This window comes from Sorangium sp. So ce145 (assembly GCF_051525985.1).
In the GTDB taxonomy this organism is placed as follows: Bacteria; Myxococcota_A; Polyangia; order Polyangiales; family Polyangiaceae; genus Sorangium; species Sorangium cellulosum_B.
Genome location: NZ_CP150315.1, coordinates 5,051,859 through 5,109,529 on the forward strand (window position 1 = coordinate 5,051,859; position 57,671 = coordinate 5,109,529).

43 protein-coding genes (2 of these 43 cut by a window edge) are annotated in these 57,671 nt (G+C 73.9%); 18 read left to right on the forward strand and 25 right to left on the reverse strand.

The features are described from left to right. Positions 1-394 carry the 3' portion of a hypothetical protein gene (locus tag WMF34_RS18650; protein ID WP_437994084.1) on the forward strand. It extends 1,289 nt beyond the left edge of the window, so 394 of the gene's 1,683 nt are visible here — the last part of the coding sequence; the start codon falls outside the window, past its left edge; its stop codon occupies positions 392-394. Positions 395-411: 17 nt separating this feature from the next. Here the strand turns inward: WMF34_RS18650 and WMF34_RS18655 are convergent, their stop codons facing one another. The 3 genes from WMF34_RS18655 to WMF34_RS18665 all read right to left on the reverse strand — a co-directional run bounded on the left by WMF34_RS18655 (position 412) and on the right by WMF34_RS18665 (position 3,498). Continuing rightward, positions 412-660, reverse strand: coding sequence for a hypothetical protein (locus WMF34_RS18655; RefSeq protein WP_231864921.1), 249 nt, complete (start codon positions 658-660; stop codon positions 412-414). Positions 661-713: 53 nt separating this feature from the next. Further along, positions 714-1,985 (reverse strand): hypothetical protein, encoded by a 1,272-nt coding sequence (locus WMF34_RS18660; protein ID WP_437994085.1) that lies wholly within the window; start codon positions 1,983-1,985, stop codon positions 714-716. 142 nt (positions 1,986-2,127) lie between these two features. Further along, positions 2,128-3,498, reverse strand: a complete 1,371-nt coding sequence (locus WMF34_RS18665) for a hypothetical protein (RefSeq protein ID WP_437994086.1) — start codon at positions 3,496-3,498, stop codon at positions 2,128-2,130. 284 nt (positions 3,499-3,782) lie between these two features. Between WMF34_RS18665 and WMF34_RS18670 the strand changes: the two genes are divergently transcribed. Both WMF34_RS18670 and WMF34_RS18675 read left to right on the forward strand, forming a co-directional pair. Then, positions 3,783-5,693: a L,D-transpeptidase gene (locus WMF34_RS18670; RefSeq protein WP_437994087.1), complete on the forward strand. Its 1,911-nt coding sequence runs from the start codon at positions 3,783-3,785 to the stop codon at positions 5,691-5,693. 308 nt (positions 5,694-6,001) lie between these two features. Further along, positions 6,002-7,027 carry a tetratricopeptide repeat protein gene (locus tag WMF34_RS18675; RefSeq protein ID WP_012236238.1) on the forward strand — a complete coding sequence of 342 codons (1,026 nt, stop codon included), beginning with the start codon at positions 6,002-6,004 and terminating at the stop codon, positions 7,025-7,027. Positions 7,028-7,084: 57 nt separating this feature from the next. Here WMF34_RS18675 and WMF34_RS18680 read toward each other — a convergent pair whose 3' ends face one another. The 8 genes from WMF34_RS18680 to WMF34_RS18715 all read right to left on the reverse strand — a co-directional run bounded on the left by WMF34_RS18680 (position 7,085) and on the right by WMF34_RS18715 (position 15,205). Beyond that, positions 7,085-7,564 carry an ATP-binding protein gene (locus WMF34_RS18680; protein WP_157906756.1) on the reverse strand — a complete coding sequence of 160 codons (480 nt, stop codon included), beginning with the start codon at positions 7,562-7,564 and terminating at the stop codon, positions 7,085-7,087. Then, the gene (locus WMF34_RS18685; protein ID WP_012236240.1) at positions 7,561-8,145 is read right to left on the reverse strand and encodes a SpoIIE family protein phosphatase; all 585 of its coding nucleotides are present in this window, start codon (positions 8,143-8,145) and stop codon (positions 7,561-7,563) included. Before WMF34_RS18685 ends, WMF34_RS18680 begins: the two co-directional genes overlap by 4 nt. Beyond that, positions 8,142-8,927, reverse strand: a complete 786-nt coding sequence (locus WMF34_RS18690; protein WP_012236241.1) for an anti-sigma regulatory factor — start codon at positions 8,925-8,927, stop codon at positions 8,142-8,144. Before WMF34_RS18690 ends, WMF34_RS18685 begins: the two co-directional genes overlap by 4 nt. Then, complete coding sequence (locus tag WMF34_RS18695; protein WP_157906757.1) at positions 8,908-9,303, reverse strand: STAS domain-containing protein; 396 nt, start codon at positions 9,301-9,303, stop codon at positions 8,908-8,910. Before WMF34_RS18695 ends, WMF34_RS18690 begins: the two co-directional genes overlap by 20 nt. A gap of 23 nt (positions 9,304-9,326) precedes the next feature. Next, positions 9,327-10,676, reverse strand: a complete 1,350-nt coding sequence (locus WMF34_RS18700; protein ID WP_012236243.1) for an STAS domain-containing protein — start codon at positions 10,674-10,676, stop codon at positions 9,327-9,329. 600 nt (positions 10,677-11,276) lie between these two features. After that, positions 11,277-11,966: a tetratricopeptide repeat protein gene (locus WMF34_RS18705; protein ID WP_012236244.1), complete on the reverse strand. Its 690-nt coding sequence runs from the start codon at positions 11,964-11,966 to the stop codon at positions 11,277-11,279. 233 nt (positions 11,967-12,199) lie between these two features. Beyond that, on the reverse strand, positions 12,200-14,626 hold the full coding sequence (locus tag WMF34_RS18710; protein WP_437994088.1) for a DEAD/DEAH box helicase: 2,427 nt from the start codon (positions 14,624-14,626) through the stop codon (positions 12,200-12,202). A 39-nt stretch (positions 14,627-14,665) separates the two neighbouring features. Further along, the gene (locus tag WMF34_RS18715) at positions 14,666-15,205 is read right to left on the reverse strand and encodes a hypothetical protein (protein WP_012236246.1); all 540 of its coding nucleotides are present in this window, start codon (positions 15,203-15,205) and stop codon (positions 14,666-14,668) included. Positions 15,206-15,345: 140 nt separating this feature from the next. Between WMF34_RS18715 and WMF34_RS18720 the strand changes: the two genes are divergently transcribed. Beyond that, a complete protein-coding gene (locus WMF34_RS18720) occupies positions 15,346-16,833 on the forward strand; it encodes a hypothetical protein (protein ID WP_157906758.1) in 1,488 nt (495 codons plus the stop codon). Positions 16,834-16,848: 15 nt separating this feature from the next. Here WMF34_RS18720 and WMF34_RS18725 read toward each other — a convergent pair whose 3' ends face one another. After that, positions 16,849-17,919: a hypothetical protein gene (locus WMF34_RS18725; RefSeq protein WP_437994089.1), complete on the reverse strand. Its 1,071-nt coding sequence runs from the start codon at positions 17,917-17,919 to the stop codon at positions 16,849-16,851. Positions 17,920-18,056: 137 nt separating this feature from the next. Here WMF34_RS18725 and WMF34_RS18730 point away from each other — a divergent pair, with 137 nt between their 5' ends. The 3 genes from WMF34_RS18730 (at position 18,057) to WMF34_RS18740 (ending at position 22,900) form a co-directional block, all read left to right on the forward strand. After that, positions 18,057-19,574: a TolC family protein gene (locus tag WMF34_RS18730; protein WP_437994090.1), complete on the forward strand. Its 1,518-nt coding sequence runs from the start codon at positions 18,057-18,059 to the stop codon at positions 19,572-19,574. A 126-nt stretch (positions 19,575-19,700) separates the two neighbouring features. Further along, positions 19,701-21,290, forward strand: a complete 1,590-nt coding sequence (locus WMF34_RS18735) for a 3,4-dehydroadipyl-CoA semialdehyde dehydrogenase (RefSeq protein WP_012236250.1) — start codon at positions 19,701-19,703, stop codon at positions 21,288-21,290. A 53-nt stretch (positions 21,291-21,343) separates the two neighbouring features. Beyond that, positions 21,344-22,900, forward strand: coding sequence for a protein kinase domain-containing protein (locus WMF34_RS18740; RefSeq protein WP_012236251.1), 1,557 nt, complete (start codon positions 21,344-21,346; stop codon positions 22,898-22,900). Positions 22,901-22,981: 81 nt separating this feature from the next. On the opposite strand, the gene WMF34_RS18745 is transcribed toward WMF34_RS18740, so the two are convergent. Next, positions 22,982-25,687 carry a dynamin family protein gene (locus WMF34_RS18745; protein ID WP_437994091.1) on the reverse strand — a complete coding sequence of 902 codons (2,706 nt, stop codon included), beginning with the start codon at positions 25,685-25,687 and terminating at the stop codon, positions 22,982-22,984. Between the two features lie 282 nt (positions 25,688-25,969). On the opposite strand from WMF34_RS18745, the gene WMF34_RS18750 reads away from it, so the two are divergent. Then, entirely contained in the window at positions 25,970-31,138 is a 5,169-nt protein-coding gene (locus tag WMF34_RS18750; RefSeq protein WP_437994092.1) for a pentapeptide repeat-containing protein, read from the forward strand. A gap of 31 nt (positions 31,139-31,169) precedes the next feature. On the opposite strand, the gene WMF34_RS18755 is transcribed toward WMF34_RS18750, so the two are convergent. Further along, positions 31,170-31,796, reverse strand: a complete 627-nt coding sequence (locus tag WMF34_RS18755) for a recombinase family protein (RefSeq protein WP_437994093.1) — start codon at positions 31,794-31,796, stop codon at positions 31,170-31,172. Positions 31,797-31,840: 44 nt separating this feature from the next. Between WMF34_RS18755 and WMF34_RS18760 the strand changes: the two genes are divergently transcribed. The 3 genes from WMF34_RS18760 to WMF34_RS18770 are packed head-to-tail and all read left to right on the forward strand — an operon-like array spanning position 31,841 to position 33,637. After that, complete coding sequence (locus WMF34_RS18760; RefSeq protein WP_012236256.1) at positions 31,841-32,299, forward strand: hypothetical protein; 459 nt, start codon at positions 31,841-31,843, stop codon at positions 32,297-32,299. A gap of 12 nt (positions 32,300-32,311) precedes the next feature. Further along, positions 32,312-33,100 carry a helix-turn-helix domain-containing protein gene (locus tag WMF34_RS18765; protein WP_012236257.1) on the forward strand — a complete coding sequence of 263 codons (789 nt, stop codon included), beginning with the start codon at positions 32,312-32,314 and terminating at the stop codon, positions 33,098-33,100. Positions 33,101-33,124: 24 nt separating this feature from the next. Continuing rightward, positions 33,125-33,637 carry a DoxX family protein gene (locus WMF34_RS18770; RefSeq protein ID WP_437994094.1) on the forward strand — a complete coding sequence of 171 codons (513 nt, stop codon included), beginning with the start codon at positions 33,125-33,127 and terminating at the stop codon, positions 33,635-33,637. A 31-nt stretch (positions 33,638-33,668) separates the two neighbouring features. Here WMF34_RS18770 and WMF34_RS18775 read toward each other — a convergent pair whose 3' ends face one another. Continuing rightward, positions 33,669-34,043 carry a type II toxin-antitoxin system VapC family toxin gene (locus tag WMF34_RS18775; RefSeq protein WP_437994650.1) on the reverse strand — a complete coding sequence of 125 codons (375 nt, stop codon included), beginning with the start codon at positions 34,041-34,043 and terminating at the stop codon, positions 33,669-33,671. A 26-nt stretch (positions 34,044-34,069) separates the two neighbouring features. Beyond that, the gene (locus WMF34_RS18780) at positions 34,070-34,318 is read right to left on the reverse strand and encodes a hypothetical protein (RefSeq protein ID WP_437994095.1); all 249 of its coding nucleotides are present in this window, start codon (positions 34,316-34,318) and stop codon (positions 34,070-34,072) included. 348 nt (positions 34,319-34,666) lie between these two features. On the opposite strand from WMF34_RS18780, the gene WMF34_RS18785 reads away from it, so the two are divergent. Together WMF34_RS18785 and WMF34_RS18790 are read left to right on the forward strand one after the other, a co-directional pair. Then, positions 34,667-37,741: a TIR domain-containing protein gene (locus tag WMF34_RS18785; RefSeq protein ID WP_437994096.1), complete on the forward strand. Its 3,075-nt coding sequence runs from the start codon at positions 34,667-34,669 to the stop codon at positions 37,739-37,741. Further along, a complete protein-coding gene (locus tag WMF34_RS18790) occupies positions 37,710-39,344 on the forward strand; it encodes a hypothetical protein (protein WP_437994097.1) in 1,635 nt (544 codons plus the stop codon). The genes WMF34_RS18785 and WMF34_RS18790 overlap by 32 nt, the downstream gene beginning before the upstream one ends. 753 nt (positions 39,345-40,097) lie before the next feature. On the opposite strand, the gene WMF34_RS18795 is transcribed toward WMF34_RS18790, so the two are convergent. The 4 genes from WMF34_RS18795 to WMF34_RS18810 form a co-directional block, all read right to left on the reverse strand. Next, positions 40,098-41,852 carry a hypothetical protein gene (locus tag WMF34_RS18795; RefSeq protein ID WP_437994098.1) on the reverse strand — a complete coding sequence of 585 codons (1,755 nt, stop codon included), beginning with the start codon at positions 41,850-41,852 and terminating at the stop codon, positions 40,098-40,100. 72 nt (positions 41,853-41,924) lie between these two features. Then, complete coding sequence (locus WMF34_RS18800) at positions 41,925-42,092, reverse strand: hypothetical protein (RefSeq protein WP_437994099.1); 168 nt, start codon at positions 42,090-42,092, stop codon at positions 41,925-41,927. A gap of 11 nt (positions 42,093-42,103) precedes the next feature. After that, complete coding sequence (locus WMF34_RS18805) at positions 42,104-46,012, reverse strand: serine/threonine-protein kinase (RefSeq protein WP_437994100.1); 3,909 nt, start codon at positions 46,010-46,012, stop codon at positions 42,104-42,106. A 355-nt stretch (positions 46,013-46,367) separates the two neighbouring features. Further along, positions 46,368-47,885: a hypothetical protein gene (locus tag WMF34_RS18810; RefSeq protein ID WP_437994101.1), complete on the reverse strand. Its 1,518-nt coding sequence runs from the start codon at positions 47,883-47,885 to the stop codon at positions 46,368-46,370. Positions 47,886-48,198: 313 nt separating this feature from the next. On the opposite strand from WMF34_RS18810, the gene WMF34_RS18815 reads away from it, so the two are divergent. After that, entirely contained in the window at positions 48,199-48,933 is a 735-nt protein-coding gene (locus WMF34_RS18815; protein ID WP_157906760.1) for a hypothetical protein, read from the forward strand. Positions 48,934-48,964: 31 nt separating this feature from the next. Here WMF34_RS18815 and WMF34_RS18820 read toward each other — a convergent pair whose 3' ends face one another. From WMF34_RS18820 to WMF34_RS18830, 3 genes are all read right to left on the reverse strand, one after another. Further along, on the reverse strand, positions 48,965-50,101 hold the full coding sequence (locus WMF34_RS18820) for an outer membrane protein assembly factor BamB family protein (protein ID WP_080598919.1): 1,137 nt from the start codon (positions 50,099-50,101) through the stop codon (positions 48,965-48,967). Positions 50,102-50,180: 79 nt separating this feature from the next. Then, positions 50,181-50,771 carry a Uma2 family endonuclease gene (locus tag WMF34_RS18825; RefSeq protein WP_012236266.1) on the reverse strand — a complete coding sequence of 197 codons (591 nt, stop codon included), beginning with the start codon at positions 50,769-50,771 and terminating at the stop codon, positions 50,181-50,183. 184 nt (positions 50,772-50,955) lie between these two features. Then, the gene (locus WMF34_RS18830) at positions 50,956-51,582 is read right to left on the reverse strand and encodes a CDP-alcohol phosphatidyltransferase family protein (RefSeq protein ID WP_044965217.1); all 627 of its coding nucleotides are present in this window, start codon (positions 51,580-51,582) and stop codon (positions 50,956-50,958) included. A 222-nt stretch (positions 51,583-51,804) separates the two neighbouring features. Between WMF34_RS18830 and WMF34_RS18835 the strand changes: the two genes are divergently transcribed. Then, the gene (locus WMF34_RS18835; RefSeq protein ID WP_157906761.1) at positions 51,805-54,231 is read left to right on the forward strand and encodes a PQQ-binding-like beta-propeller repeat protein; all 2,427 of its coding nucleotides are present in this window, start codon (positions 51,805-51,807) and stop codon (positions 54,229-54,231) included. A 15-nt stretch (positions 54,232-54,246) separates the two neighbouring features. Here WMF34_RS18835 and WMF34_RS18840 read toward each other — a convergent pair whose 3' ends face one another. Continuing rightward, positions 54,247-54,615, reverse strand: a complete 369-nt coding sequence (locus WMF34_RS18840; protein WP_420877278.1) for a septal ring lytic transglycosylase RlpA family protein — start codon at positions 54,613-54,615, stop codon at positions 54,247-54,249. A gap of 191 nt (positions 54,616-54,806) precedes the next feature. Beyond that, positions 54,807-55,358, reverse strand: coding sequence for a hypothetical protein (locus WMF34_RS18845; protein WP_012236270.1), 552 nt, complete (start codon positions 55,356-55,358; stop codon positions 54,807-54,809). Between the two features lie 294 nt (positions 55,359-55,652). On the opposite strand from WMF34_RS18845, the gene WMF34_RS18850 reads away from it, so the two are divergent. The 3 genes in view from WMF34_RS18850 to WMF34_RS18860 are tightly spaced (at most 60 nt apart) and all read left to right on the forward strand, a layout consistent with a single transcriptional unit that may run on beyond the window. Beyond that, positions 55,653-56,294 carry an RNA polymerase sigma factor gene (locus tag WMF34_RS18850; RefSeq protein WP_437994102.1) on the forward strand — a complete coding sequence of 214 codons (642 nt, stop codon included), beginning with the start codon at positions 55,653-55,655 and terminating at the stop codon, positions 56,292-56,294. Between the two features lie 60 nt (positions 56,295-56,354). Beyond that, complete coding sequence (locus tag WMF34_RS18855; protein ID WP_012236272.1) at positions 56,355-57,227, forward strand: hypothetical protein; 873 nt, start codon at positions 56,355-56,357, stop codon at positions 57,225-57,227. Continuing rightward, positions 57,215-57,671: the beginning of a hypothetical protein gene (locus tag WMF34_RS18860; RefSeq protein ID WP_437994103.1), read on the forward strand. The gene runs 2,048 nt beyond the window's last position; 457 of the gene's 2,505 nt are visible here — the first part of the coding sequence; the start codon lies at positions 57,215-57,217; the stop codon falls past the right edge of the window. The genes WMF34_RS18855 and WMF34_RS18860 overlap by 13 nt, the downstream gene beginning before the upstream one ends.

Here is a 57,671-nt window from a genome sequence, read left to right on the forward strand (position 1 = left end):
GACCAAGCTGGCGCTGACCGATGTCACCATCGCCGTCGGCAAGGCGGGTCATGGAGGCGAGGGCGGAGGTGGAAGCCCCGGCGGCGAGGGCGGCATGGGGGGCAAGGGGGGGAGTCGCGTCTCCGGCGCTGGCTCGCTCGCGGGTTGCATGGGTGGCAAGGGCGGTGCGGGCGGCGATGGCGGCCCTGGCGGCGGCGGCCGAGGCGGCCACGCGGTGGGCATCGCCTACCAGGTCACGCCGAGCCCCGCGGCCGCCGAGGTGCCGTTCACTGGAGGCACGGCTGGCAACGGCGGTTCCGCCGGTCTCGGTGGCTCCCCCGGAAGCGACGGCGCGCCCGGGGTGAGCGGCGCCTGCTGGGATTTCGCCACGAACCAGAGCTGCCCGCGGCCGTGATCGGCGCCGCCGCGCCGTCAGGCGCTCAGCGACACCGCGCGGATCTCCGCCGTCGCCGGGCCGCTCACGCGCGCGCGCTCCGCGGCCACGAGATCGAGGAGCTCTTGCCGGGTCGCCTGCCCGCTGTCGAGCAGCGCGCGCATCGCGCCGTCGACGCAGCCCTTCACCCGCGCCAGGCGGGGAGCGCTCTCCCCGCCCTCCCGCGCGGTCAGCATGTCGTGCAGCATCCGCCTGAGCCCCGCCATCGCTTCGGTCTTCGAGCGCATCGCCATCACCTCGCCCGATCGGCCTAGCGGAGGCGGCGCGATCCGGCCAAGTTTCAGGCGCGCGGCAGCTTGCCCAGCGCGAGGTCCGCAGCGTCGCGCTCGATCCCCGCGAGCGCGACCCCCGGGCCCTTCCGTGGGACGAGCACCACGCGGCAGCGGCCGCGCGTCGCCGTCTCCAGGTGCGACAGCCCGAAGTCGAGCGCCGCGCCGAAGGCGAAGACGAGCGCGCCCATGCCGAGCAGCTCCGGGGAGCCCGCGCGCGCGCCGTCGACGAGCAGCGATACGCCCAGGTACGTCCCCAGCCCCAGCGCGACGAGCCCCGCGTAGAGGGCGAGCCGCGGGTAGCGCACCTCGCGCGTCGCCCGGAGGAGCGCCTCGACCGGGATGTACGTCTCCCGCTCCTTCAGCGTCCGGCCGAACAGCTCGGTCCGGCTCCGGACGGTCACGCCCTTCGGGCCGACCTCCAGCGCGGCGGGCCGGCGGTACCGCAGAAGGAACCGCCCGGCGAGCCGGAGGACGTGCATCACGAGCAGGATCCCCGTCGCCGCCAGCAGCACGAGCGCCACCGGCCCGCGCGGCGGCGGTGACAGCTCGCCCGCGAGCCGCGCCGTCGCCCCGCCGTCGCGCTCCGGCGCCCACCGCTCGTCCCCGGTCGCCCCGGCGCCCTCCTGCGCGGCCCCGCCGGCGCTCGGCGCGCGGCTCGGCCGCCTGGCGGGCGAGAGCGCGTCGCGCAGCAGCGAGCGCACGATCGGATCGCGCACGTCGTCCACCAGCGCCGCGGCTTCAGCGCGCGCATCGGGCGAGGGGCTCCCCCGCAGCGCCGCCGCGGCGATGATCGCGCCCGCCCGGCCGAACTGCGGCAGCGCGCCCTGGTCGGCGCGCCGGACCAGCGCGGCGATCGACCGCCAGAGGCCCGCGGCGCGCTCGCCCAGCGCGGCGTCCAGCGCGGTCAGCGCGTCGACGGAGGTGTACGTCGCCAGCCAGACGAGCGCCTCGGCGACGCGGCCCTCCGCCTCCGGCCCGTCGGGCGGCGAGAGCGCGACCCCGCGCGCGAGCAGCGTGGCCAGGAGCACACGGGTCGCGCTCCCCGCGCCCTCGCTCGTGCCGCGCTCGAGCGCCCGGACCACGTTGCCGAACCGGGTCTCCGCGTCGGCGACCGACAGGCCCGCCCGGTCGACGAGCTCCGCGAGGCCGCCCTCCAGGGTCGTCCGCCGCTCGTCCGCGGCGGCAAAGGCCGCGGTGTGGACGACCCGCGCGAGGTCGTCGCCGCGGGGGTGTCCGGCAAGCTCATCGAGCACGGCGTACGGAGAGTGTTCGGGCGTCATCGGCGCGGGCTGGTCGGATTAACTGAACGCCGCCGCTTTGGCTAGTGTTCCGCGCGGCCCGGGCCGCGCTCCGCCCCGGCACGGCCCCCTTCGCCCCGGCGCGGCCGCCTTCGCCCCGGCGCGGCCGCTCTCGCCGCGCGCGCTACGGCTTCCGCGCGCCGCCTTGCTCCAGGAGCGCCTTCTCCACGAAGCCCATGATCAGCTTGAGCTGCCGGTTCGTGACGTGGAGCTTCGACCAGATGACCTTCCCGTCGGTGTTGAAGGTGATCTCATCCACCACATCGATCCTCGTGATCCCCAGGTCGATGGTCCGGATCGCGTTCAAGGTTTTCGTGAGCTCTTGCGCGTGAACCAGCGCATCTTCAGCGGATTCATCGCCCGCCGTGAGGGCGAGGTCCGCGCCCCCGTCCTTGGTCGGCGTGACGGTGAGGCGCATCCAGGCGAGGCTGCTCGGGACCGCCTGGACCCCGCGGAACGCGTTCGCGGGCGTGAGCATCGAGACGACGATGCCCGCTGCTGAAGATTTGTTGAATCCTTTCATGGACTTCAACTTGGACAGCTGATCTTCTTCAGCAGCGGGAAGGACCACGAGCAGCCGCCGGTCCGGGACCAACGCGAAGATGCGCTTGCTGCGGTCGGCGGTGGCCCGCGCGGCGGGGACGGGGGCGTCCTCGATCCACGCGCCGTTCGACCGCTGCACGATGACGTCGACGGCCGCGCGCATGGTCTCCTCCGGCGCCCGGTAGTCCATGACGGCGACGACCTTGCTGGAGTCGCGGAGCTGCGGCCCGGCGATGAGGAGGTGGTCGATGTCCCGGATCGGGTCGACGGCGGTGTCGCTGAAGAAGGACTGCCACTGCGGGATGGTCGTCAGGATCCGGCCGAACCACGCGCCGAGCTCGTGGTTGCGGAGCCGGTCGCCGGCGATGAGCACCTGGACGTTCGGGTCCTTCGACGCGAGCTTGCCCGGCGCGCCCGCGGCGCTCAGCGGGGTCCGCAGGTTCGGGTGGTCGCCGTCGTTCTCCGTGCCCCCATCGCCAGACGCGTCCGGGCCCGCGTCGCCCGGCGGCTTCCGGCGCGGCGCGGGTGTACCGCGCGCGCCCGCGTCCGGCGCCTCCGGCGAGGCGCTCGCCGACGCGACGGGCGGCGTCGCGGGCGCCGGCGTCGCCGGCGCTGCGGCGCCCGCGCCGGAAGGCGCCCCCTCGCCGCCGCTCGCGGAGGGCGCCGCCGCGACCGCGCTGGGGTCGTCCGCGAGGAGATCGAGATCGATCGGCACGATCGTCTCGCCGGCGTCGTAGTCGGCCAGCTCGCCCCGGAGCGCGAACATCGCGTCGAGCCACGCGAACAGCGGGGTCGGGAGCAGGGGCAGGTGCAGGAGCGCCGCGACGACGGCCGCGGTGACGAGCGCCCGCCTGGATGCGGCGCGAACGAGCGGGACGACCGCGGTGCCACGGCCCACGCGCTGGGCCTCCGTCGTGTTGTTCAAGCCACGCCCCGGGGTCCGTTCCGCCACGGCGGTACCCTAGCAGCAGCCGTCCGAACGGCATCCATGCCCCGGAGCGCGGCCGCGCCGCGCGTCGCGGCTTCGTGGCACGTCGTTCGCTCAAGCGATGGTCATGCGATGCCGCCTGCCCCGCCGTCCGCCGTCGTCAGCTCGAGGGGCGCGCGCTCCGCAGAGAAGTGGATCGACACGTGAGTGACCAGGTACTAAGACCGCCGAGCCGACCCGACCCTACGGGTCGATCATCAGACCGCGAGGATCGGGAAGGCCGGTCCTCGCCCAACGCTGTGGATGCGATGAACCGCTCTCAGGCGCCCCGCCCCCGCGGGCAGAAGGACCCCGCACGATCGCACGGCAGCGGCAATGTCCGCACCGACGACCAGCGGAACCCGCAACCGGCGCCGGGCGCCGGACGCGCCGGCGGCGGCGTCGCGCGCACCTCGCTCGTGTCCAGCGCGCTCGGGTTCATCGCCGCGGCGGCCTTCGCCGGCACCGCGGCGTGGGCGAGCGGCTGCCAGGGCGAGGCCCCTCCCGGCCCCTCCACCGAAGGCGGCTCGCCGCCCGAGCGGACGTCGTCCCTCCCCCGCCCCGCGCCCGCGTCCTCGGCGCGCGCCGCCGCGTCCGCCGAGGCGCCCAAGGAGGCCCCAGCCGCCGCGCCCTCCGAGGCTCCCCCGGAGCCGCCCGCGCCCGACACGCCGTACACGGGGCCGCTGCTCGGCTCGATCATGCCGCAGGCGTCGGTCTATCCGACGATGGAGTTCTCCAAGCAGCGGCTCGGCTACATCCGGCTCGGCGGCAAGGTGCCGGTCGATCCGAAGCCGATCAAGGGCGGGAGCTGCGCCAAGGGCTGGTACCGCCTCCTCGACGGCGGCTACGTCTGCGGGAGGTCGGCCACGACGGACCTGTCGAACCCGCAGGTCCGCCTCGGCATCACGCCGCCGAACCTCGATGAGGTCCTCCCGTACAAGTACGCCTTCAACACGACCCACGGCACGCCGCTCTACCGCTCCGTCCCCTCGAAGGACGAGATGATGCGCTACGAGCCGTACCTCGAGTCCTCGAAGCGCAAGCGGAAGGAAGAGGAGAAGCAGCGCGCCGAGGCGCTGTACGAGGAGACCGAGAAGGAGGTCGCCGCGGCGGCCGCCGCTCGCGCCGCGGCCGCCGCGAGCCCCGCGCCGGTGGCCGCCGTCGCCGCGGATCCGGCTGCGGTCGAGGACAAGGCGGCGGCCGTCGCCGCGGCCGCGTCGCTCGGCATCGCGCCGGCGCCGGTCGAGGAGGAGCCCGAGAAGCCCTGGTGGGAGAACGTCGACGAGAAGGGCAGGCCGCTCAACGTCACGCTCGCCGATCTCGACAAGGACGCCGACTCGACGGTCGCGAAGCGGATGGTCAAGGGCTTCTTCGTCGCGGTCGACAAGACCTTCGGGTGGAACGGCCGCAGCTGGTACAAGACGACCGCGGGCCTCGTCGCGCCGAGCGACCGCATGTACATCATCAAGCCGCCGGCCTCGCAGGGCATCGACTTCCCCGAGGGCGCGAAGTCGGTCGGCTTCATCCTCGCGAAGTCGGCGAGCAAGTACCAGTTCGACGCCGAGAAGAAGTCCGTCTCCGTGGCCGGCTCGCTCGAGCGCTTCGCGGCGTTCGGCCTCACGGGCGAGAGCCACACCCACAGGTCGACGGTGTACCGGAAGACCACCGAGGGCTGGTGGATGAAGGGCGCCGACGGGACGTACACCGATCTCGGCTCCCCGCCGCCGGATCTCGCGCCGGGCGAGAAGTGGATCGACGTGAACCTGTCGCGCAAGACGCTGGTCGCGATCGAGGGCGACAAGCCCGTCTTCGCGGCGCTCGTCTCGCCGGGGAGGCGCTCGAAGGACAAGAAGAAGAACCACGCCACGCCCACGGGGGTGTTCCGCATCCGCGAGAAGCACATCGCGACCACGATGGACGGCGACGGCACGGTCGCGGGCGATCTGCCGTACAGCATCGAGGACGTGCCGTTCGTCGCGTATTACGACGGCTCGTACGCCCTCCACGGCGCCTTCTGGCACGGAAACTTCGGCCGGGAGATGAGCCACGGCTGCGTGAACCTCTCGCCGCTCGACGCGAAGAAGGTCTTCTTCTGGAGCGAGCCCAGGCTCCCGCGCGGCTGGCACGGGGTCTGGGCCACGCCGGAGAACCGCGGCACGCTCGTGTCCATCCACGAGTGAGCGGGCCGCGCGGCCGCTCGGCGCGCGCGGACGAGGACGCAGCAACACAGTACGCTCCCCGTCGAGCGGGCCGCGCGGGAGCGGCCGGACCGGGCTCGCCGCGACGCGTGGTACGAGCGCGCGCCGGAGCCGCGCCTCGCCTCGCCTGGACTCGCCTGGACCCGCCTTGGCGGGCCTGGCCGCCTGCCGTCCTGCCTCCGCCAGTTGCTGGAAATCCGGGCGGGCCGTGCTCGGAACAGCTCGAACGGTCGCTTTGACAGGGCTCCCTCTTGACTCGGGGCTCCCCTTCGCACACTTGTGGAGCCGCCATGGACCAGTTCTCGGCGCACCTCGACCGCGGGTGGGATCTCGTCCAGCGCGGGGACACGCGCGGAGCAGAGGCGTCGGCCCGTCGGGCGCTCGAGCTCGATCCGAACTCGCCGGAGGCTCACAACCTGCTCGGCTTCGTCGCGGCCCTCGAGGGCGAGGGCGAGGAGGCCATCGAGGCGTACCGCCAGGCGATCGCCCTCGATGACACCTACCTGGAGGCGATGCTCAACGCCGCCGAGGTGTACATCCACCCGCTCGGCGATTTCGACCAGGCGATCGAGATGTGCGACCAGGCGCTGGATCTGGCCGAGGTCGACGAGGAGATCATCGACGCGCTCCTCCTGAAGTTCGACGCGCTCCTCGGCAAGGGCGATCTCGACGAGGCGGCCCAGGTCGCGGCGAGGATCCCCGAGGGCCCCTACGACAACCCGAACCACACCTTCCTCGTGGGCCGCGCGTTCTACGAGATCGGCCAGGCCGACAAGGCCGCCGCCCTCATCGAGGAGGCGGCGCTCAAGGACCCGCGGCACGCCGAGGCCCACTACTACCTCGGCCTCATCCGCGACGAGCGGGGCGATGTGCGCGGCGCGACGCAGGCCTTCCTGCGCTCCCGCGAGCTCGACGTCGAGCTCGGCATGCCCCCCTGGGCGCCGAGCCGCGAGGGCTTCGTGACGCTGGCCCAGAAGACGGTCGCCGCGCTCAACCCCGTGCTCCGGCGCTACGTCGAGGGCGCGGAGCTCTACATCTCCGACGTGCCCGGGATGGAGCTCGTCGCCGAGGGCGTCGATCCCCGCGCGCTGGTCCTCCTGGACGGCCTCAACGCCGACGAGCGCGAGCGGGGCCTCCGCGGCAGCGCCGAGGTCCACCCGTGCGCGCGGGTCTTCGTCTACGCCCTCAATGTCGCCCGCCTCGCGGGCAGCATCGAGGCGCTGGAGCGCGAGATCAACCTGGCGCTCGAGCGCGAGATCACCGCGACGTTCCTCGAAGCCGAGCAGAACGAGCGGACCGAGAAAGAGCTCAACTGATCGGGCGAGGCGCTCCTCGCCACGACCGCCGCGCCGCGCGAGCGCGCGGGGCGGCGCTCACTTCCACTTGACGGCGATGATCTCGGTGCTGATGCCGGGTGACGAACGGATGATGACGGAGCTCATCAGCCGATGCACGGCTCCGAGCCCGACGCCGAGCCCCTGACCGGGCATCCTCGGCGTCAGCCGCGCAGAGTTCGACGAGGACGGGCCGCGATCGCTCTTCGGCCCGACGTCCTCGAGCAGCGCCAGCTTCGGGTCCAGGCCTGGACCGGAGTCGCGCACGATCACCTCGACGCCCCACCGACCGCCGCCCGTCTGCGTGTCGTCGCGGATCGCGCGGATGCTGATGCTCCCGCCGCCGCCGTGGCGCACCGCGTTCGACACGAGCTCGGCGATCGCGATCGCGAGCTCGTGCTGAGCGCGCTCCGAGAGCCCTGCCCAGCGCGCGATGTGCGCACCCTCGGCCGCGCAGGCGAAGCGATCCTCCTCGCGCGTGACGGGGATGCTGAACGCGGGCGGGGACCGCTGCGTCACGCCGCGCCCCTGTCGCGGACCACGGCGACGACGCACGTGGCGTCGTCGAACGACTTCTTGTGGGCGTCGACGATCCGGCGCGCCATCTCCTCGGGATCGAGGTCGCGGAACGCGCCGAGATCGAAGCCGCTGGAGATCCCGTCGGAGTGGAGCAGGACGACGTCGCCAGGTGATATGGGGAAGCGAAAGCTGCGGAGCCGCCGCACGCGCCGCCCGAGGATCCCCGCCGAGCAGAAGCTCGGCATGGCCGTCCGCGTGATCGCCTTCATCGCGATGTTGCCGACGCCCGAGAACTCGAGCTCGCCCACGCTCTCGTCGATGCGCAGGAGCGCAGCCGCGGCCCCGCGCGTCGACGCGAGCTGCTCCCCTGCCCCGGTCAAGAGATCCTCGATCGGCATCGACGCGTGGTCCTCCACGTAGCGGCAGAACGCGGAAGCCGCTTGCGCGGCGTGGGGACCATGGCCGAGCCCGTCGGCGAGGCCGATCAGCACCCACGGGGACTGCCGGACCACCACCACCTCGTCGCCGGCGATCTCCTCGCCGGCGGCGACGCAGCACGCGGTCCCGATGGCGACCGTCATCCGAGGTACTTCCTGACCGTCACGGTCGTCCCCGCGCCGGGCGCCGTCTTGACGTCGAACGCATCCATGAGCGCCTTCGTGCCCCGGAGGCCCGCCCCCATGCCGTGACGCGAGCGGTACTTGCCGCTCAGGATCTCCGGCAGGTTCGTGATCCCCGGCCCGTTGTCCTGCGCGACGATCTCGATCGCACGCATCGGCGAGGTGAGCGAGCGGACGATGACCTGCCCGCTGCCCGCGTACCTGACGATGTTGCGCCCGAGCTCGGAGATCGCCGTGACGATCTTCGTCTGCAGGACGTCGCTGACGAGGTGCTCGATGCAGAGCTCGCGGCCGGCTGACCGCGCGCGCAGCACGTCCTCCTCGTTGCGCACATCGATGGTGATCTCGCGCGGCGCGGGGGCCGCGTGATCGAGCTCACCGAGCTCGGAGATGCACCGATCGAGCTGCGCCTGGTCGCGGACGAACAGCTTCACCCCGCGCTTGACCTCGACGAGGAGGCGCCGGAGATCACCCTCGCGCGCGACCAGCGGATCGACCTTCGCCTGCCGGATCCCGCAGTCGATGACGCTCTTCCTCACCGCAGGCGAGAGGAACTGCGCCAGCACCGTCTCGATCTGATCGGTGATCGAGCGGCCGACGATCTGCGGAGACGACGGCACCGGGCCGCGCGCCGACTGCGGCGTACCCGGCAAGCGCGTCGACACCGGTCCGCTGGACCGGCTCGACGGCGGCCCCGTGGCGCCGCCGCTGGAGGGCGGTCCGTCACGAGGAGGGATCTTCATGCGACACCTCGTTCGTGAGCTCCGGCGGCATCATGTCGTCCTCCGCGGACGGCGCGAGCATCTCGACGGCGCGCTCCAGGTTGAGCGCCGTCACCACGCCAGGGATCTCGAGATCCATCTCCACGAGCGCGATCGCGACCGCGGGGCGCAAGCCGCACACCGCCGTCCGGACGCCCATCAGCCGGGCCGTGAGCGCGATGTCACGGATGGCGCGGGTGAGATAGCTATCGAGAATCTCGACACCGGAGAGGTCGACGATGAGGCCGCGGGGCGATCGCGCTTCGATCGACCCGGTCACGTCGTCGCGCAGCTGCTCCACCTGGCCGTCGGTGAGCCCGCCCTGCACCGAGACGATTAAGTTCCCGAAGAGGCCCACGATGGGGACCCTACCCGCTTGCATCAAGTGGACGTCTCCTTCCTCGCGCTGAGCTGCAGCTGTGTCGTGGTCATTGCACCGCTGCCCGACGGATCGAAGGCGGCCCGAGGGCCGCCAGGTGTGAACGGCTGTCCTGTCTGCTTCTCGTTGTCTTTGGCCGCGCCGCGGCGGGTCCCCATGAGGGACGCGGGCGTCGGCTTCTGGCCGGCGAGCGCCATGCTCTCGCGCAGCGCGTGCTTGAGGTTGCGCGCGGCGCGCACGGTGCCGAGGTTGATCCCGAGCTCCACCATCGTCTGCGCGACGGCGGGCCTGACCCCGGTGATCCGACACCGCGCGCCGAGCAGCTCGACCGCCTTCATCAGCTTCATGAAATGGTCGGCCGTCCGCGTGTCGATCACCTCGACGCCCGTCACATCGATGATGACGTAGCGCGACTGGCGGCGGACGATCTCGTCGAGCAGCCGCTCCATGATCTGGGCGCTCCTGCGCGAGTCGACGACGCCGATGATCGGCAGCGCGAGGACGTCGTCCCACAGCTCGAGGATGGGCGTCGAGATCTCGTCGATCGCGTAACGGAGCCGCTCGACGAGCTCGCTCTTGGCGCTCTCGCTCTCCACGAGGTCGCGGTTCTTCGCCTCGAGATCCTCGATGAGGCGCTTCTTCTCGGTCGCGTCGCGGAACACGGCGACGGCGCCGGAGATCGCCCCGTCCTTGCCCCGCATCGGGCTGGCGCTGACCGTCAGGAACAGGCCGGACACCGGGCCGGTCTCGATGCGCGGCTCGGAGAACACCGGCGGCACGCGAACCGACCGCGGCTCGACGTCGTCCCCCTGCGGCCCCGCGGTGGGCGCGAGCGTCGGCATCGCGCCGCCCGCCATGCCGTTGGATCGGCGGGCGACCCGCCCGTCCTGGTCGGCGGACTTCCTCGCGAAGAGCTCGACCTGGTCGACCGTCTCGCCGCGCAGCGCGCGCGACAGCGGGTGCTCGGACATGGGCCAGGGGGTCGCGCGATCGGGGAAGAACAGCGTGGCGTCGCCGGGCCCCACGTCGTCCCCCGAGGTGAGGTCGAGCGGCGCGCGGCCGAGCATGTGCTCCGCGGCCGGGTTGCGCATCAGGAGCTCGCCCCTGTCGTCAACGACGGCGACGCCGTCCGCCATGCTGTCGAGCACGAGCTTGAAGATGCCAGCCTGTCGCCGCAGCTCCTCGTCCGCTCGGGCCAGCTGCTCGCCGCGCTCGCGCGCCTCGCGCGTCGCCCGGTCGAGCTGCGCGGCCTGCTCCTTCGCCGCGCGCTCGTGCCCCTCGATCTGCTGCTCGAGCGTCGCGACGCGCTCCGTGAGCCTCGCAATCTCTTGCCGCAGAGCTTCTTCGCTCATCGCGAACTCCCCGTCGTAAGCCCGCGCGCGCCGTGCGTGGCGCCAGGCAGCGCGTCCCTCCGGTGCGCGGCGCGGCGAATCCCCTTGCAGGACTGCTCCAGATGCGCGCGCCGGGAGGATGAGCCGCGCGGGCGAAACGAGGCGGCCGCGGAGAGCGCGTGGCTCTTCGCCGTCCTGTCCGTCCTTTGCACGCTCGTGACGCTCATTTCTTCTCCTCGCAGGGTGCCCTGTCCCAAGCGGGGACCGTGTCCAGCACCAGTCGAGAAACACAGCTTATCGCCAACCGGGTAACCCACCGTCAAGCTTCGCGTCAGCCATGCGTGTCGCTTGTGGCGACGGCATCCACCGTCGCCCAGCCGAGGTAGCCCGTGCCCGCACAACCGCGCCCGTGCCCCGCGTCACGATCGAGCACGCCAGCAGCAGCTTATGCCGCGCCGCAGCGCAGCCGAGCTCGGTCGGCGTGCACCTCCTGCTTCCGCTCCTCGGATGTGCGGATGGAGAGGGCCGGAGCTCACGTGAGGTTCCCCCCATGCGACGCGCGCCGGGCACCAGCGCGGATTGCGTGTTCACAGCCGCGCGCGGGTCGCTCCACGCTCCGCCTCAATCGCCGAGGCTCTGACGCTCGCGAGCGCGCCGTCGCTTGGCCTTGCGCTTCGAGTCGGCCGGGCGCTGAGGGTCCGGGCCGCTCTCGCCCGTGGTCGGGGCGCCCGCGTCGAGCCAGCGCCACAGCGCCATCTGGTCCGCGGTCGCCCCGTGACGGATGGCGCGCTTCAAGATCTTCTTGGCGAGCACCAGCTTGCCGCATCGGGCGAGCGCGTGCGCGTAGCTCGCGGCGATGTCGGCCTCGCCCGTCTGCGCCTCGGTGGCCTGCGCCAGGAGCGGCAAGGCGTCGTGCGGGCGGTTCAGCGCGACGTCGTAGAGGTGCCCCAGGTTGTGCGCGTACCAGGGGTTCTCGGGCGCGATGGCCAGCGCCCGCTCGTAGGCGCGCGCGGCGTAGCGGTAGTTGCCGAGCAGCGACTGCGCCAGGCCCAGCACCGCCCAGGCGCCGTCGTCCTCCTCGTGGAACTGCAGCACGCGGCGCGCGAAGAGCGCGGCGCGCCACGGATCGTGCTCCACGCCCATCTCCGCGAGGTGGCGGTGCGCGTAGAGCCACGGCTCGCTCCCGGGCGCCGTCGCGCGGGCCAGACGCGCGAGCAGCGGGAGCACCCTGTCCGCATCGAGCTTGTCAGCAAGCGCTCGATCGATGTCCCGTCGAAGCCGGTCGATGTCCTCCGCTCCACTGCGCCCCATCCCTTCCGTGATACGACCAGTGGGCGAGCTTGGCTAGCGCGTTGCGCGCCGAGCCGAGACGCCTGGACGACGTCGCACGCAAGCCCCCACCGACGTACCATCGACCAGCGCCGCCAGGCGGTGTCGTGCGCCGCGCGGAACCCCTTGAAACGCTTGCGTGGAGCCCGCTCCGCCGCCATGTGGCAGCGGACAGACGCGTTTGCGACGACTCGCTCGATCCGCGCGACCCGCGCTCAGGCGTCCTCCGCCACCTCTTCGGCGCTTGACGTGCGCTCCCGAGCCTGCTCCGCGCGCGCCTCCTTGCCCGCGATCGTCGCGCCGTTCAGCGTCGCCACGACCCGCGCGAGCTCGGCCTTCGGGACGCTGACGAACGCGTTGCGCTCGCGCACCCGGATGCGCCGGATGTCCCCCTTGGCCATCCCGCCCCGCTCGATGAGCGCGCGCTGGAAATCCGCCGCGCGCGCGCCGTCGCGGCGGCCCAGGTTGATGAAGACCTCGACGAACTCTCCGTCCGCCTCGTCGCGCGAGGGCTCGGCGCGCGGCGCTTCGCCGGCCTCGCCGCTCTCGATCTCGACCGCGGCCTCGCCGGTGGCCGGCGACAGGGCGCCGCTCGCGCGCTCGCGCTCGCCGCCGCGCGACACCGGCGCGCCGGGCGCCGGAGACGGAGGCTCGCCGAGGATCGGCTCGTCGTCGCCCTCCTCCTCGGGCGGCTGCCACATGGTGAAGTCGGCGTGGCGCGAGAACGGCTGTCCCGACGCGCCCCCCTGAGGCCTGCCCGGCGCGGCGCCAGCGGCGCCAGCGCCGCGGCGCGCCGACAGCAGCGTCGCCGCGGGCCGATCGCGCAGGCGCTCCGCCGGGCCGCGGCCCGGCCCGCCCTCGCCTCGCGGCGGCTCGATCCGCATCAGCGGCTCCGGCCGCGTGAGCGGCTCGACCGAGACGGGGCCGTCGTCGCGCGCCCGCGCCCCCTCGGGCCGGCGCGGCTCTTCCCCCCCGGGCGCGTCCGCGCCGCGAGGGCCTCGCCGCCCCTCGTCCCGGCGGAGGCGCAGCGATCGCCGATCGCGCTCCCGCCCGCGGTCCCTATCGCCCTCACGCGCCAGCTCGCGTTCGCGCTCGCGCTCGCTGCGCTCCGTCTCGGGCGAGCGCGGCTCGGCCGAGTCGGCCGCGCGGGGGATCGCCTCCCGCGCCGCCCGCCCGCGCGCCGCGGGCTCGGGCTTCGTCGACGGATCCGTGCCGCGCCCCTCGCTCTCGCGCGCCGCCGCGCGCTGCGGCTGCTGGGCGCGCCGCGCGGCGCTCGCCTCCTCCTGCGCCGTCGGCCGCGCGCCGAGGTGATCGCGCAGGAGGCCCGCCACGATCGCCTCGGCCTGGTCGTGCGTGAGGAGCCGGCGCGCGAGCGAGAGATCGTCGCGGTGCGTGCCCTTCGACAGGAACGCCTCGGCGAGCATCGCGACGAGATCGGCCTCGGCGCGCGTCTTGAGCTCCCCCTCCGAGGGGAGCTGCTTCTCGAGCGGGCGGATCTTGTACGTCAGCCGGAGGATGTAGAGCGGCCCGACGTCCTGCGGCGTGATCAGCGCGATCGCCGTGCCGGTGCGGCCCGCGCGGCCGGTGCGGCCGGTGCGGTGCACGTACGCCTCGGCGTCCTGCGGGAAATCGTAGTTGATGACGTGCGTGAGGTGCGAGATGTCGATGCCGCGCGCGGCCACGTCGGTGGCGACGAGGAAGCGCAGGCGCCCCTCGCGCGTCGCGCTCATCACCTTCTCGCGATCGGACTGCGGCAGATCGCCGTTCAGCCAGTCGGCGTCGTAGCCCTGGCGCTTCAGCGCCCCGGCGACCGCCTCGGTCTCGTCCTTGGTGTTGCAGAAGATGACCGCGTTCTCGGGGTTCTCGACCTCGATGATGCGGACGAGGGACGTCAGCTTGTCGCCCGTGATCAGGTAGACGTAGTGCTGGATCTGGAGCGCGCCGACCGCGTCGCCCGAGAGGGTGATGAACTCGGGCGAGCGCAGCTTGCTGCGCGCGATGCGCTCGATGTCGGGCGGGAGCGTCGCCGAGAACAGCAGCGTCTGCCGCTCCGGCGGCAGCTCGGCGAGGATCGCGGTGAGCTCGCGCTCGAAGCCCATCGAGAGCATCTCGTCGCACTCGTCGAGCACGAGCAGCCGGATGTGCTTGGCGACGATGGTCCCGCGGCGCAGGTGGTCGAGCACGCGGCCCGGCGTGCCGACGATGACCTGCGCGCCCGCGGCGAGCGCGTCGATCTGCCGCTGCATCGGCGCGCCGCCGTAGACGGCGACCACCTTGATGCCCTTGCGCTTGCCGAGGCGCTCGACCTCCGCCGAGACCTGGAGCGCGAGCTCCCGCGTCGGGCACAGCGCGAGCACCTGCGCCTGCGCGAGCGAGCGCTTCACGGCATGATCGACGATCGGGAGCCCGAAGGCCGCCGTCTTGCCGGTGCCGGTGCGCGCCTGCACGACCGCGTCGCGCCCGCGCGTCACCGGCTCCCAGACGGCGAGCTGCACCGGCGTCGGGTGGACGTAGCCAATCTCCGCGAGCGTCTCGCGCAGCTCGGACGACAGGGGGAGCACATCGAAGGTAGGCGGCGGCTGGGGCTTGTCGCCGGTCTGCGCTTCACCCGCCACTGCGGCAGGGGGAGAAGGAACGGTCATGTCGGTCATATCGTCCTGCGTGATCGCCGCGTCGGGGTATTATCTCGGGGACGCGGGCCCAAGCTGGCCATCGACGATCGCCCGGACCCGCCGCCGCAGCGGAGCCAGATCGCCTGCCTCGCGCCGCGCTGCGTGCTCCTCCGCATAGCGGAGCCGCTCGATGGCGTCGAGAGCGCGCTCGTTGTCCTCCGAGCCCCGGCACGAGGCGGCCACTCCGTCCCGGTAGGTCCACGCCGGAGCGAGCGTGCTCCTGAACCGGGCGAGGGCGGCGTCCTCCCCGTCGGTCCCGGGGGCGGCCTCCCTGGCGCGCTCGACGGCCCGGACGAGCGCCAGGAGGCCCTCCTCGCAGCTCGCATAGGGCGACGGCGCGGCCGACAGAAAGAAGACCTGCCGGATCAGCTGGAGGGTGCACGAGGCGATGATGAGCGCGGCGAAGCTGTAGTACGCGACCAGGGCGATGCGCCGGCCACGGGCGCGAGGCCCGCCAGGGCGGCGCCGCGCTCCAGGAGGGCGCGCTCCCGCCCCGGTCCCCGGCACGGCCGGGGCGGGAGCGATGGGCGCGGGAGCTTGAGCGGGCATGGGAGCTGCGATTCCTAGGGCGGGCAGGGGTGCGCGGCCGCCGACGGTCGGGCTCCGCTTCCACGGTCCCTTCCGTGCGGGCCAGTGCTATCACCTCGCGGCGGGCGCGACGAGATGCTGTTGGACGGGAGCAGCGCGAGGTGACCGACAGGACCGCGGCGCTCCGCATCATCGCCCGCCGATCCGCTGCGGCGCTCTCCGCGCTGGCCCTCGCCCTGGGCCCGCCCGGCGCCGCGCTGGCTCAGCCGCTCCAGGACAACGCCTACACCATCGACCTCTTCCAGGGGCCCATCCTGGCGCCGCTGCGCGTGACCGGGATCGCCGGCGCCTACGCCGGCTACGCCGAGGGGATCGCCGGCATGGTCGCCAACGCCGCGGCGCCCGCGCTCCGCGAGCCGTTCAGCATGCGCTGGTTCGAGTGGGACGTGGCCGCGTCGATCTCGCTGCCCATCGAGCTCTTCGAGAACAACGATTTCGACAACAGCGGCGACATCGATCTCGATTACTCGAATTTCGTCTACCTGACCCTCGGCGGCCAGCTCCAGGCGGGCGACTTCGGCGTCGGGGTCAACGCCGAGCTGCAGCGGTACTCCCTGACGGACGAGGCCGGCGCCGAGACCACGGTCGTGATCGGCAAGTACCATTTCCTCGGCGGGGTCCGCCTGCTCGGCGACGCGCTCGTGCTGGGCGCAGGTGCGCGCGCGGTGACGCTCAACCTCCAGGCCGAGCAGACCGACCTGACCATGGCGGGCGTCTCCCCGGAGCTCGGGGTGCTCGTGCGCCCCGACTGGGCGTCCTACCGGCTCGGTGCCACGTTCCGCTTCCCGGTGAACGGCGGCCGCCTGCTCGGCGAGGGCGTGGTGATGGACGGGCAGGTCCGCCGCGCCGGCGGGCTGATCCTGCCGGACGAGGTCGTCCTCCCCTGGGAGCTCGAGATCGGCCTCGCCGTGCAGGTCGGACCGCGCCCGCTCAACCCGGCGTGGATCGACCCGCGCGTCCAGGAGCGGGAGCTCCGCGAGGCGGTCGCGCGCAGGCAGACCGCGCGGGAAGAGCGGAGGGCGCGCGAGCTCGGCGCCATCGACGACCCGGAGGAGCGCGCGCGGCGCGAGCGCGTCTTCGCGACGGAGAGGGCGCGCGAGCGCGCCGCCGACGAGCGCGAGCTCGCCGCGGGGCCGGCCGTCCTCGAGGCGGAGCGGCGCGCGCGCTACTGGAACTGGCCGCGCGAGCACCTGCTCATCACGGCGGAGCTCCTCGTCACGGGCCCGGTGTCGAACGGGGTGAGCCTGGAGCGCTTCCTGGCGCAGAAGCAGCCCGGGAGCGAGCACGGCCCGTCGGCGGTGGGCACCTCGGGCGCGCACGTGAGCTTCTCGCCGCGGTTCGGGATCGAGACCGAGCCGATCCCGGGCCGCGTGCACACGCGGTTCGGCAGCTACTACGAGCCGAACCGCTTCGGCCGCCTGGGGAGCGGGCGCGTCGGCCGGCAGCACTTCACGTTCGGCGCGGACGTCCGCGTGCTCTCGACGACCTTCTGGGGCCTGATCCCAGACACCGCCTTGACGCTGCAGACGTCGATGGATTTCGCGCCTCGCTATGACAGCGTGAGCGCCGGCATCGGCGTCTGGCACTGAGCGCCGCGGCGCCGCTCACGCTGACAGCGCGCGGCGGTGTTGCTCCGCGAGCAGCACGCGGAGGTGGCTCATCCGGGCGGGGTCGCGCTTGCCGAACTCGTCGAGCGCCGCGGCGACCGCGACCGGCGCGCCGCCGCGGGGCTCCTTCCGGAGCGCCCTCGCCGCCAGCGCGAGCGCGCGGGGGCACAGCACCTCCTCGATGCAGAGCCGCGCGGGCGGCGGCCGCCACGCGGCGTCGCGGTAGCCCCCCGGCGGCGAGGGCTCCGCGAGGAGCGCGAGGCCGTCCGCCTTCGCCTGCAGCGCCGAGAGGATCTCGCGCTCGATCGCGCTGCCCTCCTCGCGATCGCCGCAGCGCTCGATCGTGAGCACCGGCTGCGCCGCGCCGCGCCGCGCCGCGCCCAGCCAGCCCTTCCGCCAGCGCACCGCCGTGGCCCTGCTGATGGTCGCCTCGCCGCGCGCGACGAGGCCCGTGAAGGCGCTGAGCATCAGCACCTCGAACGGCGAGAACGCGTCGCCGCCCTTCGCTCCCGCGATGCGCGAGAGGTTCGCGGCGACGACGGGCAGCCCCGCCTCGATCGCGTCCGAGGAACAGAAGAGCGTCGAGCCCGCGCTCGTCGGGTGGAACCCCGTCAGGCTCACGCCCTCGCCGGCGCCGTACCACCCGAGGAGCGTGCGCACGGTCCCCCGGCGGGCGCCGTCGGCCGAGCAGTAAGCCCACGTGGTGCCCCAGAGATCGAACAGCGACCGCACGATCCACCGCGCGAGCCTCGCGCCGAGAAGAACGCTCGCCGCGAACAGCGCGGCGGCCGCGAGGGACTCGTCCGCGGCCCCGGCCAGGCCCGAGAGGAGCAGCCCGTAGAGCGCCGTGTACGCGAGCAGCAGCCCGCTCGTGATCGCGCTCAGGAACAGCTCGATCCTCGGCGACGCGCCGCGCGGCTCGGACCGCCGCCACACGGCGCGGTGGGGCGGCTCGCCGCAGCGAGCGCAGGGGTCCGCGGGGCCACATCGCCGCCGCGTCCCGCAGCCGAGGCAGATGTCGATCGGGGGCAACCGGCTTGGCATCGGTGGTCCAGAATAGTGGCGCATCCTCGGCTCGTCGCCCACGACCTGACCCGCGGCGCGGGCTCGCCGCGCGCACGGTTTCGCACACGGGCACAGGGCGGGAGCGCGCCCCTGCCCGCTTCGGGCTTGTCGTCGCGCCCTGTCCGGCGCATCGAACGCGCATGCCCCATCGCCGGCTCCGCATGGTCGCTGTCAGCCACCTCGCCGTCCTCTCCCTGTGCCAAGGCGTCGCCCTCGCGCAGCCGGCGCCTCCCCAGGGTCGACCGGGTCAGCAGGCTCAGCCGCGGCCGGGCCAGCAGGCACCCGCGGCGGTCCCGACGACGACACCCCCGACGGCGGCCGCCGCGCCGGCGCCGATGCCGCAGCGCATCGATGTGAACGACCCGGCGCTCGCGCCGGTCCCCCCGCCGGCGCGCACGCTGGCGAGCTGGAACGACGCGCGCGCGATGATCGAGCAGCGGTCGGTCGAGTTCGCCATCGCCGTGCAGGAGGTCGCCCGCGCCGAGGGGGTCGCGAGGCGGGCGCTCGCCGCGGCGCTCCCGAGCCTCGACGCGCGCGGTGATGTGAATCACGAGCTGGCGGGCGGCGGCGCCGAGACGCTCCCGCCGGGCATCGCTCGCCCCCCTGGGGAGCCGACGGGAGCGTTCCAGGATGTCGAGGATGCGCCGACGACCTTGAGGGCGTCGCTCACGCTCCGCCAGCCCGTCCTCGCCCCGCGCGCCTGGTACGGCATCGGCACCGCCAGGCGCTCGGTGGACGTCGCCAAGCTGAGCCTCGAGGATCGCCGCCGCATCACCGTCGGCGCCGTGGCGGACGCCGTCGTCTCGATCGTCACGGCCGAGCGGGTCAGCGAGATCAACCGGGTCGGCCTGCGCAGCGCGCTCGAGCGGCTCGAGCTGACCCGGCGGCGCGAGCGGCTCGGCACCGGCACGAAGCTCGATGTCGTCCGCGCGGAGCAGGACGTCGCGCTCGCCCGCGCGACGCTCGTGTCCGGCGACGAGGCGCTGCGCAAGGCGCGGGAGGCGCTCGGGGCCGTGCTGGGCGAGCGCGGCGAGGTCGGCGTCCCGCAGGGCTTCTCGCTGAACGCGATCGCGGCGGAGGTGCAGTCGCAGTGCGCCGAGGCGCGCGCGGATCAGCGCGCCGACGTCCGCGCCGCCCGGGCCGAGCTCGAGATCGCGGAGCGCAACCTCACCGACGCGAAGCTCGCGTTCGCCCCGTACGTCGATCTGTCGAGCACGCTGAGCGCTCAGACCTCGCTCGGGGACGAGTCCACCCGCCGGGCGCGGTCCTGGGGGTGGTCCATCGGCGCCGTGCTCACCGTCCCCATCTGGGACGGCGGGGCGCGCTACGGCGATCTCCAGATCAACCGGGCCGCGGTCGAGCAGCAGCGGGTTCGCCTCGGCGCGGTGGAGCGCACCGCCGGGCTCGAGACGACGCAGGCGGTCCGGGGCGTCGCCGTCGCCGAGCAGTCGCGCGCGGTCGCCGAGCAGTCGCGCGACCTCGCGCGCGAGACCGCGCGCCTCACGCAGGTCGCGTTCGAGGCCGGCACCGCGACGAGCTTCGATCTCGTCGAGTCCGGCCGCAGGCAGCGCGAGGCCGAGCTCGATCTCGCGGTGCGGGAGTTCGAGGTGGTGAAGGCGAAGATCACCGCGCTGCTCGCGTCCGCCTCGTGCAGATGAAATGCGCGCAGGGCGTGCGCGCGCCACACGCACCGAGCGCGGCCGCGGCGCGGCGCGCGCCGAGCGCGGCCGTGACAGCGCGCGGGGGGTTGTGCCGAGCGACCGCGCGAGTAGGCTACGCGCCCGATGGAGCGGCTCGAGAGCTACGTCGAAGGGCAGTGGCGCGCCGGCCAGGGCGCGCCGCACGTGCTCGTCAACCCCGCGACCGAGGAGCCGCTCGCCGAGACGAGCACGGACGGCCTCGACCTCGCGGCCGCGGTGGCGTTCGCGCGCGCCGAGGGCGGGCCCGCGCTGCGCGCGCTCACGTTCGCGGAGCGCGGCGAGCTGCTCCGCGCCATGTCGCGCGCCGCGCACGCCGAGCGCGACGCGCTCATCGACGTCGCCATCCGGAACGGCGGCAACACCCGCGGCGACGCCAAGTTCGACGTCGACGGCGCGATCGGCACGCTCGCCTACTACGCCGACCTCGGCGCCCAGCTCGGCGACGCGCGGCTGCTCACGGACGGCGACGGCGTGCAGCTCGGGCGCTCGCCGCGCTTCTTCGGCCAGCACATCCTCGTCCCGCGCCCCGGCGTCGCGGTGCACATCAACGCCTTCAACTTCCCCGCATGGGGGCTCGCGGAGAAGGCCGCCTGCGCGCTCCTCGCGGGCATGCCGGTCATCACGAAGCCCGCGACCAGCACCGCGCTCGTCGCGCTCCGGCTGATGAAGATCTTCACCGAGCGCGCCCCGCTGCCGCGCGGCGCGCTCTCCTTCGTCGCCGGCCCGCCGGGCGATCTCCTCGCGCACCTCGGCGGCGAGGACGTCCTCGCCTTCACCGGATCGAGCGCCACCGGCGCCGCGCTCCGGCTCTCGCCGGGCCTCGTGCGGGAGGGCGTCCGCGTGAACGTCGAGGCCGACAGCCTGAACGGCGCCGTCCTCGGCCCCGACGCCGTCCCCGGCTCCGAGACGTACGCGATGTTCCTGCGCGACGTCGCGCGCGACATCACCCAGAAGGCCGGCCAGAAGTGCACGGCGATCCGCCGCATCTTCGCGCCCGCGGCCGTCGTCGACGCCGTCCGCGACGACCTCGTCGACCGTCTCCGCGACGCGCGCGTCGGCGATCCCGCGCAGGACGGCGTCACGGTGGGTCCGCTGACCACGTCCGATCAGCTCCGCGGCGTGCGCGCGGGCATCGAGCGCCTCGCGGCGGGCGCTGCGGTGGCGCTCGGCGGCGCCGGGCCTTTCGAGGCGATCGGGGTGCCCCCGGGCAAGGGGTACTTCGTGCCGCCGACGCTGCTCGTCGCGAGCGGCCCCGACGGCGCGCCCGCCGCGCACGAGCACGAGGTCTTCGGCCCCGTCGCCACGCTCTTCCCGTACGACGGCGGCGCGGCGCACGCCGTGGCGCTCCTGCGCCGGGGCCGCGGGAGCCTCGTTTGCTCCGTCTACAGCGACGACCGCGCCTTCGCGGCGGAGGTGCTGCTCGGCGTCGCGCCGTACCACGGCCGCGTCCTGCTCGGCAGCGAGAAGATCGCCGATCAGGCGCCCGGCCCGGGCACCGTCCTCCCGCAGACGATCCACGGCGGCCCGGGCCGCGCCGGCGGCGGCGAGGAGCTCGGCGGCCTGCGCGGGCTCCATTTCTACTCGCAGCGCACCGCCGTGCAGGGATCGCGGCCGATCCTGGAGGCGATCCTCGGGGCGAAGGGCGAGCCCCGCCCCGCGCCGGCGAAGCCGTAGATCGCGAAGGCCGGGGTAGCTCTTTCCGTGGACTTTATGGTGAAGTCTCGCTCATGAGCGCGGGCCCGCAACTCATCGGCAAGACGATCGCAGGGCGCTTCCGCGTCACCGGGTTCATCGGCGAGGGCGCGATGGCGGCGGTCTACCGCGGCGAGCAGGACGCGGAGCCGCGCGACGTCGCCATCAAGATCATGCACCCGCAGCTGCTCGGCGACGAGACGTTCGTCACCCGCTTCTACCGGGAGGCGAAGGCGGCGTCGCGCCTCCACCACCCGAACACGGTGCAGATCCTCGACTCCGGCGTGGAAGGGCACCTGCCGTACATCGTGATGGAGCTCGTCGCCGGGAAGGACCTGTTCGAGGTCCTGCTCGCCGAGCGCCGCTTCTCCGAGGCCCGCGCCGCGCGGTTCCTGATCGGCATCACCGACGCCCTCGCCGCCGCCCACGCGCGGGGCATCGTGCACCGCGATCTCAAGCCCGAGAACGTGATGGTCCTGCGGGATCCGGCGGATCCGTCGGTCGAGCGCGTGAAGGTGCTCGACTTCGGGATCGCGAAGATGGTCGAGAGGAACACCCGCGGCGAGGACGACGGGCCGAACAGCGCGCCCATCAGCGTCTGGGGCTCGGTCACCACGGTCGGCGTGGTCGTCGGCACGCCCGCGTACATGTCCCCGGAGCAGTGCCGCGGCGACGCCATCGACGGGCGCAGCGACGTGTACGCGTGCGGGGTGCTCCTGTTCCTGCTCGTCACGGGCCGGCTCCCCTTCCCGCCCACGGCCGTCGCGTGGGAGGTGGCGATGGATCACCTCCGGAAGCCGCCGCCGGCGCCGAGCCAGTTCCTGCCGCAGATCCACCCTGCCCTCGAGGCGATCATCCTCACCGCGCTCGCGAAGTGGCCGAACCAGCGCCAGCAGAGCGCGGCCGAGCTGCGCGACGAGCTCGAGCGGCTCCTGCCCCACCTGCCTTCCGCGCTGCTCCCTGCCGCCCGGACGAGCGCGCCCGAGGACGCGCCGACCCTCGAAGTGGCGATGCCGCAGTCGCTCCGGAGCTCCATGACGGCCGCGCCGCCGCTGCGCGAGGGCGATCTGCCGCCGCCGGCGCAGCGGGGCGAGGTGCTGGCGAAGTCCGTGTTCCGCGAGGCGTCGCTGACGGAAGGGCCGCCGTCGAGCGCGATCCTGTCGCTCGCCGCGACGCTCCCCGGCGTCGCCCTCCCGCGCGAGGCGCCGGCAGGACCGACGTCGGACGATCTCTCGCGGACGCTCCCGGCGGTGCGGCGGCTCGTCGCGCCGACGAGCGATCCGCCGGCGAGCGACGTCGTGATCCACGATCGCAAGGACTTCGGGCCGCTCCTCCCCGCCGCGGGCGCCCGCGCGCCGTCCCCGAGGGCGGAGGCGCCGCGAGGCGCCGGCGCGCCCGCCGCCGCCGCGCCGCCGCGGCCGCCCTCGCGGTCCTCGGCCGAGAACGTCATCGAGATCGCGCCGGCGCCGGTCCGGCGCGACCGCCGCCCGCCCGCGCGCCCGACGGACCTGTGGATGGTCAAGCTCGTGGTCCCGCTGGCGCTGGTGATCGGGCTGGCGCTCGGGGTGCTCGCCTTCTTCCTGAGCCGCTGACGCCTCGCGCCTCAGGCGCTGGCCGGCGTGACGGGCGCCTCGAAGGCGGCCGTTCTTCCCGAGCCGCCGACGCCTTTCGCCTCAGGCGCTGGCCGGCGTGGCGGGCGCCTCGAAGGCGACCCGGAGCGCCTGCGCGCGCAGCTCGATCGCCGCCGACGCGGGCGGCGGGACCGGCGCCTCCGCCTCGGCCGACAGCGCCATCGCGAACGCGTCGATCGCGGCCTCGACGACGCCCTCGATCGGGCGCGCCGCGAGCTCGTCGGGGGCGTCGTGGACCGCCACCATGCCCATCAGGACGGCGCGCACGTGGGCCGCCGCCCGCGGCGACGGCGAGGCGCCCCCTTCTTCGACGTCGCGCGCGCCGCGCGCGCCGCGCGCCCCCGGCTCCGCGCCGGCCCGCGCCGCCCTCGCGATCTCGGCGGAGAGCGGCCAGCTCAGCCGCGCCACGAGCCGCTCCTGCACGTAGGCGCGGACGCTCGCGTCGGTGCGCTTGCGCTCCTCGGGCAGCGCCGCGATCGGGCGCAGGTCGGACGCGAGCTCCCGGCGCGCCGGCTCGAGCGCCTTGTCGATCGCCGCGGCGAGCGCGCGCCGCTCGCGGCGCAGGTACGCCGCGCTCGCGCGGAGCCGGTCGGCCTCGGCGCGCGCCCTCCGCCCGGCCTCGCGGTCCTCGGCCGCGCGCGCCGACGCCGCCTGGGCGAGCTCGGCCGCGATGCGGCCCGCCTTGCGGCGGAGCGCGCGCTCGCGGAGCGCGTCGCTCGCGTCGACGATCTGCTCGGCGAAGAGCGCCTCGACCTCGGCCCACCCCGACGCCGCGAGCGCCTCCTCGTCGCCGAGGCGCCCCTTCAGCGAGAGCCGCGCCGAGAACGCGATCGGCGGCGTGAGCGAGGCGATGGCGCTCGCCGCGAGGCTGTCGCGCACGTGCGCGAGCACCGTCTCCAGGGCGTCGGGCTTGAGCCGGTCGGCCTTGTTCGCGAGGATCTGCACGGGCACGCCGAGCGCGCTGATCTCGGAGAGCACCCGCCGCTCCGACTCCTTCATCGCCTGGGGCGCGTCGAGCAGCCAGATGGCGACGTGGGCCTCGTCGAACGCCCGCCGCGCCTCGGCGATGTGATCGGGGTCAGGCGCGTTGAAGCCGGGCGTGTCGAGGATCTCGACGCGCTTGAGCCGCTCGATGGGCGCGTAGATGAACACCCGCGCGACCTTGTCCCCGGCCGCCGCGAGCGCGCGCAGCGTGTCCTTCAGCGCCGCGTGCGGCACGACGCGGTCCTGGCCGCCGCGCACGACGATGCGCGCGAACGGATCGGGCGCCCAGGCGACCCAGTGGAGCGTCGCGGTCGTCGGCAGGACGCCGGTCGGCGCCACGTCCTCGCCGAGCAGGGCGTTCAGGAACGTGCTCTTGCCCGCGTTGAACTCGCCCACCACGGCCGCGCGGAGCGGCCGCTCCCGCTCCACCGCGAGGGCCTCGATCGCCGCGAGCAGGTCGAGCCGGTCGAGCAGCTTGGCCGTGCGCGCGAGCTCGCGCAGCACGTCGCCCCACGCGGCGGCGGCGCGGGCCCCGGCGGGGCCGCCCGCGGGGGGCACCCACGCCTGCGCGATCGCGCGGCGCATGTCGTCGGCCCACGCCGCGCCCTCGCCGGTCACCGCGTCGAGCGCGTCGAGCGCGCCGCTCCCCTGCCCCGCGGACGCCATCGCCGCGGCGTCGCGCAGCCGGACGAGGTCGGGCGGGAGCGGGGGCGCGGCCGCGCCGCGCGGCTCCTTGTCGTCGTCCTTGGCGTTGCCGCGCGCGGCGAGCGCGTCGAGCGCGCCGAGGTCGCGGGTCTCGACGGCCATGCGGAGCAGCGCCGCGGCGGCCGCGCGGTCGCCCGCGGAGAGCCCGCGCGCGAGCGCCTGCCGCGCGTCGTCGCGCCGCCCCTCGGCGAAGGCGAACGCGGCGGCCCAGGTCGGCTCGTCGAGCGCGCCCGCAGCGCGGACGACGCGGCGCACGCGGTCGACGACGAGCACGTCGCGGGAGGCGGCGACCAGGGCGGCGCAGAGCTCCGCCGCGCCGGGGACGTCGAGCACGAGCGCCCGCAGCCCGAGGTCGAGCGCCCGCCCCACCACGGCGGGCGGCAGGGCCGCCGCGGAGGAGCCCGCCGCGGGGAAGCCCGCCGCCGCGCTCGCCTCGGCCAGCGCGAGCCGGGCGAGCACGAGGGCGGCGCGCCCCTCGATCGCGGTGGGCTCGCCGAGGATCTCCGCGGCGGCGCGCGCGCCGTCGAGATCGCCGTACGCGAGCGCGCACTCGGCGCGGCGGAGGGCCACGTCGCGGTCGGGCACGGTCGTGAGCGGCGCCGGGATGCGGTCGAGCCAGCGCTGCGCGCGGGCCGGGTCGCCCGCGGCGAGGTCGAGGTCCGAGAGATCGAGCAGCGCGAGGCGCGCCGCGTCGCGCTCCTCCGGCGCCGACGTGGCCCGCTCGAGCGCGTCGCGCGCGCCGTCCCAGCCGATGCGCTGCCCCGCGCGGCCGAGGCGGAGCCACACGTCGGCGCGCCACGGGACGCGCTTCGCGAGATCCGTGAGCGAGGCGACGACCTCCTGGTCGAGCCACGCGTCCTCCGCGGCGTCGGCCCAGAGCGCCAGCCCGACGGCCGAGTCGGGCAGCACGGAGAGGATGGTGCGGGCGTGCTCGCGGGCCTCGAGGGGCATGCCCTTCGCGAGCGCGGCCTCGGCGGCGCTGCGCTCGTTCTCGAGGCCGAGGGCGAGGATCTCGACCCGCCCGAAGAACCGGTTGAGCGCCTCGACGAGCCTCGCCATGGGCGGGATGAAAGCCTCCCGGGAGGGCGGTCGTCCAGGAAGAAGCGAAGGCGGGCAGCCAGGCTCGGATCTGGCCGGAGGCTCCCCCGGGGAGCCTCGCTGGAGGTCTCGACCTGGGGCGGGCCTCGAAAACGAGGGGACCGCCAGGTCCGGGCCCCTTCAGGATCTGACCACCAGCGCTCGATCAGGTCGGGACCCAGTCAGGATCTGGTCACCAGCGCTCGGCCAGGTCTCGACCCGGACCGAGCCCGGAACGTCAGCGCCTGTTGTTAGAGTGGACCTGTGCCGACAGACATCGTTGCAGGGCGCGTCGACGCGCTGATCGTCACCGCGCTGCAGGACGAGCTCGAGGCGGTCCTCGCGCTCGGCGAGGGCGGTCGAGACGGCTGGCGGGAGGCGCGGGATCCAGGCGGGTTCCCGTACTTCGTCCGCGACCTCCCGAACGACCGCGGCGAGCCGCTCCGCGTCGCCGCGGCGTGGTCGGGGCGGATGGGCGAGAGCGCGGCGGCGGCGAGGGCGCAGGGGCTCATCGAGGAGCTCGATCCAGGGTGCCTCGCGATGTGCGGCATCTGCGCCGGCAAGCGCGGCGAGGTGTCGCTCGGCGACGTCATCGTCGCCGACCGGGTCTACAGCTACGACGAGGGCAAGCGCGTCGCCCACGGCGGCGGCGAGGGCGCGTTCTTCCACGACATCGAGACGTACAACCTCGAGCGCACGTGGAACATGGATGCGGCGCTCTTCGCGCGCGAGTTCGAGCGGCAGGCGGCGTTCGCGGCCGAGCGCCCGCCGTCGAAGCCGTCCCAGGCGTGGTGGCTCCGGCACGCGCTCTACGAGAGCCAGGTGGAGGGGGGACCGCCGCCCGTCTCGCGGCCGGAGCGGGCAGCGCGGTGCCCGGGCTGGACCGATCGCATCGGGGAGCTGGAGGCGGCGGGCGTGCTCCGTATCGGCGACGGCGGCCTCGAGCTCACGGAGGCGGGCGTGGCGCAGGTCCGCCGGGATCGCCTGCTCCACCCGGACGGCCCGCCGTCGGCCCGGCCGTTCCGCGTGCACATCGGCCCGATCGCCACGGGCAAGGCGGTGCAGGAGGACGCGGGGCTGTTCGAGCGGCTGAAGCCGATCGGGCGCAAGGTGCTCGGCGTCGAGATGGAGGCCGCGGCGATCGGCTACGTCGCGGAGCGCCTCGGGAGGCGGTCGATCATCGCGAAGGCGGTCTCGGATCACGCCGACCACGACAAGAACGACAGCTTCCGCGCGTTCGCGTGCCGCGCCTCGGCGGAGTTCCTCGTCGCGTTTCTGAGGCGCTTTCTTGCGCCTGCGCGCGCCGAGCACGCCGGGCGAGTCCCCATGTTGCGCCGCCTCCCGGCGCGCGCGCGGGGCGGCCACGCGGGTCCGCACGGCGACGACATCCTCCTGCCCGGGGAAGGGCGCAGCGACGACTTCCTCTCGCGGGTCGAGCGCGTGTGCAGGCTGCGAGAGCCCGAGGGCGTGAAGATCGAGTGGTTCGACGCGCCCCTCCCCTTCGGCGTCTACCTTCGCGTCTCGGTCAACGAGGGCGGCATCGTCCGGATCGCGCCGCTCGCGGCGCTCGAGAGCGGCATCTCGACCGAGGCGGTCTCCGCGTTCATCGAGAGCATCGACGCCTCGTACCGGCGCGAGGATCCCGGCCTCGTGTCCACGCTGGTCTACGGCGGCGAGCCCGCGCCGGAGGAGCTCGTGCGTTACGCGAGCGCGCGGCGCGTGCGCCTCGTGCGGTTCCTCGAGTACCAGGGGCTCATCGACTTCCGCGGCTACCTGGCGTGGCAGAACGCGAGCCTCGAGCGGGACCCCACGTATCCGCCGGATCTCTACGTCGACCAGCGCGTCGCGCTCACGACGGGCCAGGAGGAGGTGCTGCACGAGCGGGCGCTCGATGCGCTCGCAGCGCTGCTCGACTCCGAGCACAACCGGTTCGTGCTGGTGCTCGGCGACTTCGGCACGGGCAAGACGTTCCTCCTGCACGAGCTCGCGCGGCGGCTGGGCAACGCGGGCGGCCCGCTGACGCCGGTGCTCATCGAGATGCGCGCGCTGGAGAAGGCGCGCGACCTGAACGCGCTCATCGCGCAGCACCTGGCGCTCGCGGGGCTCGGCAAGATCGATCTGCCGGCGTTCCGGCACATGCTGGCCGAAGGGCGGATCGCGCTCCTGTTCGACGGCTTCGACGAGCTCGCCTTCCGCGTGACGTACGACCGCGCGGTCGAGCACTTCGACACGCTGATCCAGGCGGCGCAGGGCAAGGCGGCGAAGGTGGTGGTGACGAGCCGGAGCCAGCATTTCATCTCGGAGCAGCAGGTGAGGTCGGCGCTCGCGGAGCGGGCCGCCTTGCTGCCCGGTTATCGGCTCGTGCGGCTGCAGCCGTTCACCGGGGCGCAGATCCGCAGGTTCCTGGTGAACCGGCTCGACAGCGAGGAGGCGGCTGACGAGCGCATCCAGCTGCTCGCGGAGGTGAAGGACCTGCTCGGCCTATCGGCGAACCCGCGGATGCTGGGGTTCATCGCCGAGATCGAGGCGGCGCAGCTACGGCAAGCGAAGGCGGGAGACGGCGAGATCACCTCGGCGGGGCTCTACAAGCTGCTCCTGGATCGGTGGCTCGTCTGGGAGTACGAGCGCGCGCACCCGAAGGGCGCGCAGCCGGGGCTGTCGGTGGCGCAGCGGTGGCGTGCGGTGACGGAGCTCGCGACGCGGCTGTGGCAGCGGACGGAGCAGAGCGTGAACATCCGCGAGCTGCCGGCGGAGCTCATCGCGGCGCTGCAGGCGCTCGGGCGGCACGAGCTCGATCTCGGGGTAACGGTGCACCAGATCGGGTCGGGGACGCTTCTCGTGTGGGACGACCAGGAGAACTTCCGGTTCATCCACCAGTCGGTGCTGGAGTGGCTCGTGGCGCGGGAGGCGGCCGAAGAGGTGCAGCGCTCCGGGGAGTCGGCGGCGCTCGCGCAGCGGGACGTGAGCGACCTGATGGCGGATTTCTTCGGGGCGCTCGCGGGACGGGAGGCGACGGCGACGTGGGTACGGCAGGCGCTCGGCGGGGCGTGGGGGACGGTGGCGACGGCGAACGCGCTCCGGATCGACGGGCGGACGGCGCTTGGGGTGAGCGAGCAGATGAACCTCGCGGGGGCGGATCTGCGGGGGCAGGATCTGTCGGGGAAGAACTTCTGCGGGTGCGATCTGCGGGGGGCGGACCTGAGAGAGGCGAAACTCGTGGGGGCCAACCTGAGCGGGGCGCAGATGGGAGGGGCGCTGCTCGAGGGGGCGGACCTCTCCGGGGCGGCGCTCTGCGGGGCGGACCTGACCGGGGCGACGGCGGTTCGAGCGCGGATTGTGGGCGCGGATCTGACCGGAGCGAAGCTCGCCTCGACGAGGCTGCGCGGGGCGAAGCTCGTGGGGGCACGGGGGGCGAAGCTCGACGGGTGCGACACGTTCGGCGCGGCGATGCCGGATGCGGCGAGGTTCGAGCCGACGTGGGTACAAGGCAGCCGGTGCAACGCTGTAGCGATCAGCCCCGATGGGACCTTGCTCGCATCGGGTCACTCCCACGGGATCGTGCTGTGGGACATGGCGACCGGGGGCGCGCTGCGCAGGCTGAACGGCCACTCCGACTGGGTCACGAGCATCGCTTTCAGCCCTGACGGGGATACGCTCGCGTCCGGCTCGGACGATTGCACTGTCCGGCTCTGGGACGTATCGACTGGCAACGTGCTCTGCGTGCTCAAGGGGCACGCTCATCATGTGAACAGCGTGACGTTCAGCCCTGACGGCGAGACGCTGGCTTCCGGATCTTCTGACTGTACCGTCCGGCTCTGGCAGGTGGCCACCTTCCGACAAATCGCCGTGCTCCACGGCCATCGGGATGGAGTGATGGCCGTCAAGTTCAGCCCCGACGGCGCGACGCTCGCCTCCGGCGCTCACGACACCGTCATCCGGCTCTGGAAGGTCGCGACAGGCGACGTGCTTCGCGTAGTGAGCGGCCACCGGGCTGGCGTGCTCAGCATCGCGTTCAGCCCCGACGGCGGCACGCTGGCCTCCGGCTCCGCGGACTACGACATTGGCCTCTGGGACGTCACGACGGGCGAGCAGCGGAACACGCTGAAGGGCCACTTGCGAAGCGTGAGGAGTGTCGCGTTCAGCCCCGACGGCGCGACGCTCGCCTCCAGCGCGGGAGACGGAGCCGTGCAGCTGTGGAATCGATCAGGCGTCGCGTTGCACGCGCTCCAGGGCCACTCCGCCGCCGTGACGAGCGTCGCGTTCAGCCCCGACGGCGCGACGCTCGCCTCTGGTTCGAAGGACAGCACGGTGCGCCTGTGGCACGTGTCGACGGGTGGCGCCGTGCGCGTGCTGGAAGGACAGCCGAGCGTGTCCATGGCCATGGCGTTGAGCGCCGATGGCGGGACGCTCGCGCTCGGCTCCGAAGACGTTGGCATTCAGCTCTGGCGGATGTCGGCATGGACTGCGGCGCCGCCGCTCGTGGATCGCGGCATCTCCTCCGCGAAGCTGGTCTTCAGCCCTGACGGCACGACGCTGGCGTTCGCACAGCGCGACCACACGGTCCGGCTCGGAAGGCTCGGCGCAGACCGCACGGCGCGCGTGTTGAGGGGGCATTATCATCGCATCATGGATATCGCCTTCCGCCATGACGGGGGCATGCTCGCGTCAGGCTCGCTCGACGGGACAGTGCGACTCTGGCACACCGAGGCAGCGGAGCCGCTTCGCGTGATGGAAGATCACGAAGATGGAATCAGCAGCGTGGCGTTCAGCCCTGACGGCACGATGCTGGCATCAGGATCGTTCGATCGAACCATCCGGCTCTGGAAGGTGGACGGCGAAGGAGCAGCGCGCGTGCTGGAAGGCCATGGTCGTGTCGTGAGGAGCGTGGCGTTCAGCCCTGATGGGGCGACGCTCGCCTCGGGCTCCGACGACACGACCGTCCGCCTCTGGCCTCTCGTCGAGGGCGCCGAGCAGCGCGCGCTGGCCGGCCACGCCGGCCAGGTGAAGTGCGTGACCTTCAGCCCCGACGGTGCATGGCTCGCATCAGGGTCCGACGACGGCAGCGTTCTCCTCTGGCGTGTGTCCGCCGATTACACGGCGCGCGTCCTCCAGGGGCACACCGGCGAGATCGTGAGCGTGGCCTTCATGCCGGATGGAGAGATGCTGCTCTCCAGCTCCACCGACGGTACCATCCGCTTCTGGGACGTGCGGACTGGCGCCTGTCTCGCCGTGCTGCTCAAGCTCCCCGAGGGCTGGGTCGCCTTCCGCCCAGACGGCTGCTACAAGCTCAGCGGCAACGTTGCAGGGGGCTTCTGGCACGCCTCCAACCTGTGCCGCTTCGAGCCAGGCGAGCTCGACGAGCTCATGCCCGGCCTGCGCATCCCGGATGACGAGCCGCTGCTCCCCTTGCTGCCAGTGCGCGGCCGGGGCTGAGCGCGGATCGTCGAGCTGCCGGCCCAAACGACTACAGCACCTTGTCGATCACCTCGATCACGATCCCGCCGAATCGGCCCTCGTCGGCGCGGCACCTCACGCCCCGGACGACGCATGCGTGGCTATCCCGAGGCTCGCCGGTATCCGCGTAGCGCGCCCCGAAGCCGCCGCCGAACGACGTGTTGAAGAACTGGAGAGGCCGTCCGGCCTCGTCTGTGGCCTCGTGCTTGCAGAGACCGCACACCGCGCGCGGGTGGCGTGGCCACAGCTCCAAGGGATCGCTGCAGATCGGGCAGCGGTGCGTCCCGTCCGGCATCCCGCTCCCATCGGCGGTCACGAGGCGCGCGCCGCGCTCGCCCGCGGCGGACCTGTACGGGCCGCTGAGCCCCGCGATGCTGGCGCGGTCGTCGCTCGCGACCGCGAGCAGGCCGGCGCCGGCGAGGGTGAGCGCTTCGAGCGCCGCCGCGAAGCCGGGCCGGTCGCCGATGTCCTCCCCGCGATCCTCGTGCCAGGACGCGATCTCGACGCCCTCCCGGCTGGCCCAGGCCTGGATCGCCTGGCGCTGCTCTGGAGCCGAGGCGCACGCGGCGTCCGTGGAGACGCGGACGTAGGCGACGGCGCGCTCGGGACTGCCACGCTTGAACCGGCGAGCTGTCATCGGGGGTGAGAGAATCCTGAACGGCGATACTTGTCCAGCGGGCGGTGGTTGTGGTCGCGGGTGGCTCGCCCCCCCCCGAGCGGCGCGCGGAGGAGGTTCGCCGCGCTTGCTTTCAGCTCAGGGGCGGCGCCTGCGCGCTGCGCGCGTTCGAGATCGACGGGGCCGCAGAGGCAGAGGACGACGATCTGCTACGCTTGCTCGGGTTCGACGAGGCCGGGACCGTCCAGGCTCGACGATGGCTCGCGCAGCAGCTTGGATCCGAGGAGCTCGCCGTAGAAGTCCGGTTGTCGCCCGAGCAGGTGCTGCTCGCCTTGCCCGACGACGTGCTCCGCGCCCTGTCCGATTCCTACCTCGAGACGCTCTCGGAGGAGACGCGCGCCGCCATCCGCGAGCGCATCGGGCGGTGGGACGGCAGTTCGGCTGACCGCGCGCGCAGGAGCACACGGAAGGGCCTCTGCTCTCGCGCGGCGAGCCCTCGCCAGGCATTCGCTGAGTCCGGGTAGACTCCAGGACCGATGCTCCTCCCGCCGAGAGCGACGGGCCTCGCCGCGGGCGCCCTGCGCCCGTGGCCCTCCGTGCTGGCGACGTGGGGCCCTGGAGAGCGAAGCACGCTGCACGCCCACCATTGCTGGCACCTCGTGCTGGCGCTCGATGGGGAGCTCCAGATCCAGACGGCCGACAGGGGCGCGCTCCAGCGTGGAAGCGCCGTCCTCACGGCCCCGGACACCGCGCACGCGATCGATGCGTCGGGCGTCCGTGTGCTCATCGTGTTCATCGAGCCGGAGAGCGACGTTGGAGATGGGCTCGCCCAGGCGCTCGGGGCATCGACGATCGAGGTCATGGGCAGCGAGACGGCAGACCGGCTGCGGTCGCGCGTCGCCGAGCGAGGAGAGGCCGGGCTCTCGGCGGCGCTGCCCGGCGTGTTCGAGGCGCTGGGGATCGCGGTCCCGCCGTCGTCACCGAGGTCGAGGCACCCGGGGGTCCAGCGGGTGCTGCGCCACCTGCGGGCGGGCGCCGGAGACGCGGACACGTCGCTCGAGGCCCTGGCCCGCATCGCCCGGCTCTCGCCGGGGCGGTTCATGCACGCCTTCACGGAGAGCGTCGGCGTGCCGCTGCGGCCGTACCTCCTGTGGCTCAAGCTGGAGCGCGCCGGGGCGGCGATCGCCGGCGGCGCGGCGCTCTCGGAGGCCGCCAGCGCGGCCGGGTTCGCGGACGCGGCGCACATGACCCGGACCTTCCGCCGGATGTTCGGGGTGAGCCCCTCCGATCTGAGACGCCGTAGCCAGCTCGTTCAAGACGGGTGACGAGCGGGTCGCCACCTTGAGGGCATGGCACCTCTGCTCGTCCTCTCGATCTCGTTCGCGCTGTTCGTTGTCCTCGGGCGCCTCGGCGTCAGGCACCTCGGGAGCTGGGTCACGTGCTTGCGGTACGCCCTCGCGGCGATGTTCCTGCTGACCGGATCGGCCCACTTCGGGAGCCGGCGCGCCGAGCTCGTGGCGATGGTGCCGCCGGCGCTGCCCTACCCCGAGCTCCTCGTGGCCGCGACGGGGGTCCTGGAGATCGCGGGCGCGGCGGCGCTCCTTGTGCCGCGGCTCGCGCCGTGGGCGGCCGGGGGGTTGACGGTGCTGCTCCTGGCGATGTTCCCTGCGAACGTGCACGCGGCGCGCGCGGGGCTCACGCTGGGCGGCAGCCCGGTGACGCCGCTCGTGCCGCGCACGCTGATGCAGATCGCGTTCGTCGCCGCGACGGTCGCCGTGGCGCTCGGCGCTCGTGGCGGGGAGCGGACGAAGCGTGAACGAGCTCGGGGTGCGCTGCGCGGCGCGCCAGGCGCTGCCGATTGAGGCGACCGAGCCGGCAGGGCACTAGGTTAGCTCAGGTCGTCTCCCAGTCCTCCAGACGGAGCTTCGTGACGCGGGAGAACTCGGAGATGTTGTGGGTGACCAACCTGAGATCGTGTGCGAATGCGATCGCCGCGATGAGCAGGTCGTTGGCTCCGATGGCCTGTCCGCGTCCCTCGAGATCAGCTCGAATCACGGCGTACCTCTCTGCGGCTACGTCGTCGAACGAGAGCGATTTGTAGCGAGCGAAGAAGGTTCGCTGAACGGCGAGATTCCGTTCGCGCCGCGCGCTTCGCTCCGACCCGTAGAACATCTCCGCCTTGACGATGCTGCACACGCAGATGTCTTCATCGGGTGTCTCGGTCAGGCGATCGATGAGCGCTTGCGACCGTTGGTTGAGGAATCGAATGCAGGTGTTGCTGCTGAGGAGCTACTTCATTCGATGGACAGCCAGGTCTCGAGGAGCGGCTGTACGGGACGCGCGATGGGATCATCTGACAAGGCGCCGGCCAGCGCTTCGAGCTCGGCCCGCTTCTTCTCCAGCGCCTCTGGCGGGATTTGGGGGCCATCGATCTCCTGCCAGACGAGCACGACCTCGACTCGGCGGTGAGGAGCGCCGATCGCCAGATCAACGTGCACTGTGCCTCGCTCGTCGCTCTCGTACAGCTTGCGAACGGTGTTCATCCAGGGTGCTCCTCCGGAACGAGCGGATAGGGCGATCTTTCTAGCACGTCGACCCGCCGATGACGCAGCGGGCTCAGCACGGCGGCTACCGTCGCTTCTCCGCGCGCTGGGTTGACGTTCGAAGCGGTTTGGGCCGGTTCGTCTGTCCGGACGCGCTCGGCGGCGGAACGGATCGGCGCGACGCGGCGTCGATCGAGGCGGAACCGGCTCCGGAGCAACCCCGCAGCGGGCCTGCGTTGGGGCGGAACGATCTGCTGCGCTGGAGCCGGCGCGGCCCCGCATTGAGGGGGACGCGGCGGCGCTCTGCGGACTGGCGGCGGCGAGGAGGTCGTCTGTTAGACTGGCGCCGTGGCGAGAGACCTCATCGACTTCGGCATCGAGCGCAGCCGCCACGAGCACTTCTTCGGTCGAGAGGACGTGCTCGCCGCCATCGATCGCCACCTCGACGGCGCGGGCGCGTCGGGCCGCTGGGTGCTCGTCACGGGCGGGCCCGGCATGGGCAAGAGCGCGACCCTCTCGCGATGGCTCGACGTAGAAGAGCAGCGCGGCCACAGGGCGCCGCACCACTTCCTCCGGCGCGACGTCATGGACTGGGATCGCCCCGAGGCGGTCGCGCGCTCCCTCTCGGCGCAGATCGAGGCGCTCTTCCCGGCGCAGAAGGACCCCGAGTCGCGGCCGGAGAGCCGGCTCATCGAGCTACTGGCGAAGGTCTCCAGGCACGAGCTCGTCCCCCGAGGCGAGCGCCTGGTGCTCGTCGTCGACGGCCTCGACGAGGCGCGGAGCGACGGCGCCGGGCAGAACCCGCTGCCGGGCTTCCTACCCTACGCGCTGCCGCCGCGCGTGCACGCGCTCTGCGCCTCCCGCCCGCAGTACCCGCACCTCGGCTGGCTGGAGAGCCGCGGGAACGTGCGGCGCATCGATCTCGACGCGCCCGAGTGGGCGGGCTCGAACGAGCGGGCCTGCCGCGCGTTCTGGGCCGACCAGGCGCCACGGTTCACGCCGCGGCTCGACCCGAGGCTCGTCGAGGAGGCGGTCGCGCGGGCCGAGGGGAACCTGCTCTATGCGGTGAAGCTCAGGGAATGGCTCGAAGAGCAGCCGGTCGAGCAGCGGCGCGTGGAGCGCCTGCCCCGCGGGCTGAGCGGGTTTCTGGAGCAGATCTGGCAGCACCTGCGGAGCCTGCCGCGTGAGCAGTTCGGGCTGGTCGCGAGCGGGCTGGGGCTGGTCTGCGCGGCACGCGAGGCGCTGCCGCTCGAGGAGATCGAGGCGGCGTGGGGGCGGAGCGACGTGGAGGACGGGGAGGACGGGGAAGCCTTCCTCCGCGATGCACGGCCACTGCTCCTGGAGGAGCCGGCGTCGTGGCGGGGCGCCCGGGCGTACCGGCCGTACCACGAGGCGTTTCGCGAGTTCGTCGCGGAGAAGCTCGGGCCGAAGCGCATGGCCGAGCTGCACCGGCGGCTCCTGGAGACGACGTCGCGGTGGCCGGTGCCGGAGGGGCAGAGCGACTTCCGGAGGCTGTACGCTGCGCGCCACGCGATCGCGCATGCACTCGCGGCAGGCGCGCGCGAGAAGGCACGGGGGCTGTGCAGGGATCTGGGGCTGCTGGAGGCGCTCTGCCGCGATGAGGGGCCGGCGGCGCTCGAGGATGCGCTACGGCTCGGCGCGAAGGAGCTCGGGGATGGCGAGATCGACCTGCTCCACCGAGCGGTGAGGGCCGAGTCGCACTGGCTCCGCGGAGCTCCGAAGGCGCTGCCGGAGCTGGTCTACAACCGACTGCGCTCGGCCGGATGGGACGCGGAGCGAATCGCGCACACGCTGCGGTTCCCGCGCGGCTTGCCGAAGATCCGGCTGCGGCATCCGGTACGGATCTGGACTGCGGAGGAGCGCACGCTGTCCGGACACTCCAATTGGGTCTATGCCTGCACGATCAGCCCGGATGGCCAGCGCGTCGTCTCCGCCTCCGGCGACAAGACGCTCAAGGTCTGGGACCTTGCAACCGGGCAGCTCCTCTCCACCCTCGAAGGCCACCCCGAACAGATCAATGCCTGCGCAATCAGCCCGGATGGCCAGCGCGTCGTCTCCGCCTCCGGCGACAAGACGCTCAAGGTCTGGGACCTGGCGACCGGCACGCTCCTCTCCACCCTCGAAGGCCACTCCAATTGGGTCAATGCCTGCGCAATCAGCCCGGATGGCCAGCGCGTCGTCTCCGCCTCCGGCGACAAGACGCTCAAGGTCTGGGACCTTGCAACCGGGCAGCTCCTCTCCACCCTCGAAGGCCACCCCGAACAGATCAATGCCTGCGCAATCAGCCCGGATGGCCAGCGCATCGTCTCCGCCTCCTACGACAAGACGCTCAAGGTCTGGGACCTGGCGACCGGCACGCTCCTCTCCACCCTCGAAGGCCACTCCTCTTGGGTCGATGCCTGCGCAATCAGCCCGGATGGCCAGCGCATCGTCTCCGCCTCCAAAGACAAGACGCTCAAGGTGTGGGACCTGGCGACCGGGCAGCTCCTCTCCACCCTCGAAGGTCACTCCTCTTGGGTCAATGCCTGCGCAATCAGCCCGGATGGCCAGCGCATCGTCTCCGCCTCCTGGGACACAACGCTCAAGGTCTGGGACCTGGCGACCGGGCAGTTCCTCTCCACCCTCGAAGGTCACTCCGATTCGGTCAAGGCCTGCACGATCAGTCCGGATGGCCAGCGCATCGTGTCAGCCTCCAGCGACAAGACGCTCAAGGTCTGGGAGATGTCGACAGGGAAACACATGGATACAGTGTACGGAACCAGCTTGTTCATCAGCATGGCTGTATCGCAACAGATTCTCTGTGCAGGCGACGCAAACGGCAACCTCTGGCATCTCCATTTCACGACTCCGGCGCCTCTTGAACAAGCTTTCCCGACGATGAAGGCGATCCGCCTCTTCTTCAGCTACTGCCACAAGGACGAGGCTCTCCGCGACGAACTGGAGACCCACCTCGCCCTTCTCAAGCGCGAGGGCATCCTCCAGAGCTGGCATGATCGCCGCATTGCCGCCGGCGATGAACGGGCTGGCCAGATCGACAAACACCTCGACGAGGCCGAGGTGATCCTCCTCCTCGTCAGCGCCGACTTCCTTGCCTCCGATTACTGCTTCGACAACGAGATGCGGCGCGCCCTCGAGCACCACAACGCCGGCCAGGCCCGCGTCATCCCGGTCCTCCTTCGGGAGACCGACTGGCGCGGCGCGCCTTTCGCCAGGCTCCAGGCGCTGCCCAGGGATGGGAGACCGGTCACCAGCTGGCGGAACCGCGACGAGGCCTGGACCGACGTGGTGAAAGGCATCCGGCACGCGGTCGAGGCGCTCCGAGGGCATGCCGGATACGATGGGCGCCTCGACGCCCTTCAAGGAGCACGCGATGTCCGACGCGATCACGACGTCTCAGGCTGAGCCGATCGACGACGAACAGTACCCGGCCTTCCTCGAAGCCATCCGAGCCCGCTTCGGCGAGGTGACCGCCGGCGGCGCGCACCTCTTCACAACGGACGCCGCCGGCCTCTTCGACGCGTTCCTCGACGGGCTCCGCGCGGATCGGCGCCAGCACTACACATGCAGCGCGTGCCGCCGTTTCGTCGATCGCTTCGGCGGGCTGGTGAAGGTCGCGCCCGATGGGACCGCAACGTCAATCGCGTGGGCCCCCGACGCAGCACCGCCGTTCTTCCGGACCTCCGTCGAGGCCATGGCGCTTCTCGTCGCGCGCGCGAAGGTGACCGGCGTCTTCCTCTCCGAAGAGCGCACGTGGGGGATGCCGAAGAACAAGAGCCAGAAGCCGCCCTTCTCCTGGAATCACATGGCCGTCGCGCCCGGGCGGGAGCTCGTCTTCAAGCCGTCCGCCGTGCAGACCACCTCGCAGGTCGTGGCCGAGAAGCTCCAGGACTACGGCACCCTCTGCCGAGGGCTCGCCGAGTTCCCGCTCGAGGTCGTGAGGCAGGCGCACACCCTCCTGAGCACCGGGAACCTCTACCGATCGGAGAAGTGCATCGGCGTGGCGAAGTGGCTGATCGATCTGCATGAGGCGCGCGCGGCGACGAAGAACCCCGTCGCCCGCGACAACCTCACATGGCTCGCCGCGGCGACCGCGCCGGCCGGGTTCTGCCACGTGCGCAGCGGCATGATCGGCACTCTCCTGGAGGACATCCAGGCTGGGCTCGGCTTCGCCGACATCAAGGCGAAGTTCGACGCCAAGATGCACCCGCTCCTCTACCAGCGCCCCCAGGCGGCGCCGAGCGCCGGCAACATCGCGCAGGCCGAGGCCATCGTGCAGAAACTCGGCTCGGCGGGCGCGCTGGAACGCCGGTTCGCCAAGCTCGAAGACATCCAGGCGCTGTGGAAGCCGAAGGCGGGCGCGCCCCGGGAGCAGGGCGGCGGCGTCTTCGCCCACCTCAAGGCCAAGATCTCGACGGCCGCGGTGTCCGTGGAGCAGCCGCCGGTCGTCATGACCTGGGAGAAGTTCCAGCGGACCGTGCTCGCGGACGCGGAGCGCATCGAGTTCTTCGTGCCCGAGCAGAACGCGCCGTACGCGGCCCTGGTGACGGCCGCGAACCCCGACTCGCCGCCCATCCTCCAGTGGGATCGCGAAGAGAAGCGGAACCAGGTGAGCTGGTACATGTACGTCAAGGGCTCGCCGGCGAGCGCGTGGAACCTGAAGGCGGGGCAGTTCCATCAGGTCACGGCGATCGCGCTGCAGCCGACGATGTGGGACGGCCCGGACAAGTACCCGCACCAGGGCCAGTCGGTCTTCTTCCTCCTCGACGGCGCGCGAGACGTGAACCACGAGCGCAGCGGCGGCTTCTTTCCGGAAGACCTGCGAAGCGAGTACCACGGCATCCGCGCCACCATGGAGGCGTACGCGAAGAACGCGACCATCGCGGGAGCCAAGGAGGCGTCAGCCTGCGGCATCAAGCTCCGGAAGAGCGCCGGCACGTGGGATTACCTCTTCCGCGTCACCACGAAAAACGGGCGGGTCACCTACAAGCTCGACCGCTGGGACTGAGAAGCGGGCCCTGCGGGTGCTGCGCCATCGGCGGACGGGTGCCGGGAGCGCAGACACGCCGGGCGGGGCATGCGCGCTGTTAGACTGCCGCCGTGGCGAGAGACCTCATCGACTTCGGCATCGAGCGCAGCCGCCACGAGCACTTCTTCGGTCGAGAGGACGTGCTCGCCGCCATCGATCGCCACCTCGACGGCGCGGGCGCGTCGGGCCGCTGGGTGCTCGTCACCGGCGGGCCCGGCATGGGCAAGAGCGCGCTCCTCTCGCGGTGGCTCGATGTAGAGAACCCGCTGCCGGGCTGTCTGCCGTATGCGCTGCCGCCGCACGTGCACGCGCTCTGCGCCTCGCGCCCGCAGTATCCGCACCTCGGGTGGATAGCTGGCCAACGCGCGACCTACCCGCCCGCCCTGCCGATCAGCCTCCCGGCCAACTCGCGATGGGCCCGCCTGCCCCGCCGACCTGCCTCCGGGCCAACTCCGACATACAGGCCTGTCCTGCCGACCAGGCCCCGGGCCATGTCCGACATGCCGACCTGCCCTGCCGACCAGGCCCCGGGCCATGTCCGACATGCCGACCTGCCCCGCCGACCAGGCCCCGGGCCATGTCCGACATGCCGACCTACCCTGCCGACCAGGCCCCGGGCCATGTCCGACATGCCGACCTGCCCTGCCGACCAGGCCCCGGGCCATGTCCGACATGCCGACCTGCCCTGCCGACCAGCCCCCGGCCATGTCTCGCCCCCGCCCTCGCTCCCCCTCACCGGTACGGCCCGCCCCGCCCCTCCCCCCGCATCTGCCGCGCGAGCGCCAGCATGGGCCGCAGCACCTCCCGCGCCGCCGCCGGATCCGCGAGCGGCGCCCCGATCACCACCGCGATCGCGCCCGGCGCCACCGCGACCCCCTCCTCCGCATCCGCAACCCCACCGAGGCGCGCCGCCTGCTCCAGGATCGCCGCTGCGATCCCCTGCTCCGCCGCGTTCCTCGGCCTGGCCGCGCCCTCGATCGGCGGATCCAGCCGCAACGAGACCCGCGTCCTCGCGGGAACGGCGCCCTTGAACAGCGTCTCCAGCTCGAACCGCGCCCCTTCGAGCGTCCCCGAGAGCCGCATCGAACCGGCCCGGAGCGCACCGTCGCTCTCCTCCGCGAAGCGGCGCCACGCGGGCAGCCACGCCGCCATCGCCGCCGGCGGCGGCAGCGCCGCGCCAGCCTCCGCGAGCGCCTGCGCGAGCGCGTTGACCTGCGCCAGGAACGCGTCGAGCGCCTGCTCGTCCGACGCCTCCGCGGCGCTCCACACCCACGCCTCCCTGTCGTCCACGTCGGCCCGATGGAAAGCACGCAGCGCACGCCGGAGCGCAGGCCCGAGCACGGCCAGCACCTGCGCCTCCTCCCGTCCCGCCGCCCGGAAGCGCCGATCGGATCCCTCGTCCCCCGTCTCCAGCCCATCGAGCTCCAGCACGCGCCGCCACTGCACGTCGAGGCGCAACCCCCAGGGCTCCGCGAACCGCACCGTCGCGCCCAGGCCGGCCCTCAACCCCTTCACGGCAGAGGCCACCTCGACGGCGCACCCCGCGCGCACGCCGCGGAGCCGCAGCCCCCGTTCCAGCGAGAGCCCCACCCGCCGCCCCGCGCGCGCCCAGACCGCGCGCCAGCGATCCGCGCCGATCCGGGGCCGCTTTCCATCGCGCCCGGTCCGCGGCTCGAACAGGCCGACGATCAACGGCACGCGATGCCGCACCAGCTCCCCGCCCGCCAGGTGCTCGATCGTCACCTCCAGCGCGTACTCCAGGGCAACCTCGCGGAGGCGGAAGGACGGCGCGAGATCGCCCGGCAGAGAGATGCGGAAAGGCACCTCCGTTCCCTCGGCGATCCCTGTGACATCCTGGAAGAACACGTTCGGGCAGCTCTCGTACGAACCGCCGCGCGCGTTCACCTGCTCCACCCCGTTGCCGACCAGCGCGACGCGGAGCCCGAAGGGATAGCGCCCCGGGAGACCCCCGAAGGCGACGGCCCCGGTCACGATCGCGCCCGGGGTGAGGGTCCGGCCCGGCAGCGACACCTCGACGAAGGCGCCGCGCCCCCGGCGGCTCGCGTCGATGAACGGCCCGTCCTCCGGCCGCTGCGCGGACCTGGGCCGGACGAGGACCTCCTGGCTCTCCCGCGCGTCGAGCCACCACGGAATGGAGACGTGCGCGCGGACCTCGCACCGGCACGCCTGGAAGGCGCCGGCGAACGTCGGCGGGAGATCACCAGGCAGCGCGAACGAGACCCGGTAGCGGTGAATCCCCTCGCCGAGCCGCCCCTCCCCGGCCACCTCCTCGCTGAGGAGGAGCAGATCGCGAACCTCGAGGGTCCCCTCGCCCGGAACCAGCCGCTCGTGCGTGTGCCGCAGGGCCACGCGCACGAAGTTGATGGGCGTCTTCGCGGCGCTCTCGAGCGAGAGCCCGACGTCGAACGCCTCGCCCGGATGAACGACCCTGGGGAGGCGCAGCGTGATGAAAGGGCGGCTCCTCATCGCCGCCTCCCAGTGTAAACGACCCGGCCGACCGCCCTCCGATGCGGCGTGGCACCGCCCGCTCGCTCGCGGTCAGGAGGTCGCGCCGCCCGCTCGCTCGCGGTAGGAGATGGCCAGGTGCTGCGTCGAGGGCGGCAGCGGATGAAACTCCGTCCGCGAGAAGCCCGCGCGGCCGAACATCGCGCCGAGCTCCGCTTCCGTGTACGCCTCGTCCCGCGGCGTCTGGACGAGCATCGTCATGGCGAACTCGGCTACTCCGCCGCCTCGCCCAGCCACGCCCGCGCGAGCTCGAGCGTGCGCGCGTTGTCCACGGCCCGCTCCAGGAAGTGCGCCCGGAACGCGCCGTCGCTGATCTTCTCGGCGCGCGCGAGCAGGCGATCGCGCGCCTCGGCGATCGCCCGCGCGGCCTCGGCGCCGCGCCCGCAGACCGACAGCGCCTCGGCGTAGACCAGGCGCACCACCGACTCGCCCTCCTCCACGCCCACCTCGTCGAGCAGCGCGCGCGCGCGCTCGGCGGCGGCGAGCGCGTCGCCAGGGCTGCCGAGGTGGAGCAGCGCGCGCCCGAGCACCGCGACGGCGTAGGCGCGCATCGGCGGGGCCCGCTCGAGGATCGCGTCCGCGGCCCGCGCCTCGCGCGCGGCGGCCTCGGGATCGCCCGCGAGGAGCAGGATGCTCGCGAGGTAGACGCGCGCGCAGCCCTCCATCCGCACGTCGCCGTGGCGCTCCAGCATCGCGCACGCGGTCTCCTCGACCGACCTCGCCTCGTCGAGCCGGCCGCGGTAGGAGAGCACCAGGCCGAGGTTCTGGAGGACGTACGCCGTGGTGCCGCGCAGCTCCATGCGCTCCGACTCGGCGAGCGCCTGGCGCAGCGCCGCCTCGGCCTCCTCGAGCTGACCCACCTGGCCGTACGAGTAGCCGAGGTTCATGCGCGCCATGCACGCCCGCCGCACGTCGCCGGCCTGCTCGAACGCCGCGAGCGCCGCCGCGATGCCCGCGAGGCTCGCGCCCGGGTCCCCGCCCGCGTGCGCGCGGATCGCGCGCGCCTCGTGGAGGTTCGCCACGGCCTCGAGATCCGGCGCCGGGGCGCCCTCGATCGCGCGCTCCGCGCCCTCGAGCAGCGCGTCGGCCAGCGCGTAGCGGCCGCCGAAGATCAGCATGAGCGCGGCGGAGCTCAGGCAGGCGCTCTTGGCGGAGCTCCCGTCCTCGAGGGGCGCAGGCGTGTCGCGCGCGACGGCGGCCCAGCGCTCGACGCGCTCGAGGCCGCCCGTGGCGCCCGCGACGATGATGATCCGGGTCAGCGCGGCGAACCAGGCGGCGGATCCCTCCGCGAGGTGCTCCGCGGCGGCCACGGCGCGCTCCTCGGCGAGCGCGAGATCGCCGCGCCAGAAGTGCGCCTGGCTCTCGAGCAGGCGGAGCTCGCCCACGGTGGCGGGCGCCGGATCACACGCGACGCCGCGCGCCGCGCGCGCCAGCACCGCGCCGAGGTCGTTGCCCCGCAGCGCCTGCCGCGCCGCCGCGAGGTACGCCGTGGCCGCGCGCGCGGGCTCGCCGCCGCGCTCGAAGTGCTCGGCGAGCGCCATGGGATCGGCCTCGCCGCGCTGCGCGAGGAAGCCGCCGGCGAGCGCGTGGCCGAGCCGCCGGTCGCCCTCGGTCAGCATGCCGTAGGCGGCCTCGCGGATGAGCGCGTGGCGGAACCGGAGCGCGGCGTCGCCGGCGGTGCTCCGCGGCCCGATCCGCACGATCGCCTCGTGCCGCACGAGCTCGTCGACCTCGCGCGCGACCTCCGACCGGCCCACGAGCGCGGCGACCCCCGCCTCGGTGAACGCCTCGCCGAAGACGCTCGCGGCGCGCAGCACGCGGCGCGCCTCCGGGTCGAGCGCGTCGAGCCCGGCCTGCACCATCGCGAGCACCGTCTCCGGCGGCGCCGCGGTCCGGCCGCGGGCGGCGGCGCGGATCTGCTCTTCCAGATAGAACACGTTGCCGTCGGCGCGCTCGACGAGCGTCCTCACGAGCTCCGGGCTCGCCCGGGCGCCGAGCGCCTCCCGCACGAGCTGCTCGCCGCCCGACGGCGCGAGCGGAGCGAGGCGGACCTCCCGGACGAGGTGAGGCCCCCACAGCCCCGGGAAGAGCTCGTGCACGGAGGGACGCGCCAGCGCGAGCACCGCGAACCGCCTGCCCTTCAGGTTGCGCAGCGCGGCCTCGACCAGCGTCACGGTCGGCAGATCGCCCCAGTGCAGGTCGTCGAGGACGAGGAGCACCGGCTGCGCGGCGCACTCGGCGTCGAGGAAATCCTCCCACGCGAGGCGCAGCTGGTCGCTCATCAGGAGCGGGTGCCGCCGCGCCGCCCTGAGCTGCACGTCGTCGTCGTCCGGGAACGGCGCGCCCGCGAGCTCGCCGAGGAACGGCGCGACGCGCGCGGCCGCCGCGGCGCCGCAGCGGCGCTCGACGCGCGCGCGGATCTTGCGCCGCTTCGACTCGATCGGCTCGCCGTCGCGCAGGCCGAGCCCGCGGCGGAGCGCGCGCTGGAGCAGGCCGAAGGCGGAGCCGGCGCTCATCGGGTCCGCCTGGCCGAGCCACACCGCGAGGGGCTCGCCGCGCGCCCCGAGCGCGCGGACGAGCTCGTAGCAGAGGCGCGATTTGCCCGACCCCACCGCGCCCGTCACCAGCACCGCGCCCGGCGCCGCCCCGCGGACGCAGGCGTCGATCTCGGCCTCGATCAGCCCGAGCTCGCGCTCGCGCCCGACGTAGGGCGCCGGCCGGCCGAGGAGCGAGGGCTGCGTCTGGGGCTCCTCGCGCGCGCCGTGGAGCCAGCACCCCGACGCGTCCCGGGTGGCGTCGAACCGCGCGCCGAGCAGGCCCGCGGTCGTGTCGTCGATGCGGATCGCCGCCGGATGGAGGGGCTCTCGGCTGCCCTGGACGAGCTGCACGAGGCGATCGATCACCGCGCCGACCGGCAGCCGCGCGGCGACCTCGGCCCGGCCGATGACGAGCGAGAGGCGGGCGCCGCCGAGCAGCTCCCTGAGCGAGAGGGCGCAGCGGGCCGCCTGCGCCGCGAGGTCGGTGGGCGCGGCCGATCCGGAGAGCGTCACGAGCAGCCACCGCGCCTCCAGGAGCTCGATCCGGCCGCGGTGGCGCTCGACGATCTCGCGGATCGCCCGCGCCCGCGCCTCGTCCTCGACGTCGGAGAGCGTCGCCTCCGCGTCGGCCTGGCCCTCCCGGGCGAGCAGGAGGCACATGACCTTCCGCTCGCTGGTCGTGATCTCGCGGCCGCGCTGCGCCGGCGGGTGGGACGACGGGGGCTGCAGCGACGGCGGGCCCGCGTCGAGGCGTGGATCCAGCGCCTCCGAGGCGAGCGCCGCCGCGACGACGCCCGCGTCGCGCGGCCGGGACTCCCGCGCCTTCGACAGCATCCGCGCGACGAGCCGATCGAGCCAGGCCGGGACGTCGTCGCGGAGCTCCCTGAGCCGCGGCGGCTCCTCGAGGAGGACCTTCATGAGGATCGAGAGCGGGTCGCTGCCGCCGAACGCGGCGCGCCCGGTGAGGCACTCGAAGAGCACGCTGCCGAGCGCGAACACGTCGGCGCGCGCGTCGATCTGCGGCTCGCCGCGGGCCTGCTCCGGGGCCATGTACTGGGGCGTGCCGCGGATGTCGCCGAGCGTCGGGAACTCCTCCTCCTCATCATCCCCGGAGAAGCGCGCGACGCCGAAGTCGATGAGCCGGACGCGCTGGAGGTCGCCGCCCTCGAGGATGAGGTTGCCCGGCTTCACGTCGCAGTGCACGAACCCCAGCTGGTGGACGGCGGCGAGCGTCTCGGCGATGCGCGCGGCGAGCGTGAGGCCCTCGGCGAGCGTGAGCGGGCCGCGATCGAGCCGCTCCGAGAGGGTCTCGCCATCGAGCCACTCCATCGCGAGGTAGAGCCGGCCCCCGCCCGTCGCTCCGTGCGCGACGTAACGGGCGACGCCGGGGATCGCGAGCGTCGCGAGGGCGAGGTGCTCGCGCGCGAGGGCGCTCAGCGACGCGGTCGCGGCTGTCTGGAGGAGCTTGAGGGCGACGAGCTCGCCGGACCGGAGGTCGCGCGCGCGGTACACGCGCGCCGTCGCGCCCGAGGCGGCGTGCTCCTCGATCTCGAACCGGTCGTCGACGACCTCTCCTGCCTGCATCGAGCTGACGCGCTCCTCGCGGGCGCTCTGCCGCTATTGCACAGCGTGCCAGCGGCGCGCGCCGTCCGTCCACTGTCACTTCGCTCGACGCCGCGCGGCGTGCGCGCCGGCTCACCGCGGCAGATCACCTCGCCGAGCCACCTCGCCGGGACGCATGTCGCGGCGCAGGCGCTCGCGTCGGCGCGGCGCACACGATGGCGCACCTCGCCGGCTCACCGGCGTGTCGTCGCGCGCCGCGGACGCGTCGGGAGTGCCATCCACCGAGAGATGAACCGCCAAGAGCGCCAAGGACGCCAAGAAATGAAAACCATCTTGGCGTCCTTGGCGGTTTGAATTCTGCCCTGTCGAGGAGGGATCAATCCGCCCCTCGGTCCACGGGCGCTTCGCCTGCGTCCGCGCCGCCCGCGCGCCGCCGCAGCACCACGTAGCGGAGGTGCGGGACGCCGCTCACCGCCACGGGAGCGAACGCGTCGCCGGCGCCGGGCAGGCGCGCGACGCGCTGCTCCACCCCGCGCGCGAACCGCGACGCGGGCCACGGCGACGCGGGCGCCTCGCCCTCGGCGAGCAGCAGCACCAGCGCGTCCACCCGGCGCGCGTCGAGCAGCGCCCCGGGGATCCGCTTCGTCGTGTGCCCGCCGGGCAGCGCCGCGATCGCCGGATCCGTGACGCCCGCGAGATCGACGAGGGTCGCGCCCGTCGCCGCCCCGAGCCAGCCGATGTCGAGCGCAGCGACGACCTCCGCCCCGGCGAGCGCGCCGCGGAGCTCCTCGACGACGCGCAGGCGGTCGCCGCCCACCCGCGCGGCGGTCGGCCCGACCCGGACCATCACGAAGAGCTCCCCCGCGAGCGCGAGCGCGAGCCGGAGCGCCGTGGCGCGCGCGTGGGCCACCGAGGCGACGTGGGCCGCCGCGAGCACCACGGCGGGCAGCGCCGGGACGACGAGCCGCGACAGCGGCATCCAGTCGCCGCCCGCCGCCGCGACCGCGAGGAAGTGCACCGCGACCGCCGCGAGCAGCCCGCGCGGCCACGCGGGGAGCGCGCGCCACGCGGCCGGCGCGATCAGCGCCGCAGGCCCGGTCAGGAGGAAACACGCGAGCGCGTACCGGGCCCCGAGCGCCGCGTCCGGCGCCTTCGCCAGCGCGGCGAGCGGCGCGGCCCGCCCGAAGATCGAGAGGCGCGCCACGGCCACGGCGACGAAGGGGAGGCCCGCGAGCGCGAGCGCGGCGAGCGCTCGCGCCCACGCGGGGCGCGGCGCGCCCCCCGCGGCGTCGCGGCGCGGGGCCGCCTGGGCCGAGAGCGCGACGACGAGCGCGAACGGCAGGAGCTCCGGCCGGAGCGCCGCCGCGGCCCCGGCGCAGGCCGCGCCGGCGAGCGCGCGGCCGAGCGCCGGCAGCGCGACGGCGAGCGCCCCGAGCGCCGCGACGACGCCCGTCTCCATGCCCGCCACGCTCCAGGCGGCGAGCGGCGCCGACGCCGGCACGAGCGCGAGCGCCGCGAACCGCGCGGGCCGGGCAGAGGCCCGATCGATCGCGAGCGCCAGGACGCCGGCGGCGAGCGTCCACGCGAGGGCGCCGAGCGCCTTCGCGGCCGCGAGCGCGGCGAGCGGCCCGCCGGCCGCGAACGGCGCCAGCGCGAACGCCCACCCGAGCGGCGTCACGCCGTCGGTCACCGGCCCGGCCGCGTTGAAGCGGTAGCCCAGCCCCAGGGCGAGGTGGTGCGCATAACGCGCCGTGATCAGGGCGTCGTCGACCGTGAACCCCGAGAGCGCGAGCGCCGGGATCAGCGCCGAGAGCGCGCCGGCGAGCGCGACGAGCAGCGAACGCTCCCGCCCCGTCACGCCGCCTGTGCGTCCGCGCAGCACTCCGATGGACACGAGGCGCTGACGCCCGCGCTGGACCGGAGCCCGCGCCGCTCCGCGCGTTCTCCATCGAGGACGCACCGACAGCGGAGCAAGCGCTCAGGGTGTACGGCGATCAGCACGCAGCGATCCTGTGACAGGCGCACGAAGGACGCAATTGCGCTCGTCTGCCCACAATCATGCGAGCAGGCGAGACGCGACCACGCGGGCACGTGCGCGCGAACGTCGCGAACACCTGGGCTCGCCGCGGCGCGCACGCCTCGGACAGCGGCGGCGGCGCTGCGCCTCGTGGCAGCCATGCGCCCTCGTGGACGGTATAGTTCCCCGCATGGCACTTCCCGCCGCGCTCCTGGCCGCCGTCGAGCGGCATTCGTGTTTTACCGGCTGCTATCGCAGCGAATCGGAAGTCCAGGTCTGCATCGATCCCGCGCAGGCGCTCGTGCCGACGGTGCCTGTCTGTTGCAGCGATTGCCTGAACTTCCACCCGGCGGCGCTCGTGAGCCTCTTGCCCCTCGGCATGACGTCGTACGCGCTCGCGAACGCGCTGACGACACACGTGCGCTCGCTGCGCGGGTACAAGTGGGCGACCGGCGGCTACCACACCGCGGGCACCGGCTTCTGGCTCAACGCCGCCTACTACGGAAATGGCCTCTTCCTGGTCGACGCCGCGCGCAACCGCAACGCGAGGACGGACGTCGATATGCTGATCGAGGCCTTCCAGCACGGGATCGTCCAGCCGGAGGACCCGCGCATGCTCGATCCGGCGCTCTACACGATCGAGCTCGCGTACATCAACATGTCGCGGCCCATCCTGCCGGTCCGCAGCAAGCAGGATCTCCTGGCGTCGCCGCAGCGCAGCGCCACGCCGAGGCAGGGGTTCTCGCGCGTGTCGATCGTGGAGTTCCAGCCGCTCGCCGTCGCGGGGACGTCCCCTTCCGCGCAGCCGGCGAAGCCGGCGCCGCAGCCCCGCGAGCTCAAGCTCGGCGATACGTGCCCGACGTGCGGCGCCGCCGTGATGGAGCGACCGCTGTTCTCGGGCACGTTCGTGGGCTGCCTCTGCTGAGGGCGCGCCGCGGGCCACGCCGGCGACCGGCTCACGGCGACGGCGACGGCGACGGCGGCGGCGGCGGCGGCGGCGTGGTCGCGCGCCACGCCGTCTCTCCGGTCGCCGGGTCGATCGCGCGCAGCGCGGCGCCGCTCACCGCGGCCCCGCTGATGACGTAGACGTAGGGGCCGGACGCCTTCGCCGCCGTGAGCCGGTCGCCGAGGTAGGCCGCGGCGCGCTCGTACCGCGCGGCCCCGGACGCCGGATCGAGGGCGATGATCCGCGGCTCGGTGCCGTTCACCACGTCGACGCCGACGACGACGGCGGCGCCGCCGCTCGCGACGAGGAACAGGTCGGGCCGCCCGCCGGAGAGCGGCGCGCGCGCGGCGAGCTCCTTCTTCCAGAGCGACTCGCTGCCGCGCCGCCCCTCGGCGGTGAGCCGCGGCGGGCCCCCGGCCGGCACGGTGAGCACGACCTCCACGCCGCCGGCCTGGACCACCTGGGGGTTCTTCTTGCGCTCCCAGAAGTTCCCCGTGATCGCCGACGGCTGCGGCGCCGTCGGGCAGTCGGCCGCGCCGCCCCCTTCGAGCTTGATCCCGGTCGCCGTGCCGTCCTTCATCACCACGGTCGCGCAGCCGTCGCCCCCCGCGATCTCGTCGGGGACCCCGGGGAGGTTCGCCACCCAGCGCGCCTTGCCGGTGCGGGCGTCCAGCGCGCGCAGCGCGGCGTCGCCCCCGCCCGCGAGCACCGTGCTCGGGTCCGCGCAAGCGAGCGCGTCCGGCTCCTCGATCTCCAGCGAGGCCCAGATCCCCTGCCCGCTGCGCCCGTCGACGGCTACCACGCGCCCGCGGGTCTTGCCGTCCTGCCACAGCACCGGGTCGGGCGCGTCGTCGCCGTTCGCGTCCACGAAGCAGAGGGCGTCGAGCTGCGTGGAGAGCGGGCGCGCGCGCGGCGCGGGCTCCTGCGGCGGGTCGACGCGCGCGAAGAACATCACCGCGAAGCCGATCCCGACCGCGGCCATCGCCGCGGCGAGGAGCACCTTCGTCGCCCGAGGTGGCCCCGGCGCGGGCGCGCCCCGCGGCGCGGCCGCGCCCGCGACGCCGGGGGCGTCAGCGCCGCAGCGCGGGCATGCGATCCCATCACGACTTGCCTCCAGCGAGGCACCACAGCTCCTGCAGGGCCGCATCCGGACAGTCTATCGCCGCCGGGTGCCCGTGATCGAGGGCCACCGTGCGCGGCCCGGCCGGACGGGGGACTCGCCTCCGCTACTTCGCCCAGAGCACCGAGAGATCGATCTCGATGGCCTCGAAGGGCACGACCCGGACCCGCGCCGCGCCGCGGTGGACGGGGCCGGGCTCCCAGCCCCTGCCCGCGGCGAGCGAGAAGACCTCGAGGGTGCGCCGGATTGGATCGACGAGCCACGCGTGGAGCACGCCTTCGTGCGCATAGAGGGGCATCTTCTCCCTGCGATCGACGTCCTCGGTCGACGGGCTCAGGACCTCGCAGATCCAGTCGGGAGCGAGCGGGAAGAAGGCCGTCTCGGGCAGCTCGGGCATGCGCTCGATCCGCCAGCCGGCGAGGTCGGGCACGAGCACGTCGAACTCACCAGGCGTGCGCGGGTCGGGGAGGTGCAGCTCAGGCTCGACCAGGATGGTCCAGCCGCCGGGCCCGCCTTCGCCCAGGTCGAAGGGGCCGGACAGCTTCCCCCCGAGCCGGGACGCGGCGCGCGCATGCCGCGGCGCCGGGCGGGGGAACACGTGCAGGGTGCCGCGGACGAGCTCCGCCACCTTGGTCGACGGGACGGCTTCGAGATCGGCGTACGTGGCCCGGGGCTGCTTCTCGGCGGGCTGACCCATGACCGGAGCGTGCCTGGACGCCCAGGGAGAGGCAAGGGTGTGTGGCGCGCCGAACCAGGACGCTCGCGCGGCGCCGCGCGCCTGCCCCTCCCCGGCGCGCGTGGCGCGCGCCTGCCCCTCCCCGGCGCGCGTGGCGCGCGCCTGCCCCTCCCCGGCGCGCGTGGCGCGCGCCTGCCCCTCCCCGCTACGGCTTCGGTATCCTCAACGTGCCGCTGACCATGGCGCTGCCGCTCACGACATAGACCAGGCTGAGCGGGTGGAACGCCCAGGGGCCGAGCGCGATGGACCCGAGCCAGAGCTGCTCGTGCACGCGCTCCTTGGCAAACAGCACCCCGAAGAGCAGCACGATGAGCAGGCTCGTGGGGATCGGCGTCCCCTCGTAGTAGCGCACCTTTCCCCGCTCGTCCGACAGCTCGGCCGCCGTCACGTTGTACCGCGCGAGGCGGCTGATCCCGCAGGCGACGAAGTAGACGAGGGCGGCGGCGTCCCACGGCCCGCGCAGGCCGAGCGCGTAGCCGAGCACCGCGGGCGCGACGCCGAACGAGACCACGTCGGCGAGGGAGTCGAGATCGGCCCCGAGCGGCGAGTGCTTGCGACGCCAGCGCGCGATCGTGCCGTCGAGGACGTCGCACGCCAGCGCGAACGGCAGGAGCCCGAAGGCCACCCAGATATAGATGCGCTCGCGCTCCGCCACGTAGTTCAGGCAAAGCAGGATGCTCAGCGTGCCGCTCGCCGCGTTCGCCAGCGTGACGAAGTCGGCGAGCGCGAACGACCGGAGCATCGAGAAATGGGGCGGTCTCTCGGCAGGCATGGCGCTCGGGGTGCGCAGTGTCGCACGTCCGGTTCGATTGCCAACCATTCTGCGCGGCGCGGGTCGCCGTCCCCGGGGCGCCCTCGCGTCGCAGCGCGCCTCCGGCCGCGGCGCGCCCGGCGCCGGCGCCGTCTAGCCAGGTGGCACGTGCTTGTCCACTCCGCGGCGATCCGCGCACAAAACTTAGGACCGGGCCGCGCGCTGCCTAGCATCCGTCGGCGGATGCCCGGACTGTCACTTGTCGCCGACAACACCCGTTGCTCACCGGAGCCCGAGCGCACGTCGCTGCACGATGTGCTCGACTTCGTCCTGGAGGGGGCGCGCAACGCGTCTCCTCCGCTCGATGGAGCGGCGCTGCCGCTACGCGCCGAGGCCGAGGCGCTGCCGCTGCTCTGCGAGCTCGCCGAGGCCGCGGCGGAGCTCGCCTCCGGACGCCGCGCGCGCGCGGTCGTGCGCCTGTGCCTCGAGCCCGACCCCTGGGAGCTCGGGCTGGAGCGCGTGGGCCGCGACCTCCTCGTCACCGTCTTCCAGGGCGGGGACGTGCCCGAGGTCGCCCTGCACGAGCGGCGCTTCGACGGCGAGGCGCTCTGCGCGCGCCTCCTCGCGGCCATCGACCGGCTCGCCTCGCGCAGGGGCCCGGGCGCGCGCCGCGACGCCGCCTTCGCCGACAACGACGCGGATCTCGGCGGGCTCGGCGAGCAGCGGCTCCCGGCCGCGCGGCGGTGCCTCGCGGCCTCCCTGCCGTTCTCGCCCGACGAGGCGGGAGGAGAGCCCGCGATCGTGGGCGTCGAGCCGACCGGCGAGATCCCGATCGCCATCGCGGCCGAGGCGCTCCTGCGCACGTCGCAGGGCGCGGCGCTCACGCAGCCGGCCGTGCTCCGGGCCGACCTCTTCTCGCTCCTCTTCCGGGGCAAGATCCGCGTGCTCGTGGGCGAGGAGGCGCGGGAGCTGCCCGACGTCTTCGTCTTCCCGTTCGCCGAGCAGCTCGCGTCGCTGTCGCTCGAGTCGCTCGACGCGTGGGCGCGGCGCCAGCCCTACCACCGGCGGCTGACCGTCGGCGGCGCGATCCTCGGCGTCCGGCTGCACAGCGAGGGGGCGCTGTCGCTCACGCTCGGCGTGCCCCGCGTGGGCCGCGTCCCCTCCGCGGATCCCCGCGCGCCCGGCGCCGGCCGCGTACCCTCGTTCGCGGCCGCCGAGGAGCGGGCGCAGACCTGGACCTTCCCGGCCGTCGACGTGGCGGCGCTCGCCCAGGGGGTGGTCGCGTTCGGGCGGGCGCTCGCGCGCAGCCTGGTGCGCCGCGATCGCGGGCAGACGTCGAACCTGCGCCTGTTCGAGTTCCGGGCGCGCGTCCGCGAGCTCGCCGAGCGGCTCCGCGAGCTCACGCGCAACGACGCGAAGATCAACGTGGCCCCGGAGACGTACCGCGCCTTCGCGGCGGCGGCGCGCCCGCAGGCCGCCGCCGAGGACACGTTCGGGCGGACGCGCCTGCGCTTCACGGCCCGGTGGATCGCGGCGATCCCGTCGCTCGACCTACGCGCCACCTTCCTCTGCGGCGACGTGCTCGTGGTGGGCTCGACGCGCGAGCTGACGTGCATCGATCGGCGCACCGGCGAGTGCCTGTGGCGCAAGCCTGCGCCGCGCGCGGTCTCGGTGATGACGCCGGTCGGCCTCGGGCGGCTCCTGCCCGACGGCACGCTGCAGCTGCACGATCTGTCGAGCGGCGAGGTCGCCTGGTCGACGCGGCTCTCGCCGCGCGTCGGCGCGAACGCCTCGGGCGCGGTGGTGAGCGCCCCCGGGCTGCCGCGGATGCTCATCGTGAGCGAGGGGACGCGCCACCTCGCGGCCGTGGACCTCTACTCCGGCGAGGTGCGCTGGCGCTACGCCGCGCGGCGCGGCGAGAACTTCCGGCTCCGCCGCGCGGGCAAGCTCGTCCTCGTGGGCAGCGGCGAGCCCGCCCTCGCGGCGCTCGACGTGCTGAGCGGCGAGGTCGTGTGGCGCTTCTGCGACCGGCTCCCGTTCGCGTCGCCGGTGGCGGTCGATCACGACGCGCTCTTCGCGCTGGCGGGCGACGGCGCCTTCGTCGGCCGCGGCGGGGCGCGGCTGCACCACCTCGACCCGTGGTCCGGCGAGGCGCGGTGGACGGTCGATCTGCCGAAGCACGTGGCGCCGGTCGGCGCGCCGCTGCTCGGGCCCGAGACGGTGTGCGTGGTGACCCACGGGCGGCGCGGCACGGGGCTCGTGGGGCTCGATCGCCGCACCGGGGCGACGCGCTTCGACCTGACCGCGTGCGCGGCGACGGCCTCGTGCCTCATGGTGGACGATGTGGTCGTCGTGAACAGCGAGGCAGGCGAGATCGTCGGGGTCGGCGCGCACGACGGCGCGGTCCGGTACCGGCACGTCATCGCGGGCGGCGTCGAGGGCGACAGGCCGCGGCGCCTCGAGCCGGTGCTCCGCTCGGGCGCGCTGTTCGTGCCGCAGAGCGAGGTGCACGTCGTCCGGCCGCGCGACGGCGCGCTGCTCGGCAAGGTGCCGACGGACCTCATCCCGGATCTCCTGCGGGTGGACGAGCGGTGCGACGTCTACGTGGCCGAGGAGAGCGGCCACCTCGCGGCCTTCGCCGCGGCCCCGCGGCTCAGCCTCGTCCAGTAGCCGCGGCGGCGCGCGTCAGCGCGGCCGCCGCGCCGGCTTCCAGATGAGCTCGAGCGTCACCTGGGTGACGCCGTCCTGGATGAGCCCGATCCGCTCGGCGGCCTTGCGCGAGAGATCGATGATCCTTCCGCGCTTGAACGGGCCGCGGTCGTTGATCCGCACGCGCACGCGGCGGCCGTCCCGGCGGACCACGTCGACCACGGCGCCGAAGGGCAGCGTCCGGTGGGCGGCCGTGAGCGCGCGCGGGTTGTAGCGCTCGCCGCTCGCGGTGCGGCGGCCGTTGAACTTGTCGGCGTAGTAGGTGGCGCGCCCGTGCTGGATCGGCGTCCCCTTCGCCGCGCTCCGCGCGCTCGCGGGCGCGAGCGGCGTGGAGACGCCGTCGATGTCGTCCGGATCGTCGTCCTCGGCCTGGTGCCGCGGGGGCGCCGGCGGGCTGCTCGGCGCGACGCCGCGCGCGATCGGCGCGTCGGCTCCCGTGCGGGGCGCTGCAGGCTGGTGAGCGGAGCAGGCGGGGGTGAAAGAGAGGAAGAGGAAGGCGAGCGTCCTCGCCACGCCGCGGCGTCCACCTGGCGTCATCACGTCGCCTCGGGCGCGGCGCGATCGGCCGACGAGGGGTCGAGGTCGGCCGCGGGCGAGGTCACCGCGGCGACAAGGGCCAGGGCCGAGGGCTCGCCGCTCCCTGCGCCGTCCGCGGACGGCGGCGCCTGGGGCCTGGCCTTGGCCCGCACGAACCCGGCCAGCTCGCGGAACGGCACGCCGGTCGGGCAGATCCTCTCCTTCTGGGCGAGCACCTCCTCCGGCACGTGCGCGAGCGCGAGCGCCGCGGCGTCGAAGTCCGGCATGCTCCGCGACGACGCGAGCACCACGGTCATGAGGCCGCGGTAAGCCCCCCTGGAGGCCGCGATGCGCTCGGCCTCGCCGAGATCGCAGCGCCCGCACGCGATGCAGCGGGAGAAGCGGGGCAGGGCCGCGCGCTCGGCGGGCGAGAGCGGCGGCAGGCCATCGGCGTCGTAGTTCTCGCGGAAGAGCGCGAGCCCGCTCGGGCCGTCGTCGAAGAGACGGCGCACCGCGACCTTGAGGAGCGACCACGCGAGGACCGCGAGGGCCAGGGCACGACCAGAGAGCACGATCCGTCCATAACCCGAAACAGGCCCGCGCGCCGAGCCGATGCGCGCGGGGTCTCCAGATCGGCGCCGGGCGCGTGAACCCGCGTTAACAGCGCCTCGGGCACGCGCAGGTCCGCGACGAACCGCCGCCGCCGCGATGACCCCTGCGACGCGCGCTCGTCGCCCGAGCTCCGCGGCTCCGGAGATCGCGCGCGGCGCCGGCGCTCCGCGGAAGATCGCGCGACGACGGCCGCCGCCGGGCGAGGACGCCGCGCGTCGGTCCTCGCTGGCACGTCGGGTGCACAGGAGCCAGGCATGCCCAACGACTTGCTTCTCTGCGACAACCGACGCTCCGAAGACCTCGGCGACCTCGCCGAAGGTGCGCTGGTGGAGGCGATGATCGCGGGGGACGAGCGCGCCTGGCGCGCCTTCCACGCTCGCTACGATCGGCTCGTCCACCGCTGCATCAGCGGCGTGATCGCCCGCTTCTCCGCGGTGGTCGCGCAGGACGACATCCGCGACATCCACGCCACGCTGCTCGTGCAGCTGCTCTCGAACGACATGCGCAAGCTGAGGACCTTCGACGCAGGCCGCGGCGCGCGGCTGGGCTCCTGGATCGGCACGCTCGCCGTCCACTGCGCGTACGACCATCTGCGCTCGAGGAGGCGCGCGCCGCGCTGTGCCCCGCTCGACGACGCGGCGGTCGAGCTCCCCTGCGAGCGCCCCTCGCCGCAGGAGCAGGCCGAGCGCCGCGAGCGCGCCGCGCTCGTGGGGCGGGTGCTCCACGCGTTCTCCAACAAGGACCGCGAGTTCGTCGCGCTCTACTTCGCCGAGGGCCTGCCCCCGGAGCAGATCGCGGCGCGGATGGGGATCAGCGTGAAGACGGTGTACTCGAAGCGCCACAAGATCCAGAGCCGCCTGGAGGCGATGCTGTCCAGCGTCAGCCTCGCGGCGTGACGTTTCCCTCCCCCGAAGGGGGCTCGGCGGCCGTCGGCCCTGTGGTATGAGCCGGGGAGGATGGCCCGCCCGCCCCGCACCTCCTCCGCGCTCCCGCTCATCGCGGCCGCCGCCCCGCTGCTCGGCGCGTGCGGCGGCGGCGACGGAGATGCCCCCGCGATCCCCCTCGCCGACGAGCGCGGCGGCGGCGCGCGCGTCGCCGAGATCGTCGGCGACGCCGCGTGGCTCGACCCGGAGGACGAAGAGAGCCGGCGCTGCGCCGTGCCGCGCGCTCGCCGCGCCCACGTCACCGGCGCCGCCCTCGTCGCCGTCGACAGCTTCGACGAGACCGGCGAGGGCGCGCGCGGCAACCACTACGTGCAAGACAGCGCCGACGAGCCGGTCCCCTACTCGGGGATGACGATCTTCCAGCCCGCGTTCGACCCCCCGGATCTGCGGCTCGTCCCGGGCGACGTCGTCGACGTGCTCGGCGAGCTCACCGAGTTCCTCGGCCCCTCCGCCGGCCGCTTCGGCGGATGCCGCACCTTGCCCGAGCTCGGCGGGACCATGAGCTTCCGCTTCGAGGACCGCCCCGCCGTCCCGATCCGCGTGCCGCTCGACGACCTGGGGGGCTACGCGTCGGCGCGCCCGTACATCGGCATGCTCGTGCGGGTCGAGGGCGTCAGGATCACCGGCGACCCCTCGAGCCGCGACGGCCGTTACGCGGCGTCGATCGACGTCGGGGCCGGCGTGCGCCCCGCCGACGTCCCGCGCATCTCGAACGAGCTCTACGATCTCGAGCGCGAGGGGCCGCCGCTCGCGGACGGCGCCTCCTTCCGGTCCGTCACCGGCGTGCTCACCTACTTCTACGGCTTCAAGATCGCCCCGCGTTGCCCGGCCGATTTCCAGCTGGAAGGCGCGCCGCTGCCCTCCGACGACGCATGCGCTCCCTGAGGCTCACGCTCCTCTCGCCGCTCGTCCTGCTCGCGGCCTGCCAAGGCGCGGCGCCCGGCGGCCCGTCGGCGCCGGGGCACGCCCTCGCCTCGACGCCCGAGGGCAGCGTCGGGCGCATCGAGGTGCGCCACCTCGACGCCCGTCCGCGGCTCGCGCTCGTCTCGCGCGACGGCGATCCCGCGCCCGCGCTCGTCGTCTCGGTCGCGACCGATCTCGGCTCGGTCGCGACGACGGCGCTCGCCAGCGTGGTCGAGGCGCGCCTGCTCGCCGCCGGCTTCGACGTGGACGCGCGCATCGACCGCGGCGCCTTCCGCGTGCGCCTGCTCGTCAGGGACGCGGCGCGCGTCGCGCCGTTCCTGCGCGCGCTGTCGGCGGCGTTCGCGCAGCCGATCGCGGCGGGCAGCCCGGAGGTCGCCCGGGCCGCGGAGCGGACGCAGGCGCTGC

Bases quoted from the DNA above. Each gene is read 5' to 3' on its own strand.
- WMF34_RS18655 (WP_231864921.1), bottom strand. From the start codon at position 660: ATGCGCTCGAAGACCGAAGCGATGGCGGGGCTCAGGCGGATGCTGCAC.
- WMF34_RS18660 (WP_437994085.1), bottom strand. From the start codon at position 1,985: ATGACGCCCGAACACTCTCCGTACGCCGTGCTCGATGAGCTTGCCGGA.
- WMF34_RS18670 (WP_437994087.1), top strand. From the start codon at position 3,783: ATGAACCGCTCTCAGGCGCCCCGCCCCCGCGGGCAGAAGGACCCCGCA.
- WMF34_RS18675 (WP_012236238.1), top strand. From the start codon at position 6,002: ATGGACCAGTTCTCGGCGCACCTCGACCGCGGGTGGGATCTCGTCCAG.
- WMF34_RS18685 (WP_012236240.1), bottom strand. From the start codon at position 8,145: ATGACGGTCGCCATCGGGACCGCGTGCTGCGTCGCCGCCGGCGAGGAG.
- WMF34_RS18690 (WP_012236241.1), bottom strand. From the start codon at position 8,927: ATGAAGATCCCTCCTCGTGACGGACCGCCCTCCAGCGGCGGCGCCACG.
- WMF34_RS18700 (WP_012236243.1), bottom strand. From the start codon at position 10,676: ATGAGCGAAGAAGCTCTGCGGCAAGAGATTGCGAGGCTCACGGAGCGC.
- WMF34_RS18705 (WP_012236244.1), bottom strand. From the start codon at position 11,966: ATGGGGCGCAGTGGAGCGGAGGACATCGACCGGCTTCGACGGGACATC.
- WMF34_RS18710 (WP_437994088.1), bottom strand. From the start codon at position 14,626: ATGACCGTTCCTTCTCCCCCTGCCGCAGTGGCGGGTGAAGCGCAGACC.
- WMF34_RS18715 (WP_012236246.1), bottom strand. From the start codon at position 15,205: ATGCCCGCTCAAGCTCCCGCGCCCATCGCTCCCGCCCCGGCCGTGCCG.
- WMF34_RS18725 (WP_437994089.1), bottom strand. From the start codon at position 17,919: ATGCGCCACTATTCTGGACCACCGATGCCAAGCCGGTTGCCCCCGATC.
- WMF34_RS18730 (WP_437994090.1), top strand. From the start codon at position 18,057: ATGCCCCATCGCCGGCTCCGCATGGTCGCTGTCAGCCACCTCGCCGTC.
- WMF34_RS18735 (WP_012236250.1), top strand. From the start codon at position 19,701: ATGGAGCGGCTCGAGAGCTACGTCGAAGGGCAGTGGCGCGCCGGCCAG.
- WMF34_RS18740 (WP_012236251.1), top strand. From the start codon at position 21,344: ATGAGCGCGGGCCCGCAACTCATCGGCAAGACGATCGCAGGGCGCTTC.
- WMF34_RS18745 (WP_437994091.1), bottom strand. From the start codon at position 25,687: ATGGCGAGGCTCGTCGAGGCGCTCAACCGGTTCTTCGGGCGGGTCGAG.
- WMF34_RS18755 (WP_437994093.1), bottom strand. From the start codon at position 31,796: ATGACAGCTCGCCGGTTCAAGCGTGGCAGTCCCGAGCGCGCCGTCGCC.
- WMF34_RS18765 (WP_012236257.1), top strand. From the start codon at position 32,312: ATGCTCCTCCCGCCGAGAGCGACGGGCCTCGCCGCGGGCGCCCTGCGC.
- WMF34_RS18770 (WP_437994094.1), top strand. From the start codon at position 33,125: ATGGCACCTCTGCTCGTCCTCTCGATCTCGTTCGCGCTGTTCGTTGTC.
- WMF34_RS18780 (WP_437994095.1), bottom strand. From the start codon at position 34,318: ATGAACACCGTTCGCAAGCTGTACGAGAGCGACGAGCGAGGCACAGTG.
- WMF34_RS18790 (WP_437994097.1), top strand. From the start codon at position 37,710: ATGTCCGACGCGATCACGACGTCTCAGGCTGAGCCGATCGACGACGAA.
- WMF34_RS18795 (WP_437994098.1), bottom strand. From the start codon at position 41,852: ATGAGGAGCCGCCCTTTCATCACGCTGCGCCTCCCCAGGGTCGTTCAT.
- WMF34_RS18800 (WP_437994099.1), bottom strand. From the start codon at position 42,092: ATGACGATGCTCGTCCAGACGCCGCGGGACGAGGCGTACACGGAAGCG.
- WMF34_RS18805 (WP_437994100.1), bottom strand. From the start codon at position 46,012: ATGCAGGCAGGAGAGGTCGTCGACGACCGGTTCGAGATCGAGGAGCAC.
- WMF34_RS18815 (WP_157906760.1), top strand. From the start codon at position 48,199: ATGGCACTTCCCGCCGCGCTCCTGGCCGCCGTCGAGCGGCATTCGTGT.
- WMF34_RS18820 (WP_080598919.1), bottom strand. From the start codon at position 50,101: ATGCGGCCCTGCAGGAGCTGTGGTGCCTCGCTGGAGGCAAGTCGTGAT.
- WMF34_RS18825 (WP_012236266.1), bottom strand. From the start codon at position 50,771: ATGGGTCAGCCCGCCGAGAAGCAGCCCCGGGCCACGTACGCCGATCTC.
- WMF34_RS18830 (WP_044965217.1), bottom strand. From the start codon at position 51,582: ATGCCTGCCGAGAGACCGCCCCATTTCTCGATGCTCCGGTCGTTCGCG.
- WMF34_RS18835 (WP_157906761.1), top strand. From the start codon at position 51,805: ATGCCCGGACTGTCACTTGTCGCCGACAACACCCGTTGCTCACCGGAG.
- WMF34_RS18850 (WP_437994102.1), top strand. From the start codon at position 55,653: ATGCCCAACGACTTGCTTCTCTGCGACAACCGACGCTCCGAAGACCTC.
- WMF34_RS18855 (WP_012236272.1), top strand. From the start codon at position 56,355: ATGGCCCGCCCGCCCCGCACCTCCTCCGCGCTCCCGCTCATCGCGGCC.